This window comes from Leptothrix ochracea, assembly GCF_041083635.1.
GTDB classification, from domain to species: Bacteria; Pseudomonadota; Gammaproteobacteria; order Burkholderiales; family Burkholderiaceae_C; genus Sphaerotilus; species Sphaerotilus ochraceus.
On sequence record NZ_JBFPHB010000013.1, the window covers coordinates 56,088 to 112,348 of the forward strand.

Sequence of the window (56,261 nt, forward strand, 5' to 3'; positions counted from 1 at the left end):
GCAGCCTCTCACCCCGAGGTGCTTGCTTGCGCCGACCGATCAAGGCCAAGCGGGCCAGCACACGCAACAAGGGATAGTCCAGCGAGGACAGCGCCATCTGGTCCACGCCATGACGCAGCAACACCCAACCAATGCGGGCCAGTCGAAAGGCGCGCTTCATGAAGCACTGGGTGGCATGCCACGACGCAAGAAGGGCAGCGCCCGACTCAAGGCATCCACAAAGCCTCGGCCCAAACGCATCAGTTGATGCGCCGGCGCATCGCCGATCAAGCCTGCCAAATCTTCTTCGATCTCCCAGCGCAGGTTTTGCGCCAGCCAAGCCACCTCAGCGGCAAAGACCGCATCGCCTTGAATCGCCATGGGGGGCGGGCCGCTGCGGCCGCTCATCAACCACGCCAGCACCGCCTTGGCATCGAGCTGCACCACCAAACCCTCCGAGGCCTCGCCGGGCTCATCGAGTTCAAACAACCCAGCGGGCGTGACATGCCAAGCGCCTGCGGGTGGCGGCGGCAACCACGCTGGCCCTCCTGCGGGCCACTCCACACGCACACCGCGCCCAACATGGGCTTGCAGCCGCCGCGTGGCTTCAGGCTCAGCCAACACGATGTGGTTGAGCAACAGCGTGATGCGGGTCAGGGCTTCGCGGCCCAAGGTGGGCACCACGGATTCAAGGAGGTTTTGCAACATCCGCAAATTGTAGGTGGCTGTTCACACTTGCCCCGATATGTGCTGACACACCGACACATTCCCCCGGGCTGGCTTTGCCAGAATGGGCCAGACGCTTTCAACATCACCATGACCACCATCCTTCTCACCGGCGCGACCGGCTACATCGCTTCCCACACTTGGATCGCCCTGAAGCAAGCCGGCTTCAAGGTCGTCGGTGTGGACAACTTCGTCAACAGCTCACCCGCTGTGTTGAGCCGCTTGGCCGAATTGCTGGGCGAGGCTCCAGTCTTCGAGCAAGGCGATGTCTGCGACGCTCAAACCATGGCCACGATTTTTGCCAAACACCCGGTGGACGCGGTGGTGCATTTCGCCGCCCACAAAGCGGTGGGTGAGTCGGTGGCGCAGCCGCTGGAATACTTCCGCAACAACTTGGGCGGCTTGGTCAATGTGGCGCAAGCCATGCAAAAGCAGGCCGGGCAACACCAAGGTGTCTTCAAGCTGGTGTTCAGCTCCTCGGCCACGGTCTACGGCACGCCTGAGCGCTTGCCCATCACCGAAGACGCCGCGCTGTCTGCCACCAATCCCTACGGCATGACCAAGCTGCTGGGTGAACAGTTGCTGCGCGAACTCGAACGCTGCGACCCACGCTGGCGCATCGCTTACCTGCGCTACTTCAATCCGGTGGGCGCGCACCCCAGCGGCCAAATCGGGGAAGACCCACGCGGCGTGCCCAACAACCTCATGCCCTACGTCGCCCAAGTCGCGGTTGGCAAGCGCGAGCGGCTGCATGTCTTCGGCGGGGACTACGACACCCCGGACGGCACAGGCGTGCGCGATTTCATCCACGTGATGGATCTGGCCGAAGGCCATGTGGCGGCATTGCGCCATCTGCTGGCCGACAAGCCGTCGCTCACCGTCAACCTCGGCACGGGCCAAGGCTACAGCGTGCTCGACGTGGTGCGGGCTTTCGAGCGCGCCAGTGGCCGCGCCGTGCCGTACCACATCACCGCCCGCCGCCCCGGCGATGTCGGCGCTTGCTACGCCGACCCCAGCCGCGCCCGTGAACTGCTCGGTTGGCAAGCCACACGCGGCTTGGACGATATGTGCATCGACAGCTGGCGCTGGCAGAGCCAGAATCCGCACGGATTCCCCAGCAGCACAGCTTGAACATTGCGCATGAAAATCGATCTCGTCTCCGATATCTCCTGCCCTTGGTGCGCCATCGGGCTGCACGCGCTTGAACAAGCGCTCAGGCGCGTGGCCCCTCACATTCAAGCCACGCTGCATGTTCAGCCCTTCGAGCTCAACCCAGCAATGGCGGCCGAAGGCGAAGACATCGTCGAGCACTTGGCGCACAAATACGGCATCTCCGCCGAACAGATCGCCGCCAACACCGAGGGCATCCGCCAACGCGGTGCGGCGCTCGGTTTCACCTTCAGCCAAGGCAAGCGCAGCCGGATCTACAACACCTTTGAGGCTCACCGACTGCTGCACTGGGCCGGTTTGCAATCGCCTGCGGCGCAGCTCCAGCTTAAACACGCCCTGTTTGCGGCCTATTTCACCGAGGGCCTGAACCCCGGCGATCACGCGGTGCTGCGGCGCTTGGTCAGCGAGATCGGGCTGGATGTCGAGGCGGCTCAGGCCGTGTTGAGCAGCCACGCCTTCGCCGACGAAGTGCGCCAAGCGCAAGCCTTTTATCAACAACAAGGCATCCGCTCGGTACCAGCCGTCATCATCAATGACCGGCACTTGATTTCCGGGGGCCAGCCGGTGGAAGTCTTCGAGCAGGCCTTGCGTCAGATCGCCGCAATCCCACGCAGCATCTCGGCCCCGAGCGCTTCAGCCGCTTCAATGCCATCGACCCCAGCGGACATGATCCCGCCGGCATAGCCAGCGCCTTCGCCAGCAGGATAGAGACCGCGCACATTCAGGCTTTGATAGTCCCGACCCCGGGTGATACGCAGCGGCGAGGACGTGCGCGTTTCAATGCCGGTGAGCACCGCATCCGGCATCGAAAAGCCCCGAATCTGGCGCTCAAAGGCCGGCAATGCCTCGCGAATCGCCTCCAAGGAGGCCTGCGGCAAACTGCCCCGACCCGGTTCGGCCAAATTCGTCAGATGCACGCCCGGCTTGTAAGACGGCTCCACACTGCCCAACACTCGACTGGCTTGGCCTTTGAGGAAGTCGCCCACCAACTGCGCCGGCGCTTCATAGGTGCCGCCACCGAGTTCAAAGGCGCGCGACTCCCAGAAACGCTGAAACCGCATGCCGTCGAGCGGATCGACCACCCCACTGCCGCCCCGGTCTTGGCGATAGTCCTCGGGGGACAGTCCGACCACGATGCCAGCGTTGGCGTTGCGTTCGTTGCGCGAGTATTGACTCATGCCGTTGGTCACCACGCGGTGGAGCTCAGAGGTCGCGGCCACCACCGTACCGCCCGGGCACATGCAAAAGCTGTACACCGAACGGCCGTTCTTGGCGTGATGCACCAGCTTGTAGTCGGCGGCCCCCAAGATCGGATGGCCCGCATTGGGGCCAAAGCGCGCTTTGTCGATGATGCTTTGGGGATGCTCAATGCGAAAACCCATCGAAAACGGCTTGGCTTCCATGTAGACGCCACGCTCGGCCAGCATCTCGAAGGTGTCGCGCGCACTGTGGCCCAGCGCCAGCACCACATGATCGGCGCGCAAGGTTTCGCCGCTGGCCACGGTCAGACCGCGCACATGGCCGTCTTCGATCAGCACATCGGTCACGCGCTGCTGAAAGCGAATCTCGCCGCCCAGCGCTTCGATGTCGGCGCGGATCTTTTCCACCATGCTCACCAACCTGAAGGTGCCGATGTGCGGCTTGGCGACGTAGAGGATTTCCTCCGGTGCGCCCGCCTTGACGAATTCGGTCAGCACCTTGCGCGTCAGGTGACGCGGATCGCTGATCTGGCTGTAGAGCTTGCCGTCCGAGAAGGTACCGGCCCCCCCCTCACCGAACTGCACGTTCGACTCCGGGTTGAGCACCTTCTTGCGCCACAAACCCCATGTATCTTGGGTGCGTTCGCGCACCTGTTTGCCACGCTCCAGCACGATCGGGCGCAGCCCCATCTGCGCCAGAATCAGCGCCGCAAAGAGGCCACACGGCCCAAAACCGATCACCACCGGACGTGGCCGGTCCTCGGCTTGAAAGTCCGCTGGCGCGTGCCCGACAAAGCGATAGTCGGTGTCCGGGGTGAGGCGAATGTGCACATCGGTGGCCCACCGAGCCAACACGGCGGCCTCATCAGCCTCGGTGCTCAAGGTGCAGTCGATGGTGTAGATCAAGACGATGGCGCTTTTCTTGCGCGCGTCGTAGCTGCGCTTGAAGACCGTGAAGGTGCTCAATAGCGCGTCCGGAATCCCGAGACGGGCCACGATGGCGGGCCGCAGCTCGGTCTCAAGGTGATTCAGGGGCAGGCGTAGTTCGGTGATTCTCAGCATGGGCGCCATTATCTGGGGCCTGATTCCGGGCCACAATGCCGGCCATGAATGCCACGCCCGACATCCTTCAAGACATCCCCGCCTACATGGACCACCTTGGTCGTGCGGCGCGCACCGCCGCCACGGCCATGGCCAAGGCCTCGACAGCGGCCAAGAACCGCACGTTGCTGCGTTTGGCCGAACTGTTGCGCACCGACAGCGCCATCACGGCCCTGCAAATCGCCAATGCCCGCGACTTGGACGCCGCCCGCGCGGCCGGTCTGACGGAGCCGATGGTCGATCGGCTCAAGCTCACGCCCAAGGTGATCGCCACCGTCGCCGAAGGCTGCGAGCAACTGGCCGGCATGCCTGATCCGGTCGGTGAAATCCTCCACGTGCGCCAACGTCCCACCGGCATCAGCGTCGGCCAGATGCGCGTGCCGCTGGGCGTGTTCGGCATGATCTTTGAGAGCCGCCCGAACGTCACCATCGAAGCCGCCTCGCTGGCCATCAAGAGCGGCAACGCCTGCGTGCTGCGTGGCGGCTCGGAGGCCATTCACTCCAATCTCGCCTTGTGGCAACTGGTGCAACAGGCCTTGGTCGATGCCGGTCTACCCGCCACAGCGGTGCAGCTGGTCGAGACCACCGACCGCGCCGCCGTCGGCCGCCTGATCGCCATGCCCGAATTTGTCGATGTGATCATCCCGCGCGGTGGCAAGGGCTTGATTGAGCGCATCAGCGCTGAGGCCAAGGTGCCGGTGATCAAGCATCTGGACGGCAACTGCCACACCTACGTCGATGCCGAGGTCGATCTGGCTTTGGCGCTCAAGGTCACCGACAACGCCAAGACCCAAAAGTACAGCCCCTGCAACGCCACCGAATCCTTGCTGGTACACACCGCGCAGGCGGCACGTTTCCTGCCCGAGATCGGTGCCATCTTCGCCGCCAAGGGCGTGGAAATGCGCTGCTGTCCGGCGGCCAAGGCCATTCTGAGCGGCGTACCGGGGGCCAAGGTGCTTGACGCGGTGGAAAGCGACTGGTCGGAGGAGTACCTCGCTCCGATCATCAGCGTGAAGGTGGTGGCGCATCTTGACGAGGCGATCCATCACATCAACCGCTACGGCTCGCACCACACCGACGCCATCCTGACCACCAACCACCCCAACGCCATGCGCTTTTTGCGCGAGGTCGATTCAAGCAGCGTGATGGTCAACACCAGCACACGCTTTGCCGACGGCTTTGAGTACGGCTTGGGCGCAGAAATCGGCATCTCCACCGACAAGTTCCACGCCCGAGGCCCTGTGGGACTCGAAGGCCTGACCTCGCTCAAATACGTGGTGCTCGGTCAGGGCGAAGTGCGCAGCTAAGCGCAGCACGCGATCAAGCGGCGGATCATTGGCCGGGCAGGCCGAGGATCGTCGCTTCCTTGGGATAGCTGAGGACATAGTCAGCGCTGAAGCGCTGCACCGCCTTGGGCTCCATCGTCAGCTCCCAAGCCATCACGCCGGGTTGCTTGCGCCAGCTCTCCAGGGCCGGCTTGGGTTGAAGCTGGGCCTGCACCTTGATGTCCTCATGACGCGACACCGGCGCGGCTTCCAGCACTTGCACAGCAAAACGGCGCTGGTGCAGGTTCTCAATCCGATACACCCGACCGATCTTTCTCTCGGTGCGAGTACCGATGAAGCCCGCCGCCCCCGCATGGCGCTGCTCAGGCTCCACACTGACACGCACCAGCTCATCGTGACCAAAGAAGAGATCGAGCTGCTCTTGATCGGCGATGCGCAAGTCATTCTGACCGGCAAAGGCACCGTCCCGGAACAGCTGCACCGGCCCCGGAGGCCAAATCCCGTCCGGCCGAGCACTTTCCGCCACCAAGTAGGCCTTGTCTTCGACCGAGGGTTGTGTCCGGGCCATCACCTTGGATGACAGCATCACTTCGCCCAGCTTGAGCACAATTTGCTGCCCATCCGCCGCCACTGACGGCCGGCCTGGAACATCAAACTCGGCGGTAAATTCACCTTCAATCATCTGCACAGAGGCAACCCCCTCATCGTCCAACGAGGGCGCATCTCCCATGACATTCGGGCTCGACAGCTTCATCGATGTGGGCGGAGCCATCGCCCCGGTAGCTAGGGGATGGTAGGCATCCTCATCACGGTGGGATGGCGGGGTCAAGAGATCCACGTTCCAAGGGCGGGGTGGCGTCATGCGGAGGGCATCACTTGGCCGCGTGGTCGAAAGCCGCAGCCTCACATCGGTCCAATCTTCACCACTGGCTTGGGACAGCTGCGCATGTCGCTCCAGCCGCAGCTGGCCGGACGTCGTCTCCAGATAAGCGCGATACACCGGCACCCAGTTCGCGTGCGAGGTTCGATAACTGAGGCGTACCTCTGCATCCCGCGTGGCGGCCATCAACACCGTCAGTGAGCGCAGTTTGGGATTGGTTTTATGCAACTTGTTCCGCTCAGCTTCCAGCGGCACCAGCTGCGCCTTGAGTTCACTCTGGCGTTTGGTCAGGGCGAGGTACGGCGGAACACTGTCGATGGCACTTTTGCGCAAGGCCTCCATGGTGGCCGTGAGCGTCGCGACCGAGGATGGCGTCGTGGTTTGTGGATAGTTTTTCAGATAGCCCATCCCGAGCTCGCGTGCACCGATCTCAGCTCCGACCCTATCGAGCTGATCTTGAAGCTCAGTGATGCGTTTATCCAGGGGGGTGTTGGCGCACTCGGGCATGCTGACGCGATCCACCGTTCGGATCGATATCGCGCCCAAACTAAGACCCGGGGCAGGCTGAATTTGGAGGGAGTCTGGGTCGAAATACTGACTCAGACAATTCAGATGCAACTCCTTCTGCCCGGCTTTCACCGCGACCACACGCTCGACCGTCGCCCCACCGGGATACACCAAGACCTGATCCACACGGCTGGTCTCGGCACGGGTGTCAGCCTGCACCCAAACCGGCCAAAGCATGGGCATGACAGCCCACAAGATGCGCGATTTCTTCATAAGAAGCTCCCAATCGATGGTCGGCGGAACATACCATGGCACCCCATGAGCACGACCACTCCTCTTTCACAGCGCAAGGCACTGGTGCTGTTCTCCGGCGGCCAAGATTCGACCACCTGCCTCGCTTGGGCCCTTGACCGCTTTGACCATGTCGAAACCCTCGGCTTCGACTATGGTCAGCGCCATCACGTCGAACTGACATGCCGACTGAACGTGCTGCGCGAGTTGCGCGCGCAGTTCCCGGCTTGGCGTGATCGGCTCGGTGAGGATCACGTTCTGGACTTGCGACTGCTGAGCCAAATCTCGGACACCGCCATGACCGATGAGCGGGCCATTGAGATGCAGGCCAACGGTCTACCCAACACCTTTGTACCGGGTCGAAACTTGCTCTTCTTGAGCTTTGCGGCCACCTTGGCGTATCGACGCGAGGCCTCAGTCTTGGTGGGCGGGATGTGCGAAACCGATTACTCCGGCTACCCGGACTGTCGCGACAACACCCTGAAAGCGCTGCAAGTCGCACTCTCGCTCGGGCTGGATGGGCCGATGACGATCGAAACGCCGCTGATGTTTCTGACCAAAGCCGAGACGTGGGCACTGTCCGATGGGCTGGGAGGCCCCCTTTTGAACGCCCTGATCATCGACCACACCCACACGTGCTACTTGGGTGACCGGAGCCATCAGCATCCTTGGGGCTGGGGTTGTGGCACATGCCCAGCCTGCGTTTTACGAGCCACTGGGTACGAAGCGTGGCTGACCGCTTGAAAGACCCCACCCATTCGAGGTGGCGCAGCGAGCACCCTGAATTTTCCTAAGCCAATCGATATTTGGCTGCGTTAAAGTCGCGCCGTTCGAACATCAAAAAAGTAAGAATTAAGTTACAAGTTCACGTTCCGTCAAGCCGGGGGAGATCAAAACCCAGAGCCAACGGAGTGAAGTATGAGTACTGGACTGATTGTCGTGATCACCTTCGGCGTGATTTGGACCTTCTGGACTTTGGCGGCTTACATCCGCCTCGTTCGCCTGCGCAACGCCATTGCACAGGCTTTTGCAGGATTGATTGCACAACTCCAAGAGCGCCACACCTTGGTTGACACCATCGTGCGTGTCAACGCCGAGATGCCCGCACCCATCCAACAGGCCACCGAAACCGTTTTGGCAGCGCATCGTCATGCTTGGGCATCCTGCCAAGTCGCTGCACCGCGCTCGCTGGTCGCTGGCCCTGTCCGGCAAATGGACCTCGCCGAAGGTGCCTTGAGTCAAGCCTTGGTTCATTGGCAGGAACAACTTGGGGGTAGCTCGTGGGTCGAACAAGTCACACCCTTTATCGCGCTGCAAACCCGCATCCATGCGGCTCAACAGGCCTACAACGCAGCAGCTTCGGCGTACCACGACGCCCTGCAACCCTTACCCACAGCGGTGATCGCGAACCTGTTCCGCTTCGACCCCGTCAGTGTCTTGGTGTTGCGAACACCACGACACGCCCACTAAGCCCGTCGCGGAGGTGATGGCGGTTTCGTGACGTTTTTGAGGATGTTGGTCGTTTTGTAAAAAATTGGTAATTTCATACCGATCGTTGTGTAGACACTGGAGGCATGTTTCATCCGACCTCCGTCGTTCAAAGTATTCATCGGCAGTCCGCCCGTGCCCAACCTTGGCACCGGCCCGGAGAAGCGACCGCCCGTGCGACGTTGCTGCGACTTCAAGACCATCAGCAGATCCGCGCCGCCGTGTTGGCACTGATCCTGACGCCAGGAAGTCGTTTGGAACATGCATGCTGGTCGGAAGAAACCGCGCAAGTCGCAACCGCCACGACCTTGCATACCCAAGCCACACGCCTCAGCCCCATGAGCCGCGTTCCCGTGCTGGAAGCCTTGCTCCGACATCTGGCCCGTGAACCCTCGCACAGCCGTTCACAAATCCGGCTCAGCGCCCGCCGCATCATGTGCGCCGACGGTCGGGTGGGCCCCTTGGATCGCCTGCACTGGCTTTTGATACGGCATCTCACGTACGCCGATGATCCGCCACGAACGTGCCTCGATGTGCCTTCGCGCTTGCCCATCATTGAGGGGGTGAAACGCATGGACTCGCACCAAAAAAAGGCTTGGGCCGAGTGGACGGCTTATCTGGCTCGCTTGGTGCCGCACCCGGAAACATCGGCCACCGGGGATATCCACGCCGCAGGTTTAGCGTGGTACCACCAAGTGATCGCGCAGATTTGGCCGCAACCGTTGAGCCGCCCGACGGCGTTTCAAACGCCGGACGTCGATCAACTGGTGAATGCCCTGTTCGAGCTTCAAGCGCTGTCGAAGAACTTGCGCCCATTGATCGCCAAGACATGGCTCGACTGCCTGCCCACGAAACCGTCCGGCGACCCCGAGCTCAACCCCAATGCGGCCGAAGCCCTGCGCATCGCTTGTCGCCTGATCGATACCCCCCTGCCAACAGCGCTCGAAGCCGCCTTCATCTGAGTCACCCTGGGTCTCCCCTTAGACTCGGGCGGGTGATTGCCAAAACCTCTACCCCCCCTACCCCTGCCAACGGCCCAGCACTCTCCACGCTGCTGGATCAAGCTGCACGCCTTTTGCAGGCAGTTCGCTGCGGCCGCTCACTCACCGATGCGCTCCAAACCTGTCCAGCGGAGCTGCGCCCCGGGGCCCAGGCCCTGAGTTTTCACACCTTGCGTCACGCCGGTGGTGCCGAAGCCGTCCGCAACCGACTGGTGCCCAAAGCGCCGCCACCGGCCGTGGACAGCGTGCTGATCACCGCCTTGGCCTTGCTTTGGCCCAGCACCACACAGCCACAGCCCTACACCGATCACACGCTGGTCGATCAAGCCGTCGAGTGCGTGCGCCAGCGCCAACCGGGGAGCGCGGGCTTTATCAATGCTGTCTTGCGCCGCTTCTTGCGCGAACGTCATCTGCTGGTGGCACAGCTTCAGGCCGAAGATCCCGTCGCTCGCTATCAACATCCCCGCTGGTGGATCGACAAAGTCCGACGTGACTGGCCCACCCATGCGACAGCCCTCCTTGAGGCCGCCAACGTCCAGCCGCCCATGACCTTGCGCGTCAATGCCCGGCATGGTGATGCCACCAGCTATGCCGAACAACTGGCCCATATCGGAATCACAGCGAAGATCGCCGGTTCGCATGCCTTGGTGCTCGACCAAGCCGTGCCAGTGCATCGTTTGCCTGGATTTGATCAAGGCCACGTCTCTGTCCAAGATCTTTCAGCCCAACTGGCGGCACCGCTGCTCTTGGGAGAAGGCGCTGATGCCCTTCCCGCAGGTGCACGGGTCTTGGACGCCTGTGCCGCACCCGGCGGCAAGACAGCACACCTGCTGGAACTCCAAACGCTGGACCTTCTCGCGTTGGATGTGGACCGGGAACGTTTGGTCAAAGTAGCGCAGACGCTCGCTCGCCAGAACCTGCACGCCACGCTGCAAGCTGGCGACGCAGCCGAACCGACCCCTTGGTGGGATGGCCGACTTTTCGATGCTATCTTGCTCGACGCGCCATGCAGCGCCTCGGGCATCGTGCGCCGACACCCCGATATCCGTTGGCTGCGTCGTCCCGCCGACATCACCACGCTGGTTCGGACCCAAGCTCGGTTGCTGGACACCCTATGGTCCCTCCTCGCACCGGGTGGGCGTCTGGTTTACGCCACATGCTCGCTGTTCAAAGCCGAAGGCGCCGATCAAATTGACGCTTTTTTGCAACGGACCCCCCACGCAATCCGGCGGCCGGCCCCCGGACACCGACTGCCACTCGGTGAGAATGTCAGTGGGTCCGTGAAAAATTGTTCAGAAGCCGGTGACGGTTTCTATTACGCGCGGCTCGACAAACCCGGCGCCGCCGGCCCTTCGATCTGATGATGCCTTTCACGTGCCCGCGAGCCCCGAGCCTTCTTGGACCGAGCGCCGAGCCAGCCCTCATCGGCGCGGGCTCATGGTCGGTTTCGTCTTGTGCGTATGGATCGGACTGACCTTGGGACTTCTGGGTGCGCCAGCACCTGCGCAAGCCCGCTCAGAAGCCATCGAACTCCAGCACATCGAAGCGCACCGGCAAGACGGCAATCTTGATGTGAGCTTTGACACCCGCTTTGAATTAGCCCCCAGCGTGGAAGAGGCGCTGCAGAAAGGGGTGTCGCTGTACTTCGTGGCCGAAGCGGAGGTGCAACTCTCCCGCTGGTACTGGTTTGATCGCACCTTGCTCAAAGCGCGGCGGGTATGGCGTCTGAGTTATCAACCGCTCACCATGAACTACCGCGTTCATCTTGGCGGTTTATCGCAGACCTATGCGACTTTGGCGGAGGCCTTGAAAACACTGCAACGCAGTAAAAACTGGCGCCTCAATGAACCCCCTATGCTGGTGGACGAGGGTCCGCTGAATATCGAGTTTTCTTACCGCCTTGATGCCACCCAACTTCCGCGGCCCTTGCAACTCAGCATCGGCGCGCAACGCGAATGGCACCTCCACGTCCAACGCAGCTTGGATGTGGGGCCTTCACCCCACTGATCGGGTTTTCCAACCTTGTTCTTTCTGCCCATGATGCCCATCCGCTCGACACGCTGGATCGGGTTGATGGTGCTGGGTGCCACGCTGACTGCGGCACTGGCATTGATCTTCCTGCTGACCATCGCCACTCAGAATCTAGCCCGTTACGAACGCCACTTCGACTGGCTCCTCACGATCAATATCAGCGTGGCCGCCATCCTTGGTGTGGCGGTTGTCATCACGGGGGTACGTCTGATAAGGCGGGTACGCAAGGGGCAATTCGGCAGCCGCCTGCTGCTGAAGCTGGCCGCCACCTTCGCCTTGGTGGGTGCGGTTCCAGGCACCCTGATTTATCTAGTGTCCTATCAGTTCGTCTCCCGCAGCATCGAGAGCTGGTTTGACGTCGAGATTGAACAGGCCTTGGAGTCTGGACTCAGCCTTGGCCGCACCAGCTTGCAGGTTCTCAGCAGTGGCTTGGCCAACAAAACACGCCTAGCCACCGATCGCTTGGCCGAGATGCCGGCATCGCAGCAAGTGATTTCCTTGGAGCGCATACGAGAACAACTGGGGGCCGACGACGTGATGCTTTTGTCGGACAACGGTCAGGTTTTGGCCTCCGCCCATGGGTCGCTCGAACATCACGTCACCCCTCCACGCCCCACGCCCAGCCAGATGCGCCAAGCCCAGTCGCTACGCGTCCAAACCAGTGTGGAGGGGCTGGAGGAACACGACCCCGACAATGCAACAGGCCTCCAACCCGCGCCAGTGCGTGCACGCATTCAAGCCTTGGCATGGATTGCGTCGAGCACCTTTGCTCTGGACGACAGCCATGAACGCTATTTGCAAGTGACGCAGCAAATTCCGGTGGAACTGGCGACCAATGCCCTGGCGGTAGCCTCCGCCTACAAGGAATATCAGCAGCGCATGCTGGGGCGGATGGGGCTGCGCAAGATGTACATCGGCACCCTGACGCTCACCCTGATCTTGGCGCTGTTTTGTGCCTTGCTGATGGCCGCTGCCTTGGGCCAACAACTGGCGCGACCCTTGCTGCTCTTGGCCGAGGGCGTCAACCAAGTGGCCCAAGGTGACCTACGCCCCAAGGCCGTCTTTGCTTCACGTGATGAGCTTGGCGGTCTGACACGTTCGTTCGCGCTCATGACGGAACAACTCGATGATGCACGCACGCAGCTTCACACCAGCCTGACTGAACTGGAAAGCGCTCGCACGCATTTGCAAACCATTCTCGACAATCTCACAGCAGGTGTGATCGTCTTCGATCTGGAAGGACACATCGATACAGTCAACCCGGGTGCCTTGCGTATCCTGCGCGCTCCAACGGGATCAACGTGGCGCGGGCAACGGCTCGACCACATCCCCGGACTCGCCGGACTCGCCCATGCCATCGAACACCATTTCACCGCCCACGCCCACACTCATGACCCTGACAGCACCGACCCCGATCACTGGCAGGACTCGCTGGAGCTTCAATCTCAAGCCGAGCACGATGTGCTGACGCTGCTTGTTCGCGGCGCTTCCTTGCCCAGCAAAACTCGGCTGATCGTTTTCGATGACATCAGCGACGTCGTCTCGGCCCAACGCAGCGTGGCATGGGCCGAAGTGGCCCGCCGTCTGGCCCACGAAATCAAGAATCCCCTGACCCCCATTCAACTGTCGGCGGAGCGCATTCAGCACAAGCTGGAAAACCGCCTTGAAGGCACGGATCGACAGTTGCTGGTGAAGTCAGTTGCCACCATCGTGGCGCAAGTCCAGTCCATGAAACAACTGGTCAACGAGTTCCGCGACTACTCCCGCCTGCCCTCCGCCAATCTGACCCCCCTCGACTTGAATGCGTTGGTGGCAGAAGTCTTGGGGCTGTACGGCAACGCCCTCGAAACGGGCTTGCTGCGCGCAGAAACCACCCCGGATCTACCCACCATCCAAGGCGACACCACCCAACTTCGTCAAGTCATCCATAACTTGGTGCAAAACGCCTTGGACGCCGTGGCCCAACGGAACGAGGGCCGTGTCATGGTTCGCACGGAGATCGTCAACGATGAGCATGGCGCAGTTCGATCGGTGCGACTCAAGGTCATCGACAACGGCCCAGGCTTCACCGACAAGGTGCTCAAACGCGCTTTTGAGCCTTACGTCACCACAAAACCCAAGGGCACGGGACTCGGTCTGGCGGTGGTCAAGAAAATCGCCGAAGAACATGGGGCACGTGTAAGAATTCAAAATCTTGGTGACGAGATAGGTACTTTTGGTGGCGAATTCACGGGAAATGGCGCCCAAGTTTCGATAACATTTGTTCGTTCGGTCCTCGGTGCACCTGCTTCGAAAGAGACCTCGCCTCCTAACCCTGCAACCATGATTACCGGCCCACGGGCTTCCTGAAATCCATGGCCACTATTCTTGTCGTCGATGATGAACTGGGCATCCGTGCCCTGCTGTACGAAATCCTCACGGACGAGGGGCATGCCGTAGAGCTGGCTGAGAACGCCGCCCAAGCGCGCACGATCCGGGAGCTCAAACGGCCTGACTTGGTGCTGCTCGACATCTGGATGCCCGATGTCGATGGCATCACACTTCTCAAGGAATGGGGCGCGGGTCCCTCGCCGCTCAACATGCCCGTGATCATGATGTCAGGACACGGCACGATCGATACAGCGGTCGAAGCCACCAAATATGGTGCGATTGCTTTTCTTGAAAAGCCCATCACGCTGCAAAAACTCTTGCGGGCCGTCGAGCACAGCTTGGCCAAAGCCAGCCAGAAAGCCGCTGTACCGTCACCCGCTGCGTCGAGCGTGACAACCCCAACGGCGGCCGGATCCAGTGGTTCCGCAACGCCCAACTATTCGACCCCCTTCCACGCAGCCGAACGGGCCACAGGCCTCGGCGGGGCTGAAGGGACAAGCCACGCCGCAACCTCACCCCAGCCTATGCCCGCCCTCTCCGGCGCAGGGAACATCCATGCGGCGGCGCAACTGGAAAGCTTGAATGAAGCCATCCCCTTAGCCGTAAGCAGCACAGGCCCGGCCTACGAACAGCGCTTCGTGCTCAACAAGCCCCTGCGTGAGGCCCGTGATGCCTTTGAAAAGGCCTATTTCGAATTTCACTTGGCCACCGAAAACGGCAGCATGACCCGCGTTGCCGAGCGCACCGGCCTAGAGCGCACGCATCTTTATCGCAAGCTCAAGCAGCTCGGGGTGGACCTCTCCCGCAGTCGCCGGAGTGGTCACTGAGCATTTTTTTCATACCTGCTGAGAAATTTCGGTAAATCGTAAAAATTCGGGCTACAATTCCGCCTCTGTTTTGGCCAAGTAGCTCAGTCGGTAGAGCAGCGGATTGAAAATCCGCGTGTCGGTGGTTCGATTCCGCCCTTGGCCACCAAAATCAAGCAAAACGCCAATCCTCCGGGGTTGGCGTTTTGCTTTGTGCAAAGCCATGGAGTTCTTCGAACCGAGCCATGAGATCCTCGATTCACATCGTCGATGTTGATCGACTGGAAACTTGGACCCGCTATCGGCAGGGTCTGTGCGACAGCTGCGCGGCCAACTGCTGCACCATGCCGGTCGAGATCCGGCTCGCTGACCTCGTGCGCTTGGGGCTGGTCGATCCCTTTGAAGCTGAACACGAAGAACCTCGCCTCATCGCTAGGCGTCTGGTCAAGTCTCGACAGGTCGAGCGCTACAACCACAAAGATGGCCTCTTCACCATGGCCCGGCGCGCCAACGGCGATTGCCAGTTTCTTGACGCCCAAACCCGCCGTTGCACGGTCTACGAGCAGCGCCCCAACACGTGCCGCAAGCATCCTCAGGTGGGACCCAAGCCGGGGTACTGCCCTTACGGCGCCCGAGTCAAGTCGCTGACACCTTCCGCGTAAAGTTGAATCGAGAGGCTTCGATCGGCATCGAATTCAAAGTGCAGGCGAGATGGAAGCAGTCCGAGGTGATGTGCCTGCACGGCAAGCGCCAAGAGTTGCTCAATTTGAGGGCGGACCGTCTCATCGGGTCGCGGATCACAAACAAGGTCATCAGCCGCTGACGGCTGGATGCAATCGATGCGATAAGGCAGGCTTATCGCCAGATCTCGGTGGCTTTGGGCGAGTTGCTGACCCAAGGCTTGGACCCGTGCTACGCGCTGCTGCGCCTCCACATACGCCCGGTAAGCAAGCTCACCGGACATGCCCATGCCGGTGAGGTGCGACGGCGGCCGAAACACGGCGACCGGCACAACATCTTCTGCACGCAAGATCACAGGCGCTGAGGCCACCGGAGGGGGTACAGGAACAACGGGCCCCGCACGAGTCCGCCGCCCCCTCATCCGCGGACGTGGTGGCAGGGGAGCCGGCATCCGTACAGCACGCACGACCCTCGTTTTAAACACACCATGCCTCAAAGACACCGAGGGAGAAGAGGTGAAAAAGGGCTGATGCATCAGCATGGCAGCATGCAGCGCCACGCTGATCAGCCCGGCAAAGACGACGCAGCGTACTTGCAGCACGCGGTCCTCACGGACTCACTGAATCACACCATGGATGACGCCAAAGCCACCGCTGACACTGGGCTGAGAGCCGATGTAGAAGGGATCGGCGGCACTGCTTGGGTCATGCAGGCTGGCGGCTGAGGGCAACGTCTGCGGGTTCAACGCCAGCCCGGCACAAGCACTCGGCGTGGTCTTGCCCAGACGAACTTCCGCGTTCAGTGCCTTCACGATCAGCGGCGTGCTGGCAGCACCCGCCATGCCCGGCAAAGTCATCGTGGCGCCGTCCGTCAACGCAAAGACCGGCACAAAACGCACGTTGCCGCCATCACAGGGGGCCGGCTGGTTATCCACCGGATTCACACAACTCCCGGGAATGCCAAACAGGTTGCCAAAACCGTTGAACTGCAACTGAATGGTTTTGCCCACCCAAACCCCGGTGGGGTCATCCGTGGCACTGATTGGGTACTGGATGTTGCGTGGCGGGTCGAAACTCATCACTTGGGCATTGCTGGTGCGCGTCAGCCATGTGGATTGATTCCACGACTGCACACCCGTTTCCCACGTGTAGTACGTGGCGGGTGCTTGCGGTTCACAAACCGTTGCCGACATACCCATGTAGGGCGGTGTGCATGACGTCAGCGGTGCGGTGAACAACCGACCCGTCATCACGCCCCCCATGTATTGGGACGAGAAGTGACTGGGGTTGGTGTCCGTCACCGGAGCCCCCGACTCTTTCAGACCCGAGCCGTCAAAGGTGTAATGCACCGACTGCGCACCGTACATCCACTGCTGCCCGGTACCGCTGCCAAAAGGCCCATTCATGCCGGTGAACGCAGCCAGCGAGGCAGCCGTGGGGCAATTGCTCATGCAGTAAAAATCGGTGGGGGCACCGGCACTGCCAGGCAACACTACGTTTTGGGTGTAGTACGTCACCGCATCCGTCCCCACATGGGCCACGCCGGTCGAAGGCACGTTCACATTGCCACCCACCGCATCCGACCACCCCGAAAGCGGCATACCCGCCAAGGCAGCCGCGCCGATCTTGGCAGCTGGAGTGACCGAGGCCACCACACACCCCGTGGGGTTGCAACTCTGCTTGCCCGTCACATAAACCGCCGCAGTGGTTTTGTCCCAATGGGCCTGCCATGTGTTGAAGCCTGTGACCGACGGGTTATCCGTCAGGCTGGCTTGCGGGTTCGTGGGATCACTCAGGTTGCCCCAGAAAAACATCGGGATACCGTCCACCGCATCCAGCGTGGTGCTGCCTTGACTCCACTGTGTCAGCTTACCGCTGACCTTGGAGAGGCTGTAGACGTTGGTGTTGTTGGGGCGCTGATCGGTGATGGTGTAGCCGTTGACCAAGCCGTCGGGCAAAGCCCCCAGATCCACCCCTTGGAGGTTGAGTCCCCAGTAGCCGGCATAACCGTAGACCTTGCTGCCGTCAGCCGTCTTGGTCGCCACGATCGGAAAGCCTGGATGGACCGTATCGACCCGCGCACCCGTGACAGCGTCGTACGTGCCGTAGCTCCATACGGATTTGTTCGCCTGAGCGATGGAACGGTTGAAACACACATCGTTGGCGGTGTCGCTGCGCCGAAAGAGCGCACTGTCATAGGCGAAATCAAAACTTGTGCCATTGACCGCCATGGTCCCAGCACCCGACGTGGTGGACGCCGCCGCCATGGTCAAACCGTTAACCCGCAAAGGATTGCCCGGCTCGGTGTTGCGCTCGAAGTAACTGATGGCCCCGGCGGACGAGTCGATAAAGCCATTGAACATTTGCAGCCCACCCGACTGACCCGCGTAGTCGAGGCGAAACACCCCATACGGCGGCACATCGGTCGGCGACTGGCTGGCCGCAACACGCACATCCACCGTCACGGGCATGCCGTTGCCGTTGTTGAAGCTCAACCAAACCTTGGCGATCATCGGCGCGCTGTTGCTGGCCCGAGAAACGTTGACCACCGCATTCATATAGGACGGCGTGGCCTCGGCTGCCGAAGACGTTGCCGTGGAGTTGCTGGCGTTGGCACGCTTGGACGAGTCGCACTTGTTCTGATCCACCAAAGCGCTGTAGAGCACACTCACACTGCCATCGGCAGCAGCAGTGCCCTTTTGGTCCAGCATCTCGGCTGGGCGCATCGCGTTCATGATGCAAAGCACCATGTTGAGCTGATTGACCCCATCCGAGGTGGCGTCTTGGACATAGACGTTTTGGGGATCGGTGTAGTACGGCGAGGCGGTATCGGCAGGTGCCGCCATCAAGGGCGAGGCCAGCCCCAACAAAGCCACCGCAGACGCCACACGGGTAAGACGCAGCTTCATGATCATGCCCCTTCAGTGGGTGGTGGCTGTCACCACCGAGACACTGCCCGGCATGCCCACACCTTTGACGGTGCTGGTGTTCGTCGTCCCGCCTCCAGAGGAAGAACCACCCGAAGACCCGCCGCCACAAGCTGCAAGCCACGGCAACCCCATCGCCAAAACCCAAACGATCAGCAATTTGTTCATGGTGACTCCTTCAGAAAACGTCAAGGCCACACTCACGGTCCCTTGTAGCAGCCTTGGCCTTTTTCAACGGAGTATCCGAGCCGACTTAGACTTGCATCAACAAGGCCCCGACATGGGACTTTTCAAGCCACCACGGAAAGCGCACGCTTAACAGTTTTGGGGCCACTTTCACCCGCCTGTCCATGCACCACATCGAAAACGGGTCGATATCCTCCCTCATGAATCGCCTGGCCAGTCATGTCGACTTTCAACACGGACCCCACATGCTCAATCGGGCTTGCCTTCTAGGGTTTTCAAACGCCGATACAAGGTCCGCTCACTGACGCCTAAACGCTGGGCCAGTTCGGCACGGCTACCGCGATGCGCCAAGACTTCAGCGCGCAAAAGATCGCGGCTGAGATCGTGCAAGGAGCGTGGCGGGACGGCTGCTTCGGCGGGTGGCACGGTGCTGGGCGAAGCGGGTGGGGGGCTCACCGCTTCACGGGCAGCGCGACTGAACTCAGGTGTCAGGGCTTCTTCAACGTGGTGCGGCTCCAGCACCGGACCATCACAGAGCAAGCTGGCGCGCTCAAGCAAGTTGCGCAATTCGCGCACATTGCCGGGAAAATCATAGGCCGACAGCAGTTCGAGCGTGGCGGGAGCCAGCGTCACCGGCCCATCGCGCCGCAGGCGTGCCAGCAATGCGGGGACCAGCAGGGCCAGATCCTCACGACGTTCACGCAGCGGCGGCAAGTGGATCGGAAAGGTACTGAGCCGGAAATAGAGATCGGAGCGAAACAGATTCTGCGAAGCCATGTCGCGCAGATCACGATGCGTGGCGGAGATGACCCGAATATCGGCGTGACGCCACTCCGTCGAACCAACCCGGCGGTACGTGCCGGATTCAAGCAAGCGCAGCAACTTGACCTGCATCGGCAACGGAATCTCGCCGACTTCGTCGAGAAACAGCGTGCCCCCGCTCGCTGATTCCACCAGACCTTGCTTTTGATGGGTGGCCCCGGTGAAGGAGCCTCGCTCGTGACCGAAAAGCTCGCTCTCAAACAAATGTTCGGGCAAGCTGGTGCAGTCCAGCACCACCAGCGGCTTGTGTGCCCGGCGGCTGGCGGCATGCACCGCACGCGCCACCAATTCTTTGCCCGTGCCCGACTCCCCTTGGAGCAACACCGTGGCCTCGCTCGGGGCCACGCGGGCCACCTTTTGCAACATGCGCTGGAAAGCCGGGGCACGCCCCACCAGCTCCCATCCAGCTGCCGCTGCGGTCGCTGACGACACGGTGCGCACGGCTTCCATTTTTTCGACAAAGTACGCCATCTCGCCTTCGGCATTGCGCAAGGGCAACAACTCAATGTTGACGTAGGCCTCGCCCTTGGGCGTGTGGTGCAAATGCAAGACGCGCTCACGCTGTCCCGAACTACGGGCCTTGGCCAAAGGGCAACATTCACCCGCTTGATCGCAGGGCACGCTGAAGTGGTGCGAAACCTCGTAGCACGTCCGGCCCACCACACTGCCTTCGGGACTGAACTGCTTGCGATACGCCGCGTTGGCCGCAAGGATGCGGTACTGGCGATCAAACAAGATATGCGGCTCGGCGAGCCCTTCTAGGTATGACACCAACTCGGGCAACAACTTCACGCCAGGCATCTGACACCTCTTTTCATGGGTCGCCGATTGTGTCAGAGCACTGCCATAACTGTCAGTGAGCGTCAGTAAAGCCATCCCCTGGATGCAACAAATCGCCCCCCTCGGGGGGGCTCCTTGAGGCTTAAACGTGCATAAATGCCTCGACGAAGGGGCGACGCCCCACTTTTGGACCTCATACACGGCTGGCATGGTTCTTGGAATACATAGGGTATTCACGCAAAGCATCTGCCATGTCACCCAACCTCTCGCACGACCCGCACCACGCCCCAAAGCCAGTGCGCCAACGCCTCAGCCTATCCCTGAGCAGCGAACTAACCCTGATCATCCTCATCAAGCTCGTCGCACTCTGGATGCTTTGGGCCCTGACAAGGAGTGCATGACATGTCTGACCAACTTGTGGATGTGTCACGGCTGCAATTCGCCGTCACCGCGCTTTATCACTTCCTGTTTGTGCCCTTGACCATCGGCATGACATGGATGCTGGTCATCATGGAAAGCGTTTACGTCATGACCGGCCAAGTGGTTTGGAAGGACATGACGCGCTTTTGGGGCAAGTTGTTCGGCATCAACTTCGCCTTGGGCGTGACCACCGGCATCACGATGGAGTTTCAGTTCGGCACCAACTGGGCTTACTACTCGCACTATGTGGGTGATGTCTTCGGCGCACCGCTGGCCATCGAAGGGCTGATGGCCTTCTTCCTCGAATCGACTTTCATCGGTCTGTTTTTCTTCGGCTGGGACCGTCTCGCGCGCACCCAACATTTGTTGGTGACCATCCTGATGGCGCTGGGCACCAATCTGTCCGCGCTGTGGATTCTGATCGCCAATGGCTGGATGCAAAACCCGGTCGGGGCTGAGTTCAGCTGGCAGACCATGCGCATGGAAATGGTCGATTTCTGGGCCGTGCTCTTCAACCCGGATGCTCAAGCGAAGTTTGTGCACACCGTCTCGGCCGGCTACGTGACCGGTGCGATGTTCGTGCTCTCGATCTCGTCGTGGTACTTGCTCAAAGGCCAAGACGTGGCCTTTGCCCGACGCAGCTTCCGCGTGGCCTCCGCCTTCGGTCTGGCCTCGGTGTGCTCGGTGATCGTGCTGGGCGATGAGTCCGGCTACACCGTGGGCGAAGCCCAGCAAACCAAGATGGCCGCGATCGAAGCCATGTGGGACACCGAACCCGCGCCAGCAGCTTTCAACCTGATCGCTTGGCCCAACGAGGCCGAGATGAAAAACGACTGGGCGATCGAAATTCCGTGGGTGATGGGGCTGATCGGCACGCGCTCCATCCACAAGGAAATTCCTGGCATCAAAGAACTGATCGCCCGCAACCGCACCCGCATCGTCTCGGGCATCGAAGCCGTCAAGGCACTGGACACGCTGCGCCACGATCGCAGCCACCGAGAAGCGGAGTCCGTCCTCAAGCAGCATCAAGCCAATCTCGGCTTCGGTTTGCTGATGCGCAAATATGTCAAGTCGATGGCGGAGATCACCCCCGCGCTGATCGACCAAGCGGCCCGCGACACCATCCCCAAGGTCACACCGATGTTCTGGGGCTTCCGTGCCATGGTCGGTTTGGGCATGGGCATGCTGCTGCTTTTTGCGACCGCGTTCTGGTCCACGCTCAAGGTGCGCTGCGGTGAACAACGCTGGTTGCTGCGCTGGGCCCTGCTGATGCTGCCCGCCCCTTGGCTGGCGTGTGAGTTGGGCTGGTTTGTGGCGGAGTATGGCCGCCAACCGTGGACGATCTACGGCGTGCTGCCCACGCACCTTTCGGTGTCAAGCATCAGTGTCGAGAGCGTCTATCGCTCTTTGGCGGGCTTTGTCGCCTTCTACACGGTGCTGCTGATCATCGAAATGGGTTTGATGATTCGCTTTGCTCGCCTCGGTCCCGGCAGTCTCGGTACCGGCCGCTACGCCAACGAAACCCATTGAAGAAAGAGTCACCATGCTTTTCGATTACGAAACCCTCAAGGTGATCTGGTGGCTGCTGGTGGGCCTGCTGCTGGTCGGTTTTGCCATCATGGACGGCCACGATATGGGCGTGGGCGCGCTGCTGCCCTTTGTTGGCCAAGGCGACGAGGAACGTCGTGTGGTCATCAACACCGTCGGCCCGCACTGGGACGGCAACCAAGTCTGGTTCATCACCGCCGGTGGCGCGCTCTTTGCCGCTTGGCCGCTGGTCTACGCCACCGCTTTTTCTGGTTTTTACTGGGCCATGCTGTCGGTCCTGTGGGCGCTGTTTTTGCGCCCCGTCGGCTTCGACTACCGCAGCAAGATCCATCACCCGCTCTGGCGTCAAACCTGGGACTGGGGTCTGTTCATCGGCGGGATCGTGCCCCCGCTGGTGTTTGGCATCGCCTTCGGCAACTTGCTGCAAGGGGTGCCCTTTTATTTCGATGACTTGCTGGTGTCGCACTACACCGGCAGCTTTGCCGACATGCTCAACCCCTTTGCCCTGCTGAGCGGCGGGGTGGCCTCGGCCATGATCATCCAGCATGGCGGCGTGTATTTGGCCCACCGCACCGAAGGTGATGTGCAGCGCCGATCTATGCGTGCAGCAAGCGTGGCGGGTGTGCTCTGTCTGATTTTGTTCGCAGGGGCCGGTTTGTGGCTGGAACGGATCCCCGGCTATGTGATCACGTCGGTGGTGGATACCGCTGCCCTGCCCGATCCGCTGAATAAAACGGTGATCCAGGTCGATGGGGCTTGGTTGAGCAACTTCCTGCACTGGCCGTGGCTGTGGCTGCTGCCCACCTTGACGTTTGCCGGCACAGGCCTTGCCATCGTGCTCGGCCAAGGGGGCCGCACAGGGTGGGCTTTTGTGGCCTCGTCGCTGTCCATGGCCGGCATCATCGGCACGGCCGGGGCCGCAATGTTCCCCTTTGTCATGCCCTCATCCACGCATCCGAACGCCAGCTTGACGGCGTGGGACAGTGTTTCCAGCCCGCTCACCCTCAGCATCATGCTGGTGGCCGCGGCTATTTTTATCCCGCTCATCGTCGTCTACACCAGTTGGGCGTATCGGGTGATGCGGGGCAAGGTCACGGTGGACCATATCCGCCGCAACGCTCACAGCGCCTATTGATTTATGGGGATACGGAGGGACTCTTATGCAAAACACCCCTACGGTTTACGTTGATATCGACAAGCTTTGACGGTTCAAGAGGAGATTTTCATGTGGTATTTCACCTGGATACTGGGCGTCGGCTTTGCCGTCTTGCTGGCCATTCTCAACGCCATGTGGGGCGAACACGCACTGGCACGGAGCGAGAGTCATCGTCCCGATCCAGCATCCGCTGACACGGACGGATCACACCCTTGAATCTGCTGGTCCTTGGGGGTGCGTGTGCCATCGCGCTGGTGGTCACGATTTACCCCCCTATGCTTGTGCAAAGCGACGGCCACGTGGATCATGTGCGCCTCGCTTTACTGATGTTGGCCATGAGCACCGGTTTTATCCGGGGCGTCGGCTATATCCCGAGCCACCGCTTCTGGCGGTGGCTTTTTTCGACACCGACTGCTTTGGCATGGCTGTTGCTGGCAGTCTGGTGGTGATTCCTTGACGGGCCTTGCCCTGAACATCCACACCATGCCTGACGTCTACTTTCGCCAACTCTATGACGCTCATCACGGGGCCCTGACCTATGTCTTGGGCGAGACCGAACAAGGTGAGGCCATCGTGATTGATCCCTTGGCGCAGGACAGCGTGCTGCTCGGCGCCATGTTGCAGGAACAAGGTTTGCGTCTGCGCTGGGTCCTGCACACGCATTTGCACCACGGCTCAGAACGCCAAGGCCTCAAGGCAGGTCATGTCTACAGCCGACAAATCACCCGAGGCCTTCCGACAGCCCACATCCCCAAAGAAACCCGGCTGGTCGATCACAACGAGCTGATTGCTTTTGGTCAAGAGCGCCTGCGTGTCATTGCGACACCCGGTCACACACCCAGTTCCATCAGTTTTCTGTGGCGGGACCGCTTGTTTTGTGGGGACGCGCTGCACTTGGGCGGCTGCCCACCATGCAATGATCCCAGCAGCGATGCTGGGGCCATGTATGACAGCGTGACCACACACCTGCTCACGCTGCCCGGTGAAACGCTGGTGTTTCCAGGACACGATCTGGCGGGCCGTAGCGTCTCCACCATCGCCGAGGAGCGTCGCCGCAACAAAGCCTTTTCAGGCCAGTCGCGGGACGCCTTCATGAGCCTCAGTCCAGCATTTCCGGCTTAGCCATCCACTCACGGCCCTTGAGCATCGCCTCCCAATACAAGGGCGGCATGATCCGTTCCTTGAGCCACCAAGCCAGCCGTGAGGGGCGAGTGCCGTCGAGCAACCAACTCGGGAAGCTCGGGGCAACCTTGCCACCATAGGTGAACTCAGCCAACACGATCTTGCCGCGCTCAACGGTCAACGGGCAAGAGCCGTAGCCATCGTAGCTTGCCGAAACTTTGCGACCCTCACGGTCAGCAAGCAGGTTCTCAGCCACGACCGGAGCTTGCTTACGCGCCGCCGCCGCCGTCTTGGCGTTGGGCGTTGAGCTCACGTCGCCGAGCGCAAAGATGTTGTTGTAACGACGATGACGCAGCGTGGTTTGATCCACCTCCACCCAGCCCGCAGCATCGGCCAAGGGACTGACGCGGATGAAGTCTGGGGCCTGCTGTGGCGGGCAGACGTGAATCATGTCGAAGCTGCGCTCCACCGTGTCCTTGGTGCCATCCGCCTTGGTGCGGGTGAACACCGCTTTACGACCCGGGCCGTCAATGGCGGTCAGGTTGTGCGTGAAGTTGAGGTCCACGTTGTAGCGCTTGATGTATTCCATCAAGGCCGGTACGTAGTCGGCCACGCCGAACAACGCTGGCCCAGCGGTCATGAAGGAGATGTTGATGTCCTTCAAACGGCCCTGACGCAGCCAGTGGTCACCGGAGAGATACATCGCCTTTTGCGGTGCACCCGCGCACTTGATCGGCATGGTCGGCTGGGTGAACAGCGCCTTGCCCGATTTCAACTCCTGCACCAACTTCCACGTGTAGGGCGCCAAGTCATAGCGATAGTTGGAGGTCACACCATTGCGACCCAACGTATCGATCAGCCCCTCGATGCCGTTCCAGTTCAGCTTGATCCCTGGGCAGACCACGAGATGCTTGTATTTGACGATCCGGCAGCCATCCAAAATCAAGGCATCTTGCTCAGGCTCGAACGCCGCCACCGCAGCCTTGATCCAATGCACGCCCCGGGGCAAAACCGCGCCCATCTGACGAACAGTTTGTTCTGCGGTGAACACGCCGCCACCCACCAAGGTCCAACCCGGCTGGTAGTAATGAACATCGGCCGGATCAATCACGGCGATATCCAAATGACGATCGCGCGCCAGCAAGCTCGCCGCCACAGCCGCCCCCGCAGCACCGCCCCCCACGATCACAATGTCGTGACGGGCATCAGCCACATCCACCGGCGTCTTGCCACCGTTGGCGATCCGGCGCACCACGCCATGCATCTTGAAACCAGCTTGACTGGAGCGTTCCAAAATTTCTGGCAAAGGCGTCCTGCCGGCTTGCGACAAGGCCCACAGCGTGACAGTACGGGTACCCGTGCGGCAATAACCGAGCGTGGGCTTGGGCAAGGAGTCGAAGACCTTGCCAAATTCGACGGCATTCTCATCGCTGACCTTGCCGGACTCCACCGGCAGGTACACGGCCACCATGCCCAGAGCTTCGGCAGCGCGACTGATTTCCTTGAACAGCGGCTGATCCCCAGCTTCCCCGTCAGGACGATTGCAAACCACCGAGCGAAAGCCCAGCTTGTTCAGTTCAGCAAGGTCAGCCGGCTGGATTTGCGCGGTGACTGATAGCTCAGGCGTAAGGGCCCGGATTTCCATGACTGATTTCCCTAAAGAAGAGTGGAGACGCAAGAGAGTGACGGGGTTGAAGCTAGATGACAACCTTCTGATCTAGCTCAAGATTCGTGCCAACATCGACGACACCATTAGGCTGCGATTTTCATCACACATTCAGATTAGGTGCGTATCAATCGTTGCAAACCTTTGCGCGGTTCGCCCCAAACCCCTGCCAGCCATGTCATATCACTGCCAGTCCTTGGCATGAAATGGCACAAATTGGCAGTCTCGCTGCACCGCCTGCCTGCGCTTGTTGGTTTCGAACAAGACCCCATACCGGCACGAGGGTACCGCAGAGGGTATTCTTTCACCATGGCAAAAAACCCGACTCCTCTCAAATTTTTGGCCCCTGGCTGGTACGCCATCGTCATGGGCTTGGCTGGTTTATCGCTGGCATGGCAACGCGCCACCCCCTTCATGGGCGAACAAGCCAACATGGTCGCATGGGCCCTTGGTGGCTTGGCCGTGGTCGTTTTTGCGGTCTTGGCACTCCTCACCGTGATCCGTGGTCAACGCTATCCTGAGGCTTGGGCCGACGATCGCCGTCACCCGGTGCGCCACACGTTCATTGCCACCTTGCCCATCTCTATGTTGTTGCTGGCGACCGTGGCCGTGGCGTTGAACGGGGTGAGTGAACCCGCACGTTGGCTTTGGTGGATGGGCAGCCTCGGGCAGTTTGTCGTCTCGATTTGGGTGCTGGCTCGCTGGTGGCTCGGCCCGCAAGCGGGTGGCTTGGTCTGGGCCAGCGTCACCCCGGCTCTTTTGATTCCGATCGTCGGCAATGTGATCGCGCCCTTGGCGGGTGTCCCCTTGGGCCATACCGAGTGGGCGGCGGCGCAATTTGGCATTGGCTTGCTCTTTTGGCCGATCATCTTGGCCCTTCTCGTCATCCGCGTGGCGATCCAAGGTTTGTGGCCTGAACGATTCATGCCAACGCTGTTCATTTTGATCGCCCCGCCAGGCGTTGGTGGGTTGGCCCTGCTGCAACTTGGCGCACCGAGTTTGGTGGGATGGGCGCTTTGGGGAATCGCCTTTTTCAGTTTTGTGTGGATCGCGACCCAGATGCCACGCATCACTGGCCTGCCCTTTTCGCCCATGCACTGGGCGATGTCGTTCCCAATGACCGCCTTGGTTGCCTTGACGTTGAAGCTGGCCACGCCCGGCAGCGGTATGGGTTTGCTGGGCATCACCTTGCTGGCGGCGACCTCCTTGATCGTCTTGAGCTTGGTCACCGCCACCATCCGGGGTTTGCGTGAGGGCACCCTCCTCGCTCCCGAGCAGATTGCCGTGATTCAGCCCACTTCCTGATCAGCATGGGCAGCATGGGCTGGGCCATAATCGCCCGGCCTTATTTTCAAGCCCTCCTCCAAGGAAGTACCCATGTCCGACCAGCAGCCCGTGTTCCAGATTCAGCGCGTTTACCTCAAAGACCTGTCGCTGGAACAACCCAATTCACCACAGATCCTGACCGAGCAAGGTCAGCCGCAAGTGGATGTCAATCTTGGCATCGAAGTGCAGCCCCTGATTGACGGTGTTTTTGAAGTCACCGTGGTTGCGACCGTGACAGCCAAGCTCGACGACCAGCGGACCATGTTCTTGGTCGAAGCCAAAGAAGCGGGCATTTTCGAAGTCCGCAACATCCCCGAAGACCAGATCCAGCCGGTGTTGGCCATCGCCTGCCCGTCGATCATTTATCCCTACCTGCGCGCCGTGGTCGCCGACATCATCACCCGTGCAGGCTTCCCGCCGGTGCATTTGGCTGAAGTGAACTTCCAAGCCATGTATGAAGCGCAGCAGCAAGCCGCTGCCAGCGGCTACAACGCCTGATCGCCGTTTAGCACCACGACGAGAAGAGAGCTGCCCATGCACATCAGTGTGCTCGGAGCTGGCGCCTGGGGCACCGCCATCGCGGCCCAGGCCGCCTTGCATCACCCCACCTTTTTGTGGGCCCGTGATCCGATCCAAGCCGATGCCATGGATCGGCAGCGCGTGAACACGCGCTATTTACCCGATGTTCATTTGCCCCCGGGGCTTCAGGTCAACGAGGACTTCAGTGCCGCCCTCTGGCATGCAGCGACCGCGTCTTCGCCGGGAGAAGGCACCCGTCATCCCAGCAAAACGCACAGTAGCGACCATCCCTCCGGTTTGATCGTGCTGGCCACGCCCATGGCGGGCCTGCGCGACATGTTGGAGCGGCTCAGCCAAGCGCCGGTGGCGGAACACTGTGCCGTCCTTTGGCTGAGCAAGGGCTTTGAGGCCCGCACGGGCCGACTCGGGCATGAAATTGCCCAGCAAGTGGCCCCCACGCTACGGGTGGGCGTGCTGTCCGGCCCAAGCTTTGCTGTCGAAGTGGCTCGCGGCCAACCCACCGCCTTGGTCGCCGCCAGCAGCGATGCCTTGGTGCGCCAACTGGCCGTGCGGGCCTTTCACAGTCCACAGTTGCGCATCTACTCTTCCACCGACCCCATCGGCGTGGAAGTGGGCGGCGCGGTCAAAAACATCATGGCCATCGCCACCGGCGTGATCGACGGCATGGGGCTTGGCCTCAACGCCCGCGCCGCACTCATCACCCGGGGCTTGGCCGAGATCACCCGCCTTGGCGTCGCACTGGGCGCACAGGCCGACACCTTCATGGGCCTTTCGGGCCTGGGGGACTTGGTGCTGACGGCCACAGGCGACTTGTCGCGCAACCGCCAAGTCGGCCTCAAGTTGGCCCAAGGCCGAACGCTGGCGCAGATCTTGGACGAACTCGGCCATGTGGCTGAAGGCGTTTACAGCGCCCGCACCGTGTTGCAGCGCGCCCGCACCTTGGGGGTGGACATGCCCATCACCCGTGCCGTCGTCGCGCTGATTGAGTCCCAATGGACACCTGACCAAGCTGTCCATGCCCTGATGAGTCGAGAATCCCGCTCGGAACACTGAGCCCCACCGGAGATCAACATGCCCCACCCCTTGATCCGCCCCTTGTTGTCCCTGCTGCTGACCGGGACCCTGAGCTTGGGGGCCAGCATGGCCCATGCCGACACCTTCAGCACCCTCAAGGAAGGCCTGATGGCCTACATGAAGGGCGAGCACAGCACGGTCATCAAAACCTTGGCCCCCTTGGCCAAAACGGGCAACACCACCGCGCAATACCTGACCGCCAGCTCACAACTCAACGCCAAGCCGCCCTTGCGCGACTTGGCGGCCGGTGAGGCGACCTTGCTCAAGCTGGCCGCGCAAGGTCATGTGGGTGCGATGCGCGATTTGGGCAAGATCAACACCTTCGTCAAGTCACCGACCAACCTGCCCGAAGCGCAAAAGTGGCTCACCGAAGCGGCCGAGCGCGGCAACGATGACGCCCAAAACATGCTGGGCGTGATGCTGCTGTCCAGCGATGGCGGCATCAAGGTTGATGCGGTTCAAGCCTACAAATGGCTGCTCTTGGCGGCCGAGCGCGGCCATGTGGTGTCCGGCTTGATGCTCGAAAGCGACAAGTTCACGCCCGAGCACAAAGCCCAAGGCGCTGCTTTGGCCAAGGACTGGAAGCCGATACGCTGATTCCGGTTCAACCGGCTCACACCGCGTCGGCATAGCCCTGCTGACGCCAAGCGTCAAACACCGCCACCGCCACGGCGTTGCTGAGGTTGAGGCTGCGCTGCTCAGCTCGCATGGGCAAGCGCACGCGCTGCGCAAGGGCAAATTGATCGCGAATCGCCTCGGGCAAGCCCCGGGTTTCGCAACCAAAAACCAGCCAGTCGCCCGGCTGCCAGGTTTGCGCCGCCAAACCGTGGCTGCCCCGGGTGGTGAAGGCAAACATCCGCGCCGGATCTGGGGCTTGGCTGGCGATGAAAGCCGCCCAGTTGGCGTGACGCCGCACCGGGGCGTATTCGTGGTAATCGAGCCCAGCGCGGCGCAGCAAGCGGTCATCCATCGAAAAGCCCAGCGGCTCGATCAGATGCAGCTCGCAGCCCGTGTTGGCGGCCAAGCGGATCACGTTGCCGGTGTTGGGCGGGATTTCGGGTTCGACAAGAACAATACGGAACATGGCAAAACGTTGGTAAACCTTGCAGGTCAAGGACGCCAAGGCTACCCGAGTCCAGCGACGTCAAGTCATATCGAGCGGCGTGCGGGCCAAGACCCACACATGCACCGACTGCACCCCCGCACGCCGCAAGGTCAGCGCCAACTCGGTGACGGTGGCCCCCGTGGTCATCACGTCGTCCACCACCGCCACCCGCGCCCCTTTGAACCAGCCCTGCGCACCGGGGGCCAGCACAAACGCACCGCGCAGATTGTGCAAACGATCAGCGCGTGAAAGCTCGCGCTGCGAAGGGGTTTCACGGCAGCGCAGCACCGCGCTGGGCTGCGTCGGGATCTGCAACTGGGCAGCCAGACAGCGCGCCAGCTCCCACGCCGGGTTGTGGCCCCGAGCCAGCAGTCGGCCGCGTGCCAAGGGCACCGGCACGATCCGCTGCGGCCACGCCTGTTCGGCATAAGCGGCGCGCAAAGGCGCTTGCATCAAATCGCTCAACGGCCGCGACCAACCGGCGCCTTCCAGACGTTTGAAGCCGTGAATCACCCGCTGCCACGGCGGGCCATAACGCAAGGCGGCGATGGTGCGCTCGAACGGCGGCCGATCAGCCTGACAGCGCGCGCAGAGCGCACCGGGTTCAGCGGCCGGCATGGCGCAAACGGCACAAACAGCACCAGCGGCACCAAGCGCCTGTCCCGCCCCCGACGGTGGCGCAGCAAAGCGCGCCAGACACGCCGCACAGAAGACCTGCCGTTGCCAAGACCGACAGATCGCACAGGCACTGCCACCCCAAGCCATGTCACCTCCCCGTGCTCACTATACTGCCCACCCACCATGACCAAGCCCACCCGCGTTGACCCTCACGCCCTGCTGCGTTGGCAGACTTTGCAGCGCCTTGCACCCGCGCCTTGGCTGCATCAAGAGGTGGCCCGACGCATGGCCGAGCGCCTCAGCTGGATCAAGCGCGAGCCCCAGCACATCATCGACTGGTGGAGCCACCACGGCGGCGGCTTGGAAGCCCTCCAGCGTCAATACCCCCGCGCCCACATCGCCACCATGGAGCCCGGTCAACGTGAGCCCACTGCCGTATCGACGTCCGCGGCGGCACCAAGCTGGTGGTCGCGGATGCGCGGCAAAACCACCTCAGCCACCACCCCAGCCAACCCGCCAGCGCAGGCGGAATTGCTCTGGTCGAACATGGGCCTGCATGGCGTGGAGGACGGCCCGGCCTTGATGCAGCGCTGGCTCGATGCCTTGGCGGTGGATGGCTTTTTGATGTTTTCCTGCTTCGGCCCCGACACCTTGCGTGAGCTGCGCGCGCTCTACGCCACCCAAGGCTGGGGCGAGGCCCACAGCCCCTTCATCGACATGCACGATTTGGGCGACGCCTTGGTACACGCCGGTTTTGCCGACCCGGTGATGGACATGGAAGTGATCAGCCTCTCGTGGCCCAGCGCGCAAGCCTTGCTTACCGAGCTGCGCGGCTTGGGTCGCAACACCGCGCCGCTGCGCTTCAACGGCCTGCGCACCCCGCGCTGGCAAGCCCGGCTGGACGCTGAACTTGAACAGCAACTCGGCCCCAAGCCGAAGCTGAGTTTCGAGATCATTTACGGCCACGCCTTCAAGCCCGAGCCACGCGTCAAGGTGCAATCTGAAACCACCATCACGCTCGACACCTTCCGGGGCATGACCCGCAACACGACCCGCAAAAACTCGCCATGAGCCGTCCAGCCTGCCTTGATCGCCGTGCCTTGCTGACGCTGCTGATGGGGACGATGGGATCGATCAGCGCGACCATGCTCAGCGGCTGCGAAGAACGTCAGCATTTCAACGCGCTCAACATCACCGGGGCCACTTACGCCCAAGGGTTTGATCTGCTGGACCAGCACGGCCAGCGCCGGACCTTGGCCGACTTTCGCGGCAAAGCGGTGTTGGTGTTCTTCGGCTACACCCAATGCCCGGACATCTGCCCGACCACCTTGAACGAGATGGTCGAGATCAAACGGCTGCTCGGCCCTGACGGCGTGCGCCTGCAAACCGTCTTCATCAGCGTGGACCCCGAGCGCGATACCCAAGCTCTGCTGAAAAATTACATCGACGCCTTCGACCCCAGCTTTGTGGCCCTGCGCGGCACCGCCGAAGAAACCGCCGCCGTGGCCAAAGCCTTCAAAGTGGTCTACCGCAAAGCCCCCGGCAAAACCCCCAGCAGCTACACCGTCGATCACACCGCCGCCTTCTTCGTCTTCGACCCCCAAGGCCACATCCGCCTCTACGTCCGCCCCGGCCTACGCCCCGCCGACTTGGTCTCCGACCTCCAACAACTGCTGCCGGCAGCCCCACCGTCTTGAGGTTTGAACTCAAGTTGACTTATGGGGAAGTCCTTGTAGACCGGTTAGGCTGGTGATAGAAGAACAAGAATTTGAGCTACTCATGTCGTTTCGGTATTTAGTCTATTTGCTCAACGCATCGTTAACTGCTTCAACGTTTTCAACCTCAACGGACTGACACCGAAGTGAGCCACCGAACCCCCAAATTGACTCTATGTTGACCAAGAGGCCCGTAGATTCGTTTGCGCCACTGGCTGAAACAGTGATTGCATTGATGACGTTCTGATGGTTGAAGTCTGAGAGGTCGAAGTCGCAAGCGCCTTTGAATGCCAGCCGAACCAAGACGCTCTTGCGCAACACCTGTTCGTATTGAGTAGTGCCTTCTCCAACCGATTCGTATTGGCGAACGTGGACAGCTAAGTGGGCGATAGTTTCGTCGCGCTTAAACGGAAATGCACGTTCGGCGGAAAAAGCAATGACCTCGGCGTCATGGAACGACGGCCAGTAGCCAAGTTCGGCAATTACGCGCTCTACTCCGATGATGTGCTCGATGGTTTCCATGTGAAGGCCTAAGGAAAGTCTGCATAAATTCCCCCACGCCGTGCTTGGCATGAACGTGAAGCACTGAGACGATACGGAGCATGAAGCAACACAGCCTGGGCCTGGGACAGACGGCCAAGCGAACAAGACGGCGGGAATTCCTGGACGAGATGGATCAGGTCGTGCCGTGGGCGGATCTGGTGGCGTTGATATCGCCGTACCTGCCTGAGGGCAAACGGGGCCGCCCGCCGTATTCTGCCGAGACGATGCTTCGCATCCACTTCATGCAGCAGTGGTTCGCCCTGAGTGATCCGGCGATGGAAGAAGCGCTGCACGACATGCCGGTGTTCCGGGAGTTTGCAGGACTGGAAGGCTGGGATGAGCGGCTGCCCGACGAGAGCACGATCCTGCGGTTTCGGCATGTACTGGAGCAGCACAAGCTGGCCGCGCAGATCCTGCACACCGTCAACGACCTGCTCAGCGCCAAGGGCGTGATGCTCAGGAGCGGCACGGTGGTGGATGCCACCTTGATCGCTGCACCGAGTTCGACCAAGAACAGCCGTGGCACGCGCGACCCGGAGATGAAGCAAAGCCGCAAGGGTCAGCAGTGGTACTTCGGCATGAAGTGCCATATCGGGGTGGATGCCGAGTCGGGGCTGGTGCACACCGTGCGAGGCACCAGCGGAGCCGTCAGCGATGTCATGGAGGCCAACAACTTGGTGCGTGAGAGTGACCGGGAGGTCTACGCGGACGCCGGATACCGGGGCGCGGGGAAGCGACCAGAGGCCAAGCCGGATGTGAGCTGGCATATCGCGATGAGGCCGGGTCAGCGACGCGGACTCGACCCGACCAAGCCCATGGATGTCTTGACCGAGCGGCTTGAGAAGGTCAAGGCCGGTATCCGGGCGAGGGTGGAGCATCCGTTGCGGGTGATCAAACGCCAGTTCGGGCATGTGAAGGTGCGCTACCGGGGTCTGAGCAAGAACACGGCGCAGTTGCACACGCTGTTTGCGTTGGTCAATTTGTGGCTGGTGCGGAGAAGACTCATGGGAGCGGCGGCATGAGTGCGTCCGCCATTTGGTCAAGCGGCCTTGCTGGCGGCCCATCCAAGGCCGAAGGCTTGAAAACTGAGGCCCATCAGAAGCCGGCAGCATCACATTCCCATGGTTTTAGCTCGTCAGCACGCTGGTGCGTGAGTTATGCAGACCTTCCTTAGTCGCCCTCGACAAAGTACGCCATCTTCCACTGGCCACCTACGAGGCGAAACCCAGCCCGGAATCGAGTTCCAGCGTTCGCGGGGCACTGAATGTACTCGGAGCCCTCAGCACCACACTTCGCTCGGCTCGCCAAGGCAAGATCCCGAAGGTACTGCGGGTTCTTCTTCCACTACGCGATAGCCTGATCGGCATCGCTGTCACCTCCAAAGCTCCAGACAAAGTTCTGAACCATGGCAGAGCGCAAAGCGTTGAAATCCTTTCTCTGCGAAGCGTCGCCGATCTGGGAAATGACCTTCTGGAGTTCTGGCGAAATACTCGACTGTTTCGCGATTCCGTGATCGCCCGCGCAAGCGTTCATTGCCGCGAAGCCAAAAGCGATTGCTGCAAAGGTTGTACGCATTTCTGTGGCCCAACGCCCAAGGTAAGCGGCGCCGGAGCACCGAAAGTACGCAGGGCACCAACACAGGCCATGAAAATGCCGAAGGCATGGCCTGTTTTGGCGTCCGCTTGACCGACCGGTTAGGCTGGCGACTGGCGCTCGGTTCATTGCGCATGCCAATCATGATTGCAGTGCGGGCACCACTGAGCTTGCCAAGTTCGAAGCTCGCCCTCGCACTTCGGGCAGTGAGCAACCTTCTTCGGGCAGGATTGCTCTAGGTTATGGCGAAGCCAAGTGTTTGCTTGCTCAAGTGTTGAACTGTTGAGTCGAGCTAACGCGGCCGGTCTATCTTGGGGAGCCAGTTTCCCAAGTTGCATAAGAACGGGCAGAGTCACGAGCGGAGCCTCGTAGTTCTCGCCGCAACGCTTGCAAAATTGAGCTGACTGCTGCATGGGCCTAACGAATGAAAGGGACATCCCCGTTCCGGGGTGAGACGATGGGGTTACGAAATCTCATACGTGCTCGTTTCAAAAAGGAGATTCCCGTGGCTCATGACTCATCTGGTGTGACCTCGCGTACGGTCGCGTAGATGTCGAACCCAATTTCTATTCCTCTTGATGCCAGTTCACCTGCACACTCGGGTGACAGTGACAGACCTTCATTGGTCTCTTCCATGAACAGACCAACAAACAGATCTACCTGAAACTCGGCGTTGAGCCGCTTCCATACGGAAAGCTCTATCGTGAGCTTGGACAGTATTTCCAATATCTGATCATTTAGACCCTCCGGCGCTCTGTCGGTTGCCTCCAACTGCCAAGAACCGCTTCTCCGCACAAATTCCCTGCCATCTTGCAGCCGGCGCACATCGCCCTTTCGAAACTTTGAGGTGGGCTGACCTCCCAGTAAGGCACTGACCTCGTCGGGATCAAGTTCGTCCCCGAAGATGCGAAGGGTTGCAACCGACTTGGCGATGGCGGCCATTGGCGGGCTAACTACATTGAGACGTCACTTGTCTCGACCGACAGCATGGTGGACAGCTCCAAGACCCGACGAATGTCTCGCGCTGCCAATCCGCACCAAGCCGCCTGCATTTCTTCTGGCGAGCCCTTCATCTTAGGAAGTTGAGCAACGGGTACTCCTGCGACATCGGGGAACACGCGCCAGAATGTCTGTGCCGATTCGAGATGCTGCTGCAGATCAAGAACGACGGCGATCATTTCGGGCTCAAGACGATGACCAAAGCGATCCAGTAAGACCCCGCATTCAGCGGAAGCTCGTTGGAGATTTGCGGCGAAAGACCTCCATTGTTCTTGATCGAGTGCTGCGATCCTCGCTTCTGCGGTTGGCGAGAGCACATGGATTGCGACACGCAACACTTCCTTCCGCATGACTTCTGCACTGCCGGTGCCCATTGCCACACGATCAAATACCTCTGTTCCGTAGCCAAGCGACGTTCGAATTTCGGTGATCGTTACCGAAGCCAGCTTGCTCAGGCGGGCTTGAATTCTGGAATCGGCTTCCTTCCAGCGTTCTCTCTCGTGGCGACGAAGTATCCAGTCGATATAGCCGACGGTTACCAGGCTTCCAACGAAACCTGCTGCAAGGTTGAGAAAGAACCCGTCAGCTGGCCATCGCAGATGCACAAGGATTGCTAGAGCTGTTGCTGCAACGAGAGGCAGCACAAGTTGTGTGACGAGGCGGTTCATGTTTGGTTGATGACGCCTAACGAATGAAAGGGACATCCCCGTTCCGGGGTGAGACGATGGGGTCACGAAATCTCATACGTGCTCGTTTCAAAAAGGAGATGCCCGCAGCTATTGTGTTTGGTGGAATCGATCTTGCCAAGAACGTGTTTGCGCTGCACAGCGTGGATGAACCGACCGATTCCACTTCGAGCTTGCAGGGGACTTCGACTGGAGCACGGCACTGACCGTTGAAGATCTGCGCCAGGACGACAAGGAGAGGCGCTTTCAGGCTCTCGGCTTCATCGGTGAGCACCTGTGCATGCTGTATGCCGCGCATTCCCAACCCTGAGCAGATCGACGAAGACGCGCCGGAAGCCACGGCCGAGTGGTTTGACAAGGCCCGCCCGGCCAGCGAGGTGCTCGCGGACTTGCTAGGCAACGCTGCTGCGCGCGAGATGCTCAAGCCCAAACAAGGCAGGCCTGCCTTGGCGCACCCAGAAATTCAAAAGAGCTAACGCAGTCGAGCTGCGGCCATTTCCGGGGCGCGATTCAGGCTTGGATGATTACCGCGCCGAGAGCACTTCCCAGCGTTCGAGCAGGCTCATCAGTTCGGTGTCGAGGACTTCGTAGCGGGCTTGGGTTTGGGCGATGCGGGCGGCGCCTTCTTGGTAGAGCTCGGTGCCGGCGAGGGCATCGGCCAAGACTTTTTGCTCTTTTTCCAGGGCTTCGATGCGGGCGGGCAGCTCATCGAGCTCGCGTTGTTCTTTGTAGCTGAGCTTGCGCTTCGGTGCGACCGGGGCCGGAGCAGCGGCGGCGGGGGCCGGAGCGGCTTTCACGCTGGCGGGGGCGGCTGCCGGAACGGCGGGCGTGTTGGCGGCGGCTTTGGCCAGGGCGGCGGCGCGTTGGGATTGGATCAGCCAGTCTTCGACCCCACCTTCATATTCGCGCCAACGGCCTTCGCCTTCGGCCACGATGGTGCTGGTGACCACGGCGTCGAGGAAGCGGCGGTCGTGGCTGACGAGGAAGACGGTGCCGGGGTAGTCCTGCAACAACTGCTCCAGCAGCTCCAGGGTTTCGATGTCCAGATCGTTGGTCGGCTCGTCCAGCACCAAGACATTGGCCGGGCGGGCAAAGAGACGCGCCAGCAGCAAGCGGTTGCGCTCGCCCCCTGACAGACTGCTCACCGGCGAATTGGCGCGCTGCGGCGAGAAGAGGAAGTCGCCCAAGTAACTCATGATGTGCTTGCGCGCACCGTTGATCTCGACCCACTCGCTGCCCGGGCTGATGGTGTCGGCCAAGGTGGCCTTGAGATTCAAGCCCGCACGCAGCTGATCAAAGTAAGCCACTTGGATGTTGGTGCCCAGCCGCACCCGACCGGCATCGGGGGCCAGTTGGCCCAAGATGATCTTGAGCAGCGTCGTCTTGCCCACGCCGTTGGCCCCGATCAGGCCGATCTTGTCGCCGCGCAGCACGGTGGTGCTGAAGTTGCGCACCAGTTGACGCTCGCCATAGGCCTTGTCCACGCCTTCAAGCTCAGCCACGATCTTGCCGCCCGAAGCGCCAGCGTCGATATCGAGCCGCACCCGGCCGACCACATCCCGACGCGCCGCCCGGTCCGAGCGTAGTTTTACCAAACGCTCAATCCGACTGACGCTGCGCGTGCGACGCGCTTCCACGCCCTTGCGGATCCAGACTTCCTCCTGCGCCAACACCTTGTCAGCGCGGGCGTTGGCTTGGGCTTCAGCTTCCATCTCGCGGATCTTGGCGGCTTCAAAGGCCACAAAGTTGCCCGGATAACTGCGCAACTGGCCCCGGTCGAGTTCGACGATGCGGGTCGAGACGGCGTCCAAGAACGCCCGGTCGTGGGTGATCACCACGATGGCCCCGCGAAACGCGACCAACAGGGTCTGCAACCAGAGGATCGCTTCAAGGTCGAGGTGGTTGGTCGGCTCATCAAGGAGCAACACCTGCGGCGCAGCCACCAAGGCTTGGGCCAAAGCGACGCGTTTGCGCATGCCACCCGACAAGGCCTCGACGCGGGACTCGGCCACCAAGCCGAGCCGCTCCAGCGTTTCAGTGACACGCTGCTCCCACGTCCAGCCGTCCAAGGCTTCGATGCGGGTTTGCAGGGCATCCAGATCGTCGTCCGGCCCGTGAGCCTCGAAGCGCTCGCGCAGCGCCTTGGCTTCAGCCACGCCTTCGCTCACCGCATCAAACACCGTCACCCCCGGCGCAAACAGCGGCTCTTGGGGCACGTAATAGCGCCGCAAGCCTTGCTGAAGCTGCACCAAACCGTCGTCGGGTTTTTCCAGCCCGGCCAACAGTTTCAGCATCGAGGACTTGCCCGTGCCATTGCGACCGATCAGGCCGACGCGTTCGCCCGGCTCCAGCGCCAGCGAGGCTTTGTCGAGCAGGGGAACGTGTCCGTAGGCCAAAGAGGCCGCTTGGAGTGTGATGAGAGCGATGGCGAGACTCCGAGAAGACTGAACAAAAAGGTCGTTGAAATGCGGTAGCCCGGGATTCATGGCGGCAAACTGCACGCCACAAAACCCGGGCCACGGGGGCAGTGATCAGCCGATCACTGCTGTCACTGGCATCACTTGTACTTGATGTCGGCGCGACGGTTTTGCGACCAAGCGGCTTCGTCGTGACCTGGAGCCATCGGCTTGTCCTTGCCCAAGCTCACTGCTTCCAGATTGGCCTTGTTGGCGCCAGCAATGGCCAGCGCATCGACCACGGCTTGAGCGCGGCGTTGACCCAAGGCCAAGTTGTACTCACGACCACCACGTTCGTCGGCGTTGCCTTCAACAGCTGCCTTCAACGCTGGGTTCTTGGCCAAGTAGGCACCATGACCCACCACCACGGCTTGGTCTTGGGTGCGCACAGCAGCCTTGTCGAAGTCGAAGAACACGCTGGCGTGCTTCGAAATCTCGCTGTTCGGGTCGAGGTGCAGCGGGGTCAGCTTGACCACCGGAGCCGGGGCAGGTGCGGGCGCCGGGACAGGTGCCGGAGCGGGCGCTGGTGCCGGAGCAGGTGCGGGGGCCGGAGCAGGCGCCGGAGCGGGTGCAGGCACCGGGGCCGGAGCGGGTTCCGGAGCCGGGGGGGTCGAGCAGGCGGCCAAAGCCAAGGCCAGCAAGGAGGCAGAAGTGAGACGCATCATGGTGAAAGTCCTGTGTTTGAACAGACGGAACGGAGAAATGTACTTCAGCATTTTGCACCCCGCCGCTGACGCAGGCGGATGAAACCCAGGCCCAAGATCGCCAGCAGCCCCAAGGGGATCAAGCCCCAGCGCCCCGCCCAGCGTGCAAAAGGGGTCACGCCGGTTCGGCCCTGCACCCAGCCCTCAAGCACGGCGCGGGTTTGCCGAGGCACTTGTTGTTGCACAACACCCCGGTGATCGATGAAAGCGCTGGCGCCGGTGTTGGTGGCATGCAAGAACGGACGCTGCATTTCCAAGGCCCGCATGCGGGCTATATGCAGGTGCTGATCCAAGGCCACCGTCGGGCCGAACCAAGCGAGGTTGCTCAAACTGGCCAGCATCGTCGGCGCGGTGGAAGCCGCCATAAAACGGCTGGCCATCTCTTCGCCGTAGAGGTCTTCGACACAAATGCTCGGCCCGATGCGCTCTTGGCCGACCGTGAACGATGGCGCCGCCAGCACGCCACGATTGAAATCACCCAGCGGAATCTGCAACAGCTCAACAAACCAGCGAAAGCCGAAGGGCACGAACTCACCAAAAGGCAGCAGGTGGTATTTGTCGTAGCGATAGGTCCCGGCCGCCGCCCCGCCCCCCAATCCAACCACAGCGTTGCTGTAGCCCTGACGTCGGTTGCCCAAGGGCATGCCGATCAAGGCGTGGCGCGATCCAGCTGCACTCGGCTCGAAGCTCGCTGCCAAGCGCTCCCACCAACCCGTGGGCAGCAGCTGCGGCAAAAGCGGAATGGCGGTTTCGGGCGTGACGATCAAGTCCGCCTTGATGTTTTGGAGTTGTTCAGCGTGCCAATCGAGCACAGCGTCGATGTGATCGAGATCAAATTTCTCGTCTTGCATGACGTTGCTTTGCAACAGCGCAACCCGCAAAGTGCCCGAGGGCTGGGTGAAATCCACGCTCAGCGCTTGGGTGATCGGCGCCGTCCACGTCGGTGGCAACGCCACAACCAGCGTCAGACCGATCACCACCGCCCCCGCCGCGCTGCGCCAGCGCTTGCGCTGGGCGACCAAGAAAGCGGACCAAGCCACAGCAAGAAAGCCCAAGCCATGCACACCGATCCAGGGCGCCAAGATCGATAGCGGACCGTCCACATGAGCGTAGCCCGGCGCCGCCCATGGAAATCCGCCCAGCAAAGTGGCGCGGCCCAACTCCGACAGCAACGCCCAAAACGCAAAACCGCTGAAACCGCTGCGGACATACCCCAGCGCCGCGAGCATCGGAAACAGCGCCAGAAAGGCCGTCAACAGCCCCACGGCGGCCGCCGACGCCACGGCCGGCAAATGGCCGTAGCTGTTCAGACTGATAAAGATCCACCACAAGCTGCTGGAGAGCCATGCCCAGCCAAAGCTGAACCCCCGCAGCGCAGCTTGTTGGGGCGAAGCCCCTTGCAAGCTCCAAACCCACAGCGCCCAGGCCAAGATTTGCAGCCCCGGCTGTGGTGTCGGGGCCACGGAAAGCGCCTGCAAGAGCCCCGCAAGCGCCGCCAAACCCGCCCAGCCAAGGCCGCTGCGACGCCCGCCGCTCATGCTTCAGCGGAGGGTGCGGGCGCAGGCGTGACTTTGAACCAGCGCACCGCCCCACCCCGGGCGAGCATCACCTCAAAATCCAGCCCAGCCAGCCGCAGGCGTTCACCCCGACGCGGCACCCGGCCCAAGGTTTGGGCCACCAGACCGCCAATGGTGTCCAACGCATCGACCGGCAGGCTTTCGCTGAAACAAGCGTTCACATCGGTGATCAGCGCGCTACCCGCCACCCGGTGACTGCCATCGGCCAGCGCATGAACGCCGTTCTCGCTCACCCGGTCATCGAATTCATCCTCGATCTCACCGACGATTTCTTCGAGCACGTCCTCAATGGTGAGCAGCCCAGCCAAGCGGCCGAACTCGTCGATCACCAAGGCAAGGTGGTTGCGACTGGCGCGGAAGTCGCCCAACAGCTCGTTGAGACTTTTGGACTCGGGCACAAACAAGGCCGGCCGCAGCAAGGTGCGCAGATCCAACTCGGGCCGCCGCTGGCGCTTGAGCAAATCCTTGGCCATGAGGATGCCGATGACATTTTCCGGCTCGCCTTCATAGACCGGAAAGCGCGAGTGACCGGTATCGATCACTTTGGCCAGCAACGTGTCGTAGGGCGCGGCGATATCGAGCACATCCATGCGCGGGGTGGCGACCATCACATCGCCCGCGCTCAAGTCGGCCATGCGCAACACGCCTTCAAGCATCAGACGGGATTGCGGCTCGATCAGGTCGCGCTGCTCGGCCTGGGCCCACGTGGCCATCAGCTCCGCTTTGGAGTCAGGGCCGGGGGAAAGAAACTCGACCACCCGCTCAAACAAGCTACGGTGGTCCGGACTGGACTGAGGTTCAGACACGGCTTGTGCCAAGAATGAAGAAGGGCGCAGGATACCCGATGCGTGTGTCGATTACAGTGTTCAGCCTCTCCACCCGGATAACACCGCTCACACTGCCATGACTCAAGGTCTGATCCCCGTCACCATCCTCACCGGCTTCCTCGGCTCGGGCAAGACCACCCTGCTCAAGCGGCTGTTGTCCGAAACGCACGGCCAACGCATCGCTGTGATCGAGAACGAGTTCGGCGCCGAGAACATCGACAACGACATCTTGGTCACCGACAGCGAAGAGCAGATCGTGCAGATGAACAATGGCTGCATCTGCTGCTCGATCCGCGAGGACTTGCGCCAGACCTTGAGCGACTTGGCCACCAAGCGCCGCAAGGGCGAGATCAAGTTTGACCGGGTGGTGATCGAAACCACCGGCTTGGCCGATCCGGGCCCGGTGGCGCAGACCTTCTTCATGGACGATGAAGTCGCCGAGAACTACTTGCTCGATGCCATCTTGACTCTGGTCGATGCCAAGCACGGCCCGCAGCAACTCGACGAGCGCCAAGAAGTCCGGCGGCAAATCGGCTTTGCCGATCAGATCTTTCTCAGCAAGACCGATTTGGTCGAAGCCTCAACGGTGGATGAACTGGCCGAGCGCATTCGCCACATGAACCCGCGCGCGCCGCAGCACCGCGTCCACTTTGGGGAAGTGCCCCTGACCAAGGTGCTGGATCTGCGCGGCTTTAACCTGAACGCCAAACTCGACATCGACCCTGATTTTCTGGACGACGACGCGCCGCACAGCCATCACCACAACGACGATGTGAAGTCGTTCGTCTTCCGCTCAGAGCGTGCTTTTGTGCCCGCCAAGCTCGAAGATTTCTTGGGCGGCATCGTGCAGGTCTACGGGCCGCGCATGCTGCGCTACAAGGGCGTGCTGAACATGAAGGGCACCGCACGCAAGGTGATCTTCCAAGGCGTGCACCAATTGATGGGCAGCGATCTCGGCCCGGCTTGGCCCGCAGGCGAGCCCAAGGTCAGCAAGATGGTGTTCATCGGTATCAACCTGCCGCGTGACCTCTTCGAACAAGGTCTTACACAGTGTCTTGCCTAAACCCGAGCGTCCCCAAGCAAGCCTGAAAGCGAGATCGCTACAATCCGCGCGCCTTGGAGGATGACCCATCCCCCAAGCCGCCCGTACATTGCGTACAGCCCATCCAACATCCACCCAGCAACGCGCCGTGAACAAGCCTGACACCAAGACTGCAACCCCATCCAAGAACAAGGCCGGCAGAGACATGAGCGAAGCCGAGCTGCTTGCCATGCCGGATGATGCGTACATGAACGAACAGCAGATGGACTTCTTTCGTGGGCGCCTCGAAACGCTCAAGAACGATCTGCTGTCGAACGCCGGTGAGACCACCGAGCATTTGCGCGAAGACACTTCGATCGTTCCCGATCCGGCCGACCGCGCCACGATCGAGGAAGAGCACGCCTTGGAGTTGCGTACACGCGACCGCGAGCGCAAACTCTTGAAGAAGATCTCACAATCCATTACGCGAATTGATACAGGAGATTACGGGTTTTGTGACGAAACGGGCGAACCGATTGGCTTGCGCCGTTTGTTGGCACGTCCCACCGCTACACTGTCACTTGAGGCTCAACAGCGCCGCGAGCTGAAGCAAAAGCTTTTCGGTGACTGAGCCAGGCAGGTATTCAAACCTCCGAACGGCCCCGTACCCATCTCATGGCTGACTCGAAAGACCCCACAAAAAGCGGCGACGGTTTCTTTCGCAAGGTGGCCCGTTTCGTGGTCAACCCGACCACGGATTGGACCGACCTCAACAATTCGACCAGCCAATCTGCTGAAAACGATCCGGCCCGGACCGAGTTAAAGGCCATGATCGAACGCAAGCGACGCAACGATTTCGTGCGTCGGCGTGAGTTCGACATGCTGCGCAAAATCCGTCGTGAAGGTCTGACGGGCGAAGGCATCGCCGGGCTCGAAGGACTGTCGCGAATTGATGACTCCGACCTGCGTACGCACGACAGCAGCGTGCGTCCGGATGCGGGTGTCAAAGCGAAAATCGACGCCATTGAACAGCAAATGGTGGGCGGTAACTCGCGCATGGGACCCCAAAGCGGTCTCGGCCCCGCCAGCAGCATCCATGGGAACGCCCCTGGCGTTTCAGGGTTCTCCGGCCCCAACAGTCAGATGAACGGCCCGCGCAAGGGCAGCGTTTCGGTGCGAACGTCGGTCCCAGCCATGTCCGAGTCCTTCTTCGACTCGGTAGGCTCGCAACCCTCAGCGCAACAAACACCGATGTCGGGTTCGGATGCCTTCAAGCCCACCGCACCGATGAGCTTGGCCGACATCGATGCTCAAGCCTCTCGTTCTCCGGCTGGCAGCGCCCCTTCCCCCAAGACCGGGGTCAAGCAGGGCCGAGGCAGCAGCAACACGCAAGACAGCTCGAACCTCATCGACTTTCAACCGATTCATCTCGGTTTAGGCGCTCAAAGCAACCCGAACTTTGGGGTGGAAATCACCGAATTGGCCCACGACCCCGAGTTGGATGAGGCCGTGATCTCGTTTGCCAACGCCGACTTCGATCAGTGCGAACGCTGCTTGCATACGCTGATCAGCCCAAGTGGCGTGCGTGCCCGCAATGCGGAAACGTGGGATGTTCTGTTCGATCTTTACCGCGCAACCGGCCAGCAAAAAAAGTTCGATGGCTTTGCGATGGAGTACGTCCAAAACTTTGGCTACTCGGCACCACAGTGGTACTCCTTGCTTCATCTGGCCGAAGAAGCCGGCATGGGGCAGTACAAGCAGCAGCTTCAAGCCATACCGCGCAACGACAGCGCCGTGAGTTGGACCTCGCCGGACGTGGTGAGCATCAATTCGGTCGATCAGTTGCGCAATCGCATGCTGCAAGTGCCCCTGCCGTGGGTGATCGATTGGCGCCCGCTGCGACGCATGGAAACCGAGGCCTGCTCGCACCTGACGTACTTGCTGCGCGAATGGGCCGATCAATCGCTCGAAATGCGCTGGATCGGCGGCGAGCATCTGTTGGCCCTGCTGCTTGAGCAGGCTCCGACGGGTGCGCGCGAAGCCAGCACCGCGTTCTGGCTGCTACGCATGGAAATCATGCGCATGGCCAACCGCACGGTCGAATTCGACCAAACGGCCATGGACTACTGCATGACCTACGAGGTGTCACCCCCTTCGTGGACAGCCGCACGTTGCAGCATTCGCTTATCCAGCGACGATGGCATGACCATTTCGCCCTCGCTGACCGCACCGTCAGAAGGCATCTCGACCGGTTTCCTGGATTCCGATCTGATCGACGAGACCCAGAGTGAAACGGCCAGCGTCGAGATCTCGGGCCACATGGTGGGTGACATCAGCGAACGGCTCAAGGACATGGACACCCAGATCGGTGGCGCTATTTACATCACGGTGTCTTGCCTGCGTCTCATCCGCCTCGATTTTGTGGCGGCCGGTGACTTGCTGAACTGGGTCGTGAGTCGTCACAACCAAGGGCAATCGGTCACTTTTGAGAATGCTCATCGGCTGGTTGCCCTGTTTTGTGATGCGATGGGATTCAAGGAACACGCCCGCATCAAGATTCGACACATCTGAGTCGGCCCACCGTGCCGACTCATGCACCATGGGCACGATAACGTCAGATATTCGTGCCCTTTTTTTGCCTTTCAGTCTTTAAAAGAACACATCATGGAGTCTTATCACGGCACGACGATCATCAGCGTGCGCCGGGGCCAGCAAGTGGCCATTGGCGGTGATGGTCAGGTCACGCTCGGCAACATCGTCGTCAAAGCCAGCGCGCGCAAGGTCCGCAAGCTCTATCACGACCAAGTGCTGGCCGGTTTTGCCGGTGCCACGGCCGATGCTTTCACGCTGTTTGAGCGCTTTGAAGCCAAGCTCGAAAAACATCAGGGTAACTTGGTCCGTGCCGCTGTTGAGCTGACCCGTGACTGGCGCACCGACCGGGTGCTGCGCCGTCTCGAAGCCATGCTGGCGGTGGCCGATCGCAGCGCCTCGCTCATCATCACCGGCAACGGCGATGTGCTGGAGCCTGAACAAGGCATCGTGGCCATCGGCTCCGGCGGTGCCTATGCACAGGCTGCGGCCCGCGCGCTGCTCGAACACACGGACATGCCCCCGGAAGCCATTGTCAAGCGCTCGCTTGAGATCGCCGGGGACCTGTGCATCTACACCAATCAGCAGCACACCCTTGAAGTGCTGAGCTGAGCCAGACGACATGAACCCATGACCCTGAGCGCCATGAACATGACCCCGCAGGAGATCGTCTCCGAACTCGACAGCCACATCGTTGGGCAACGCGAAGCCAAACGGGCGGTGGCGATTGCGCTGCGCAACCGCTGGCGTCGTCAGCAAGTGCCCGAGGCCTTGCGCGGCGAAATCACGCCCAAGAACATCTTGATGATCGGCCCCACCGGCGTGGGCAAAACCGAGATCGCCCGTCGGCTGGCCCGCTTGGCCCAAGCCCCCTTCATCAAGGTCGAAGCCACCAAGTTCACCGAAGTGGGCTATGTCGGCAAGGACGTGGACACCATCATTCGGGACTTGATCGACAGCGCCATCAAGCAAGAGCGCGAACAAGCGATCAAGTTGATGCGCTCCAAGGCCGAAGATGCCGCTGAAGACCGCATCTTGGATGTCTTGATTCCGCCGCCGCGCACCGAGCGCGAACACAGCGATTTCGGCTTCGGCGCCTTCGGCAGCCCTACGCCCGCAGCCGCTGCGGCGGCCCCCGCCCCTGAAAGCACCGCCCGCCAAACGCTGCGCAAGCGTCTGCGCGAAGGCCAGCTCGACGACAAAGAGATTGACTTGGAGTTGGCCGAGGCTCGCCCCACCGTGGAAATCATGGGCCCCGCTGGCATGGAAGACATGGCCGAGCAACTCAAGGGCATGTTTGCCCAAATGGGGGGTGAGCGCCGCAAAAGCCGCAAGCTCAGCATCCGTGAAGCACGCCGCTTGCTGATCGACGAAGAAGCCTCACGCATGCTCAACGAGGACGAGATCAAGACCCGGGCGCTGCACAACACCGAGCAAAACGGCATCGTCTTTATCGACGAGATCGACAAAGTCGCCACCCGCCAAGACAGCCAAGGCTCGGACGTTTCACGTCAAGGCGTGCAGCGCGACTTGCTGCCCTTGGTCGAAGGCACCTCGGTCTCGACCAAGTACGGCATGATCCGCACCGATCACATTCTGTTCATCGCATCCGGCGCCTTTCATCTCTCGCGTCCCAGCGATCTGATCCCCGAGCTTCAAGGTCGTTTCCCGATCCGGGTCGAGCTGAAGTCGCTCTCGGTCGATGACTTTGAAGCCATCCTCACCAGCACCCAAGCCAGTTTGATCCGGCAATACCAAGCGCTGCTGGCCACCGAAGAGGTCACGCTGGTTTTCCAGCCCGACGCCATCCGCCGCTTGGCTGAGTTGGCTTTCGAAGTGAACGAGCGCACGGAGAACATCGGTGCGCGGCGCCTTTCGACCGTGATGGAGCGTCTGCTGGACGAAATCTCGTTCGATGCGCCGCAACGCCAAGGCCAGACCTTCACGGTCGATGCGGCCGAAGTGAACCGCCGGCTGGCGGATCTGGTCCGAGACCAAGATCTGTCCCGCTACATCCTCTGAACCCCGATGCACCCACGCCGCAGCTTGTCATGACTGCTCCAACCTCAACCCCCATCGAAGCTCCGGCGGCGCCAACCCCCACACCCACCACGGCGTTGGACTGGGAACAGCTTGGCGTGCCCATGATCATGCTGGCCAACGACGCCCGCATGCTGCGCGCCAACAAAGCCTTCCGGCTGCTGGCCCTGAGTGCCGATTGCGAAGACATCGGCACCGGTACCGACTGGCTGTCGATGCTCGACACCGACGCCCGCACCCAGCTCTACGCCGCGCTGGCCGAGCGCCGCACCCACGTCGGCCCCTTGGGCTGGGTGGGCAACAGCGGCTTGCCGGTGCGCTGGCTCTCGGCCAGTTTGCGCTGGCAAGTGCAAGGCACCAGTTGCCTGTGCGTCTTGCATGACGTCACCCCCGTCAAGCAGTCCGAACAGTTGATGCAAGTGCACATGGAGGCCGCGCTGGAGCGCATCGACGGCATCCCGCTGCCCATGGCCTATTTGGACGTGCCGGGCCACACCTGTCTCTACACCAACGCTTTGTTCGCCCAGACCTTTGAGGTACCGGCCCACAAGCGGCACGGCAGTGCTTGGGCCGAGGTGGTGGGCCGCGATCTGGCACGGGTGTGTCGGCCAGCCATCGATCACGTGCAGCGCATGCGCACGGCCATCCGGCTCGAACAGCCTTATCTGCTGCCCGCCCCGCCCGACACCGCCCCCGAAGATCAACGCTGGCTGCAAATCACCTTGGCACCACACCTCGACCGGGTCAGCGTCCTGATCGGGCTCTACGTGTTGGTCGAAGATACCACCCAGAGCTACGCCCAATCGCAATCGATGCAGGCCTCGCGCCAACGCCTCGGGCGGATGGTGCAAGCCGGGCGTGAAGGCATTGCCATGGAACAAGCCGGGCTGGTGGTGGACGCCAATCCGGCCCTGTGCCGTCTGCTTGACCGGCCCCTGGATCAAATCATCGGTCGGCCGCTGCAAGACTTTGTGCTGCCCACCCCTGCTAACGCGCTGCGCCGCGCCGACGGCTCCGCCTTGGCCGTCGAATGGATCGAGCGCCGTCAACCCATCAGCGACAGCCCCGTGGTGGTCAGCGTGATCCGAGATGCCAGCGAAGCCATTCGCTCAAGCACCCACATCCATCACCTGCTGCATCACGATCCCCTGACGGGTTTGGCCAACCGCGCAGCGCTGCTCGCGCTGATACGCCACGATCTGGCCCAGCCGCAACACAACGCTGGTTTGCTGCACATCGGTCTCGACCGTTTCGACGCCCTCGAAGCGACCGTGGGGCTCGAACAAGCCGATCTCCTCTTGCGTGAAGTCGCCAAACGACTGCGCATACCGCTGCGCAGCAGCGACAGCGTGGCCTGCGCCGACCGTCAGGCCTTCTGGGTTTGGGTGCCAGAGCTACGCCAAGAAAGCGATCTGGAGGCCATCGCTCGACGACTCAAGGCCGACCTTGAAACGCCGATGACCCTCGCGGGGATGCAGGTGGTGGTCGAGGCGTCGATCGGTACGGCTTACAGCACGACCGAGGCCCCGCTGGCGGTGCAAACCTTGGTGCAAAACGCCCAGATCGCCTTACAGCAGTCGCGAGGCGCCACCGCTGGGCCGAGCAGCGTGGGCTTGAAAGTACTGCGTCTTGAAAGCCAGATTCGCAACGCCTTGGCCAACCAAGCCTTGGCACTGCACTTTCAACCGCAGCTGCGTTGCAGTGACGGCGCCCCCATCGGTGCCGATGCCCGACTGCGCTGGCATCACCCCGACGATCATTGGCTTGACCTCCCCGCCCCCGCAGCGGGCTCCCCAGCCTACCCCGGCGGCCTCTCGCCCAGCCTGCTCCAGACCTTGGGCCTGTGGATGATCCGCGCCGCCGCTCGGGCAGCCCGTCCGTGGCAACACGTCGGCATGCCGGCTTGGTTCAGCGTCGCGCTGCCGATCTCGGCCGCTCAATGGCAGCAACGCGATTTCATCGCTCAAGTGCAGCGGATCCTCGTTGAAGAACAGATCCCCGGCACATGGCTCGAATTCAAGCTCGCCGGCGCCATCTTGCAGCAACCCAGCGCCCCGGTGGACGAGCGCCTTGGCGCGCTGCGTCAACTCGGTGTGCGGCTGTCGGTGGAGCCGCTGGGCCTTGAGGCCATTGCGTTGGAGCGCCTGCGCACGCTGGCCATCGACAAACTGAAAATTGGTCGCCTCTGCGTGGCCGGGCTTCCTGGTGACGCCACCTGCGCCGTGGCTGCCCGCGCCGTGCTCGACTTGGCCCGCTCACGCGGCCTGAGCGTGATCGCCGAGGGCGTCGATACCGAAGCCCAGCACCGCTTCATGGTCGAAAACGGCTGCGACTTCGTCCAAGGCAACGCCATCGGCCCCGGCATGCAGGCCACCGAACTTCAAGACTGGCTTGCCCAAGCGGGCGGCATCCCCACCAGCTGCTGACCGCGTCCTGTTCCGGCTCTTCTCAACCCTCTCCGACCACATCGAAAGATTCTTTGCCTTTTTTAGACTTGGGCATGAAAGCGGTGACGCACGCCGTGATCCAGAGCCACGGATCAAGGATGGCATCCCAGAGATTGGTTGAAACGGTCAGGCCCACGCCGAAGGCGATGCAGGCGATGGGCATGGCCCAAGAGATCACGCTCCGTACTTGGCGCGCCATCAGGCTGAGTGCCGCGACAGCGAGCAGCAACCAGACGGAGCCAGCACGGGTGTAGCCCCACGCGTAAAGATCCACGTCCACCGGCCCCAGCGCGCTGCCGTACAGCACCGCACCCGTCATGGCGATGATGGCAGCCAAGCGGCGGCGCCAGACCACCATGCGGCCATAGTCCCCGCTGTAAGCGTCGATGCGGTGATGGGAGGGTCGCAGCTTGTCCCACACGGCCCACCCGGCAAGGAAAGCGGTCGAAATGGCCGGATCACCGAAAGAGCTGCGCAGAAAAACCAGCCCCGGCAAAGCGGCCAAAGCCAGCACCCCCCCCACAAGACCGGGCACCAGCCAAGCCTGCCAGCCGGTCCGGGCGGATGCCGGATGGGGGGCAAGAAGCGACACCAGCTGAACGCCCACCCAAAGCAGGATCAGCGCCCAACCGACATAACCAACCGCAAGAACAAAACCAGGGGCAGGACTGCTCATAAACACTTCACAAAGACATCAAGGTTGAGCGACAACGGGTGACGCAGGGGAACGGGGCGGATTGTGTTTGACCATGTAGCGCGCGGTCTCATACCAAGCCTGCGCAAGTTGCTGCATCTCTTGTTCGCGCGCTGCCACGGGCACTTCCAACAAGGGCTCTTGCAGGGCCCACGCCCGACCACCGTGGCCGGCAGCGCCGGTCGTGACATAGCGGTCGGCGGATAACAGCCCCACTTCCGGCATGAAGGTAAAGACCGAACGATCGGCGTCAAAACGCGGATCGAGCAGATCCCGCCCAAGACTGGTGTTGAGATAGGGCTGATCAAACAGCCCGGCCAAGGTCGGCATCACATCGACTTGGTTGGCCGGCATATCCAGGCGCTTGGGTTTGAGCCAACGCGGCGAATACAACAAGAGCATGTTGTGGCCGTTGGTCAGCCCGAGCGGTCCGAAGTAGCTGGGCATGTTGGCGCCCGGCTGACCCATGATGCCGTGGTCACCGTAGAGCATGAACACCGTGTCGTTGAACCACGGCTGCTGGCGTGCCATCGCAAAAAAGCGCCCCACGCTCCAGTCGAGGTAGCGGTAGGCGTTGAACTCCAGCACCGAGCTAAAACCCGCTGCCGCCAGCTTGTCCGCCGGCACATCGCGCAGCAGAAAAGGTCCGGGCTTATCGGGGGGGCCCAAATCGGCCTGCGGGATGGTGTAGGGCCGATGATTGCCAGCGGTTTGCACCACCGCAAAGAACGGCCGCTTGTCGCCACCGGCTTGGGCGTCTTGCAGATGGCGAATCGTCTCTTTGAACAAATCGTGATCCGAAATCCCCCAAACATCGCTCACCGGGGCCTTGAACTGCCCTTCTTCAACGATGTGCAAATCCGGTGAGCTGCGCTTGAGAAAGCCACGCACATTGCCCCACGTGGTGCTGCCACCGATGAAGTACCACTTCGCGTGATCGTCGAAGGTGTTCATGATCAGGTGCTGATCGACCGCTTGCTGATCGCGGCTGGACGTGTCCCCCAGCTGCACATCAGGGATGCCGGTCAAGCTGGCAAACACGCCGCGCGCCGTGCCGCCGTGCGCACTGAACAAGCGGGTGAACAAGACCCCGTCTTTGGCCAGCTTGGCGATCTCGGGTGAAGGATCGAGCGGGTTGTTGAAGACGCTCGATTTGTAGCCCGAATAGGACTCCAGAATCACCACCACCACGTTGAGCCGATGCGGCAAAGCCCCTGGGCGCGGCACACCCTGACGAGAGAAGTCCAGGGTTTGGGCATCCGGATGATCGACTTTGAGGTAAGCCGCCATGCGCGGGTAGTGCTTGCGCACTGCGGCCACATCGGGGCTGTCCTTGCGAAATGCCGCCGTGTCGTAGAGCGACAGCACCGGATTCAAAGCGAGGCTGGCGCTGTAGGCCCCACCGGGCAGCTCGAAGGCGTCGCTCCAGCGCAGCGGGTATTGCGAAAAGCGGCCGTGAATGCCCAAGAGCACCCCCAGCGTCACACCGATCGTCCAAAGCGTGCGCGACAGCACCCGGCGTCTCAAGGTGGTGGGTTGACCGGGCCAAGCCGGCGCCAGTCCTTGACGGAAGATCGCCTTGCTGACCCATGTGAGAGCCGCCGCCAACATCACCAACAACAGCACAAGTCGCAGCACCGGATAGGTGGACCACACCATGCCCGCCGACGTGCGCGCATCCTTGGCGAAATTGACCACCGAAGCGTTGATGCGCTGGCTCAAATAGGCGTAATGCCCCGCATCCACGATGTAAATCAGCACCACGGCCAAAGACAGCAGCAGCACCGCGATCTGCCAAACGATGCGCACGCTGCGTATGCGCGACCACGGCGCCAGCAGCGGCATCCAGCCCACCAAGAGCACCGGCAAGACCAGCCACAGCGCCAAACGCAGATCAAAGCGCAAACCCAGCTTGAGCGCAGCCCCCAGGGAAGCCCAGTCCCCCCCCGCCGGAGCGAAACCGACATGAAAAGCCAGCCGGGCCAGACTCAAGACCAGCAACCACATCAAAAGCCAAGTGGCAGCGATGCGCACGGGCAGGGGCAACCAGCGGGTCAGGGATGAGGGCTCACGGTGACGCCGAAAGACGCCGGAGGGTAACGGACCCATGTCAGGGCGCTCCAGAAGCAACAGACTTTGAGGCCGCAGCGCCAGGAGCCACCGGAACCGGGCACACCTGCAAACGCCGATGGGCGATGGCCTGACGATTTTGGGTATAGAGCACTTCGACGTAGCCATCCTGCACCACCAAGCTGGGGTAGGACGCTTCGGTCGGCTCGTTGATTTCAACCGGGCTGGGGTGCCATTCACCCTCCGGGTCATCCCACGCGCGCCAAGCCACAGCCAAACGCTTGCGGGTGGTGGTTTCGGGGTTGTAGACCATCAGCCAAAGGCGCTGCTGCGGCCAAGAAGCCAGCGCGACATACGCATCCGGATTGGGCAAGCTCAACGGATGCGGGTTGGTCCACGTCAGACCGCCATCGCTTGACTCCTGTTGATGAATCCAAGGATCGCGGGCGCTGGCACTGCGCAGCACAGCCAGCACATGGTTCGGATCAACCCCCGTGGCCAAAGCGGGCTGTAGAAGCTGCAATTCAAAGGCCATCCGACGCTTGGACAGCAAGCGCCCATCGGCCGAGATGTGCAGCAATTCAGGGCGCTTGATGGCCAGCTCGTGATAGGCCGGCAGCAAGAAACTGCCATCCGACAACGGTAACGGTGGGCTACGCACCAACGTTGAGATGTTCAACCACGGGCTGGTGATCCAGTCTTGGGCACGATCAAAGGTCAACCCCAAATCGGCCGAACTTAGATGGGCGATGCGCGACATGGCCCAGCCCCCCAACGTCACGTTGACCACCGCCATGTGCAGCTGCCCTTGGGCGTCCAGCCAAACACTCGGGTTGCCGAGCTTGCGCACCGTGCGCCCCAGTTTTTGCGACAGCAGCTTGGGCGTCAGCACCGCTTGGGCCGCAGACCACCCCCGCCCGTCGAATTGGGAGCGCAATAAAGCCACGTCCGTGGCCCCTTCACGCGAGCCGGCAAACCAAAACGCCAGCATGCCGCCGTTCGGTAACGCCAAGGTGCTGACAGCGTGATGCTGCGCCACCTCAGCAGTGGGCAAAGTCAGCCCCCCCTCGGCCCATGTCACGCAAGGCGGAGCCGAAGCCGCCGCACTCGGCGGAGCCGCTAAACGGGCCAGGGGCGCAACAGGTTGATCCGAGGTCCGCCACCAAGCCAACACGCAAGCCAGAGTCAGGGTCAGAGCCCAGCGCAGGTACAGCATCGTTGGATCAATTCATGGAAGGTTTAAAAACATACTGCCGCTCAGAAGCCAGCTTCAGGAGGCCTTCAAAGATGAGAGTGTCAACCATCTCAAAAGGCAGTCCGGTCATGGGTGCCAGTTTGACCGCCGCACCCCCACTCATAAAGAGCGCCGGCGCTTGGCCGCAACGCGTCTGGACATGGGCGTACATGCGATCAATGGCGCCAGCGATGGCCCATGCACCGCCGCTCATGAGCGCATCGCTGGTGTTGGTCGGAAAGTGACACAACTCCCCCGTCGGTACCTTCAGGCCAGCGGTGCCCATCTCCAGCGCTTTGAGCATCAGCCCAAAGCCCGGCAGGATCAGCCCCCCTAAGAAGTGCCCGTCTGCATCAAGGGCATCCACCGTCACGGCGGTGCCCACCATCACCACCAAAGCCGGACAGCGCTCACCGCGCATCAGCAAGCGATGCCGCGCCCCCACCATCGCCACCCAACGGTCTGAGCCCAAACGCACCGGATGGTCATAGCCGTTGCTCACCCCACCGGCCGAGGCTTCTGAGGCCACCCAATGCGGCTCCAGATCCCAGATTTCGAGCTGATCCTCCACGCGACGGCGCACATTGTCACCCGCCACGGCACAGCCCAAAACGCCGGTGGGTGCGGACAGATCCTGCCATTCGCGCTCACTCAAGTCATCGATGGTTTCTAGGAACACGGCGCCGTGTCGCAGCAGCGTCGCTTGCGGATCAGGCGCGCTGTAAGTGGCCCATTTGAGGCGGGTATTACCGATGTCAATGACAAGAAAACTCATGGGCGAACCTGAAAGAAGCCAGCGAACTGGCCCGGTTCAGGCCAGCAAGGTCAAGGCCCGTCGCAACAACAACGTGGCCTCGCTGCGCTCGTGCGCGCCGGCAATCTTGCCATGGACCTCGGTGAGCAAAGCCCGCAAGGCACTGGCATGACGCGCACGCCGCACCCGCAGCATCGTCACGGCCCCCATGATCGGCGCTTGCAGACGCAGCGCTTGGAGCATGCAAGCACGCGCCTGAGAGATCACGGTATCGCTGACATCAAGCGCCGCCATTTCGCTGTTGGTCAGCGCCAGCCCCATACCGATGGTGTCGTCATCGCCTGGCAACGGATACGCCTCCCCTTGCCAAATGGATGGTTTGGGCTCGGGGACTGCGTCGGTTTTGGCGGGCAACTTGCTGCGTCCGTGATGACTCACAGCCACCGTCACCAAACCCAATTCGCGCAGCTCATCCAAATAGGCTTTGGGCACCCCCACTTGGGCGGCCAAGTCGAGCACTTGGCTGTAAGTGCGCTTGCCATCGACCAAGATCAACATGGTGCGATGGCGCTGAGACAGGCCGCGCTGTCTGAGCATCATTTCGGTCTGACCGGCCTCGGTCTTGATCAAGACTTTCAAGGCATTCCTTCGCTTGGCTGGTATGGGCTCCCTGAGTACCCGTCTTGCTTATGGCGCTTGTCTTGCTTTTGGCTAGCAAGGACACGCAAGATATGCAAGACCTACAAGCCATTAAACGAGGATTTCATCACACTTTTCTCCAAAAAATACCCACCCACCCATGGATGAGCGATGAATCAGGGCCGCCGATAAGGGAACTGAAAGGTAGGGATCCCCGCATAACGTTTACGTAAACGTCACCTAAAATCACGCAGCTTTTTCTTTTCCACAGGATGGCCCATGACTGCTTCGCCTAGCGCTGTTTCGCCTCAGTCTCCGACCCACAAAGTTCGTTTCGTCACCGCTGCCAGCTTGTTCGACGGCCACGACGCCGCCATCAACATCATGCGGCGCATCCTGCAAGGCATGGGTGCGGAGGTGATCCACTTGGGCCACAACCGCTCGGTCGATGACGTGGTTACCGCTGCGCTGCAAGAAGACGTCCAAGGCATCGCAGTCAGCTCGTACCAAGGCGGACACGTCGAGTATTTCAAGTACATGGTCGAGTTGCTGCAAGCGCGCGGTGGCGGCCATATCCAAGTCTTTGGCGGCGGCGGTGGCGTGATCGTGCCGGCGGAAATCCGCGAGTTGGCGGGCGTGGGCGTGCGCATCTACAGCCCCGAAGACGGTCAGCGCATGGGCTTGGCCGGCATGATCGGTGAGATGGTGCAACGCTGCGACCTTGATCTCTCGCCCTATGCGCCCCAAGAGATTGAAGCGCTGCAAGGCCACGGCCCGACGGCTTGGCGCGCCTTGGCCCAGCTGATCACCGCCCTTGAAAACGGCCAAGCCGATCCGGCCGTGCGCGCCTCGGTCCAAGCGGTGGCCC

General features: G+C 61.4%; 54 protein-coding genes, 1 tRNA gene and 1 pseudogene (2 of these 56 cut by a window edge). 32 read left to right on the forward strand and 24 right to left on the reverse strand.

All coding sequences use genetic code 11. The features are described 5' to 3' along the window. Positions 1-160: the 5' end (the start) of a ubiquinone biosynthesis regulatory protein kinase UbiB gene (gene ubiB / locus AB3X39_RS05770; RefSeq protein ID WP_369416401.1), read on the reverse strand. It extends 1,424 nt beyond the left edge of the window; the window shows 160 of its 1,584 coding nt (coding positions 1-160); the start codon lies at positions 158-160; its stop codon lies off the left edge, out of view. Further along, complete coding sequence (locus AB3X39_RS05775; protein ID WP_369416402.1) at positions 157-687, reverse strand: hypothetical protein; 531 nt, start codon at positions 685-687, stop codon at positions 157-159. Before AB3X39_RS05775 ends, ubiB begins: the two co-directional genes overlap by 4 nt. Before the next feature lie 108 nt (positions 688-795). Here AB3X39_RS05775 and galE point away from each other — a divergent pair, with 108 nt between their 5' ends. Then, positions 796-1,836, forward strand: coding sequence for a UDP-glucose 4-epimerase GalE (gene galE, locus AB3X39_RS05780; protein ID WP_369416403.1), 1,041 nt, complete (start codon positions 796-798; stop codon positions 1,834-1,836). A 9-nt stretch (positions 1,837-1,845) separates the two neighbouring features. Beyond that, on the forward strand, positions 1,846-2,559 hold the full coding sequence (locus AB3X39_RS05785) for a DsbA family oxidoreductase (RefSeq protein ID WP_369416404.1): 714 nt from the start codon (positions 1,846-1,848) through the stop codon (positions 2,557-2,559). Here the strand turns inward: AB3X39_RS05785 and AB3X39_RS05790 are convergent. Further along, complete coding sequence (locus AB3X39_RS05790) at positions 2,466-4,136, reverse strand: NAD(P)/FAD-dependent oxidoreductase (protein ID WP_369416405.1); 1,671 nt, start codon at positions 4,134-4,136, stop codon at positions 2,466-2,468. The genes AB3X39_RS05785 and AB3X39_RS05790 overlap by 94 nt on opposite strands. A gap of 86 nt (positions 4,137-4,222) precedes the next feature. Between AB3X39_RS05790 and AB3X39_RS05795 the strand changes: the two genes are divergently transcribed. After that, positions 4,223-5,482, forward strand: a complete 1,260-nt coding sequence (locus tag AB3X39_RS05795; RefSeq protein ID WP_369416473.1) for a glutamate-5-semialdehyde dehydrogenase — start codon at positions 4,223-4,225, stop codon at positions 5,480-5,482. Positions 5,483-5,507: 25 nt separating this feature from the next. Here the strand turns inward: AB3X39_RS05795 and AB3X39_RS05800 are convergent, their stop codons facing one another. Then, positions 5,508-7,121 carry a DUF4139 domain-containing protein gene (locus tag AB3X39_RS05800; protein WP_369416406.1) on the reverse strand — a complete coding sequence of 538 codons (1,614 nt, stop codon included), beginning with the start codon at positions 7,119-7,121 and terminating at the stop codon, positions 5,508-5,510. A gap of 45 nt (positions 7,122-7,166) precedes the next feature. On the opposite strand from AB3X39_RS05800, the gene queC reads away from it, so the two are divergent. From queC to AB3X39_RS05845, 9 genes are all read left to right on the forward strand, one after another. Beyond that, positions 7,167-7,883, forward strand: coding sequence for a 7-cyano-7-deazaguanine synthase QueC (gene queC, locus AB3X39_RS05805; protein ID WP_369416407.1), 717 nt, complete (start codon positions 7,167-7,169; stop codon positions 7,881-7,883). A gap of 174 nt (positions 7,884-8,057) precedes the next feature. Beyond that, complete coding sequence (locus tag AB3X39_RS05810) at positions 8,058-8,609, forward strand: hypothetical protein (protein WP_369416408.1); 552 nt, start codon at positions 8,058-8,060, stop codon at positions 8,607-8,609. A 104-nt stretch (positions 8,610-8,713) separates the two neighbouring features. Then, the gene (locus AB3X39_RS05815; RefSeq protein ID WP_369416409.1) at positions 8,714-9,589 is read left to right on the forward strand and encodes a hypothetical protein; all 876 of its coding nucleotides are present in this window, start codon (positions 8,714-8,716) and stop codon (positions 9,587-9,589) included. A 32-nt stretch (positions 9,590-9,621) separates the two neighbouring features. Continuing rightward, the gene (gene rsmB, locus AB3X39_RS05820; protein ID WP_369416410.1) at positions 9,622-10,989 is read left to right on the forward strand and encodes a 16S rRNA (cytosine(967)-C(5))-methyltransferase RsmB; all 1,368 of its coding nucleotides are present in this window, start codon (positions 9,622-9,624) and stop codon (positions 10,987-10,989) included. Between the two features lie 76 nt (positions 10,990-11,065). Then, positions 11,066-11,635 (forward strand): DUF4390 domain-containing protein, encoded by a 570-nt coding sequence (locus tag AB3X39_RS05825; RefSeq protein WP_369416411.1) that lies wholly within the window; start codon positions 11,066-11,068, stop codon positions 11,633-11,635. A gap of 33 nt (positions 11,636-11,668) precedes the next feature. Beyond that, entirely contained in the window at positions 11,669-14,008 is a 2,340-nt protein-coding gene (locus AB3X39_RS05830; RefSeq protein WP_369416412.1) for a sensor histidine kinase, read from the forward strand. 5 nt (positions 14,009-14,013) lie between these two features. After that, positions 14,014-14,856: a sigma-54-dependent Fis family transcriptional regulator gene (locus tag AB3X39_RS05835; protein ID WP_369416413.1), complete on the forward strand. Its 843-nt coding sequence runs from the start codon at positions 14,014-14,016 to the stop codon at positions 14,854-14,856. Between the two features lie 72 nt (positions 14,857-14,928). Next, positions 14,929-15,004: transfer RNA gene (locus AB3X39_RS05840), tRNA-Phe, on the forward strand. 76 nt (positions 15,005-15,080) lie between these two features. Further along, a complete protein-coding gene (locus tag AB3X39_RS05845) occupies positions 15,081-15,497 on the forward strand; it encodes a YkgJ family cysteine cluster protein (protein WP_369416414.1) in 417 nt (138 codons plus the stop codon). Here AB3X39_RS05845 and AB3X39_RS05850 read toward each other — a convergent pair. The 4 genes from AB3X39_RS05850 to AB3X39_RS05865 all read right to left on the reverse strand — a co-directional run bounded on the left by AB3X39_RS05850 (position 15,458) and on the right by AB3X39_RS05865 (position 20,251). Continuing rightward, a complete protein-coding gene (locus AB3X39_RS05850) occupies positions 15,458-15,886 on the reverse strand; it encodes a hypothetical protein (protein ID WP_369416415.1) in 429 nt (142 codons plus the stop codon). The two genes, AB3X39_RS05845 and AB3X39_RS05850, sit on opposite strands and share 40 nt — an antisense overlap. Positions 15,887-16,132: 246 nt before the next feature. Further along, complete coding sequence (locus AB3X39_RS05855; protein WP_369416416.1) at positions 16,133-18,424, reverse strand: hypothetical protein; 2,292 nt, start codon at positions 18,422-18,424, stop codon at positions 16,133-16,135. A gap of 12 nt (positions 18,425-18,436) precedes the next feature. Further along, positions 18,437-18,610, reverse strand: a complete 174-nt coding sequence (locus tag AB3X39_RS05860) for a hypothetical protein (protein ID WP_369416417.1) — start codon at positions 18,608-18,610, stop codon at positions 18,437-18,439. A 267-nt stretch (positions 18,611-18,877) separates the two neighbouring features. After that, positions 18,878-20,251, reverse strand: coding sequence for a sigma-54 interaction domain-containing protein (locus AB3X39_RS05865; RefSeq protein ID WP_369416418.1), 1,374 nt, complete (start codon positions 20,249-20,251; stop codon positions 18,878-18,880). A gap of 381 nt (positions 20,252-20,632) precedes the next feature. Here AB3X39_RS05865 and AB3X39_RS05870 point away from each other — a divergent pair, with 381 nt between their 5' ends. The 5 genes from AB3X39_RS05870 to AB3X39_RS05890 all read left to right on the forward strand — a co-directional run bounded on the left by AB3X39_RS05870 (position 20,633) and on the right by AB3X39_RS05890 (position 24,476). Next, entirely contained in the window at positions 20,633-22,180 is a 1,548-nt protein-coding gene (locus AB3X39_RS05870; protein WP_369416419.1) for a cytochrome ubiquinol oxidase subunit I, read from the forward strand. A gap of 13 nt (positions 22,181-22,193) precedes the next feature. Further along, complete coding sequence (cydB, locus tag AB3X39_RS05875; protein ID WP_369416420.1) at positions 22,194-23,333, forward strand: cytochrome d ubiquinol oxidase subunit II; 1,140 nt, start codon at positions 22,194-22,196, stop codon at positions 23,331-23,333. A 90-nt stretch (positions 23,334-23,423) separates the two neighbouring features. Next, on the forward strand, positions 23,424-23,570 hold the full coding sequence (cydX, locus tag AB3X39_RS05880; protein ID WP_369416421.1) for a cytochrome bd-I oxidase subunit CydX: 147 nt from the start codon (positions 23,424-23,426) through the stop codon (positions 23,568-23,570). Beyond that, on the forward strand, positions 23,567-23,803 hold the full coding sequence (locus tag AB3X39_RS05885; protein WP_369416422.1) for a cyd operon YbgE family protein: 237 nt from the start codon (positions 23,567-23,569) through the stop codon (positions 23,801-23,803). The genes cydX and AB3X39_RS05885 overlap by 4 nt, the downstream gene beginning before the upstream one ends. 34 nt (positions 23,804-23,837) lie before the next feature. Then, a complete protein-coding gene (locus AB3X39_RS05890; RefSeq protein WP_369416423.1) occupies positions 23,838-24,476 on the forward strand; it encodes an MBL fold metallo-hydrolase in 639 nt (212 codons plus the stop codon). Here the strand turns inward: AB3X39_RS05890 and AB3X39_RS05895 are convergent. Further along, positions 24,454-26,121, reverse strand: coding sequence for a bifunctional protein tyrosine phosphatase family protein/NAD(P)/FAD-dependent oxidoreductase (locus AB3X39_RS05895; protein ID WP_369416424.1), 1,668 nt, complete (start codon positions 26,119-26,121; stop codon positions 24,454-24,456). The genes AB3X39_RS05890 and AB3X39_RS05895 overlap by 23 nt on opposite strands. Before the next feature lie 330 nt (positions 26,122-26,451). Here AB3X39_RS05895 and AB3X39_RS05900 point away from each other — a divergent pair, with 330 nt between their 5' ends. The 4 genes from AB3X39_RS05900 (at position 26,452) to AB3X39_RS05915 (ending at position 29,679) form a co-directional block, all read left to right on the forward strand. Next, positions 26,452-27,447 (forward strand): SLAC1 anion channel family protein, encoded by a 996-nt coding sequence (locus tag AB3X39_RS05900; RefSeq protein WP_369416425.1) that lies wholly within the window; start codon positions 26,452-26,454, stop codon positions 27,445-27,447. A gap of 72 nt (positions 27,448-27,519) precedes the next feature. Continuing rightward, positions 27,520-27,966 (forward strand): protein-export chaperone SecB, encoded by a 447-nt coding sequence (secB, locus tag AB3X39_RS05905; RefSeq protein WP_369416426.1) that lies wholly within the window; start codon positions 27,520-27,522, stop codon positions 27,964-27,966. A gap of 36 nt (positions 27,967-28,002) precedes the next feature. Continuing rightward, complete coding sequence (locus AB3X39_RS05910) at positions 28,003-29,061, forward strand: NAD(P)H-dependent glycerol-3-phosphate dehydrogenase (RefSeq protein ID WP_369416427.1); 1,059 nt, start codon at positions 28,003-28,005, stop codon at positions 29,059-29,061. An 18-nt stretch (positions 29,062-29,079) separates the two neighbouring features. Then, positions 29,080-29,679, forward strand: coding sequence for a tetratricopeptide repeat protein (locus AB3X39_RS05915; protein WP_369416428.1), 600 nt, complete (start codon positions 29,080-29,082; stop codon positions 29,677-29,679). Between the two features lie 16 nt (positions 29,680-29,695). Here AB3X39_RS05915 and trmL read toward each other — a convergent pair whose 3' ends face one another. Then, positions 29,696-30,166: a tRNA (uridine(34)/cytosine(34)/5-carboxymethylaminomethyluridine(34)-2'-O)-methyltransferase TrmL gene (trmL, locus tag AB3X39_RS05920; RefSeq protein ID WP_369416429.1), complete on the reverse strand. Its 471-nt coding sequence runs from the start codon at positions 30,164-30,166 to the stop codon at positions 29,696-29,698. A 60-nt stretch (positions 30,167-30,226) separates the two neighbouring features. Then, complete coding sequence (locus tag AB3X39_RS05925) at positions 30,227-30,805, reverse strand: ComF family protein (RefSeq protein ID WP_369416430.1); 579 nt, start codon at positions 30,803-30,805, stop codon at positions 30,227-30,229. 183 nt (positions 30,806-30,988) lie between these two features. Here AB3X39_RS05925 and AB3X39_RS05930 point away from each other — a divergent pair, with 183 nt between their 5' ends. Both AB3X39_RS05930 and AB3X39_RS05935 read left to right on the forward strand, forming a co-directional pair. After that, positions 30,989-31,876, forward strand: a complete 888-nt coding sequence (locus AB3X39_RS05930) for a class I SAM-dependent methyltransferase (protein WP_369416431.1) — start codon at positions 30,989-30,991, stop codon at positions 31,874-31,876. After that, positions 31,873-32,502, forward strand: a complete 630-nt coding sequence (locus tag AB3X39_RS05935; RefSeq protein WP_369416432.1) for an SCO family protein — start codon at positions 31,873-31,875, stop codon at positions 32,500-32,502. The genes AB3X39_RS05930 and AB3X39_RS05935 overlap by 4 nt, the downstream gene beginning before the upstream one ends. Before the next feature lie 102 nt (positions 32,503-32,604). Here the strand turns inward: AB3X39_RS05935 and AB3X39_RS05940 are convergent, their stop codons facing one another. Beyond that, positions 32,605-33,042, reverse strand: a complete 438-nt coding sequence (locus AB3X39_RS05940; RefSeq protein WP_369416433.1) for an Imm50 family immunity protein — start codon at positions 33,040-33,042, stop codon at positions 32,605-32,607. An 80-nt stretch (positions 33,043-33,122) separates the two neighbouring features. On the opposite strand from AB3X39_RS05940, the gene AB3X39_RS05945 reads away from it, so the two are divergent. Further along, the gene (locus AB3X39_RS05945; RefSeq protein ID WP_369416434.1) at positions 33,123-34,085 is read left to right on the forward strand and encodes an IS5 family transposase; all 963 of its coding nucleotides are present in this window, start codon (positions 33,123-33,125) and stop codon (positions 34,083-34,085) included. Between the two features lie 322 nt (positions 34,086-34,407). Here the strand turns inward: AB3X39_RS05945 and AB3X39_RS05950 are convergent, their stop codons facing one another. The 3 genes from AB3X39_RS05950 to AB3X39_RS05960 form a co-directional block, all read right to left on the reverse strand. Beyond that, positions 34,408-34,638 carry a hypothetical protein gene (locus AB3X39_RS05950; protein ID WP_369416435.1) on the reverse strand — a complete coding sequence of 77 codons (231 nt, stop codon included), beginning with the start codon at positions 34,636-34,638 and terminating at the stop codon, positions 34,408-34,410. Positions 34,639-35,166: 528 nt separating this feature from the next. Continuing rightward, positions 35,167-35,598: a DUF4279 domain-containing protein gene (locus AB3X39_RS05955; protein ID WP_369416436.1), complete on the reverse strand. Its 432-nt coding sequence runs from the start codon at positions 35,596-35,598 to the stop codon at positions 35,167-35,169. Positions 35,599-35,609: 11 nt separating this feature from the next. Further along, positions 35,610-36,323: a hypothetical protein gene (locus AB3X39_RS05960; RefSeq protein ID WP_369416437.1), complete on the reverse strand. Its 714-nt coding sequence runs from the start codon at positions 36,321-36,323 to the stop codon at positions 35,610-35,612. 305 nt (positions 36,324-36,628) lie between these two features. Between AB3X39_RS05960 and AB3X39_RS05965 the strand changes: the two genes are divergently transcribed. Further along, entirely contained in the window at positions 36,629-36,817 is a 189-nt protein-coding gene (locus AB3X39_RS05965; RefSeq protein WP_369416438.1) for a hypothetical protein, read from the forward strand. 48 nt (positions 36,818-36,865) lie between these two features. Here AB3X39_RS05965 and AB3X39_RS05970 read toward each other — a convergent pair whose 3' ends face one another. From AB3X39_RS05970 to AB3X39_RS05985, 4 genes are all read right to left on the reverse strand, one after another. Beyond that, entirely contained in the window at positions 36,866-38,767 is a 1,902-nt protein-coding gene (locus AB3X39_RS05970; protein ID WP_369416474.1) for an ATP-binding cassette domain-containing protein, read from the reverse strand. A gap of 131 nt (positions 38,768-38,898) precedes the next feature. Next, complete coding sequence (gene pal / locus AB3X39_RS05975; protein ID WP_369416439.1) at positions 38,899-39,462, reverse strand: peptidoglycan-associated lipoprotein Pal; 564 nt, start codon at positions 39,460-39,462, stop codon at positions 38,899-38,901. A gap of 44 nt (positions 39,463-39,506) precedes the next feature. Further along, positions 39,507-41,039: an apolipoprotein N-acyltransferase gene (gene lnt / locus AB3X39_RS05980; protein WP_369416440.1), complete on the reverse strand. Its 1,533-nt coding sequence runs from the start codon at positions 41,037-41,039 to the stop codon at positions 39,507-39,509. Beyond that, positions 41,036-41,884 (reverse strand): HlyC/CorC family transporter, encoded by an 849-nt coding sequence (locus AB3X39_RS05985; RefSeq protein ID WP_369416441.1) that lies wholly within the window; start codon positions 41,882-41,884, stop codon positions 41,036-41,038. The genes lnt and AB3X39_RS05985 overlap by 4 nt, the downstream gene beginning before the upstream one ends. A 97-nt stretch (positions 41,885-41,981) precedes the next feature. Here AB3X39_RS05985 and AB3X39_RS05990 point away from each other — a divergent pair, with 97 nt between their 5' ends. The 6 genes and pseudogenes from AB3X39_RS05990 to AB3X39_RS06015 all read left to right on the forward strand — a co-directional run bounded on the left by AB3X39_RS05990 (position 41,982) and on the right by AB3X39_RS06015 (position 49,981). Next, a complete protein-coding gene (locus tag AB3X39_RS05990) occupies positions 41,982-42,968 on the forward strand; it encodes a CobW family GTP-binding protein (RefSeq protein ID WP_369416442.1) in 987 nt (328 codons plus the stop codon). Between the two features lie 190 nt (positions 42,969-43,158). After that, positions 43,159-43,557, forward strand: a pseudogene (gene dksA, locus AB3X39_RS05995) (RNA polymerase-binding protein DksA); the annotation flags it as partial. Between the two features lie 44 nt (positions 43,558-43,601). Beyond that, positions 43,602-45,497, forward strand: a complete 1,896-nt coding sequence (locus tag AB3X39_RS06000; protein WP_369416443.1) for a hypothetical protein — start codon at positions 43,602-43,604, stop codon at positions 45,495-45,497. Between the two features lie 93 nt (positions 45,498-45,590). Further along, complete coding sequence (hslV, locus tag AB3X39_RS06005) at positions 45,591-46,127, forward strand: ATP-dependent protease subunit HslV (RefSeq protein ID WP_369416444.1); 537 nt, start codon at positions 45,591-45,593, stop codon at positions 46,125-46,127. 33 nt (positions 46,128-46,160) lie between these two features. Beyond that, entirely contained in the window at positions 46,161-47,537 is a 1,377-nt protein-coding gene (hslU, locus tag AB3X39_RS06010; protein WP_369416475.1) for an ATP-dependent protease ATPase subunit HslU, read from the forward strand. 29 nt (positions 47,538-47,566) lie between these two features. After that, the gene (locus AB3X39_RS06015; RefSeq protein ID WP_369416445.1) at positions 47,567-49,981 is read left to right on the forward strand and encodes an EAL domain-containing protein; all 2,415 of its coding nucleotides are present in this window, start codon (positions 47,567-47,569) and stop codon (positions 49,979-49,981) included. A gap of 22 nt (positions 49,982-50,003) precedes the next feature. Here AB3X39_RS06015 and AB3X39_RS06020 read toward each other — a convergent pair whose 3' ends face one another. The 5 genes from AB3X39_RS06020 to AB3X39_RS06040 are packed head-to-tail and all read right to left on the reverse strand — an operon-like array spanning position 50,004 to position 55,393. Continuing rightward, positions 50,004-50,678: a hypothetical protein gene (locus tag AB3X39_RS06020; RefSeq protein ID WP_369416446.1), complete on the reverse strand. Its 675-nt coding sequence runs from the start codon at positions 50,676-50,678 to the stop codon at positions 50,004-50,006. A gap of 18 nt (positions 50,679-50,696) precedes the next feature. Further along, complete coding sequence (locus AB3X39_RS06025; RefSeq protein WP_369416447.1) at positions 50,697-52,805, reverse strand: LTA synthase family protein; 2,109 nt, start codon at positions 52,803-52,805, stop codon at positions 50,697-50,699. 1 nt (position 52,806) lies between these two features. After that, the gene (locus AB3X39_RS06030; RefSeq protein ID WP_369416448.1) at positions 52,807-53,982 is read right to left on the reverse strand and encodes an exo-alpha-sialidase; all 1,176 of its coding nucleotides are present in this window, start codon (positions 53,980-53,982) and stop codon (positions 52,807-52,809) included. A 7-nt stretch (positions 53,983-53,989) separates the two neighbouring features. Beyond that, positions 53,990-54,775, reverse strand: a complete 786-nt coding sequence (locus AB3X39_RS06035; protein ID WP_369416449.1) for a type III pantothenate kinase — start codon at positions 54,773-54,775, stop codon at positions 53,990-53,992. 36 nt (positions 54,776-54,811) lie between these two features. Next, a complete protein-coding gene (locus tag AB3X39_RS06040) occupies positions 54,812-55,393 on the reverse strand; it encodes a hypothetical protein (protein WP_369416450.1) in 582 nt (193 codons plus the stop codon). Between the two features lie 279 nt (positions 55,394-55,672). Here AB3X39_RS06040 and icmF point away from each other — a divergent pair, with 279 nt between their 5' ends. Next, on the forward strand, positions 55,673-56,261 hold the 5' end (the start) of the coding sequence (icmF, locus tag AB3X39_RS06045) for a fused isobutyryl-CoA mutase/GTPase IcmF (protein WP_369416451.1). 2,693 nt of this gene lie beyond the right edge of the window; the window shows 589 of its 3,282 coding nt (coding positions 1-589); its start codon is at positions 55,673-55,675; its stop codon lies off the right edge, out of view.

Excerpts from the sequence above, each read along its gene's own strand:
- cydX (WP_369416421.1), top strand. The coding sequence starts at position 23,424 with ATGTGGTATTTCACCTGGATACTGGGCGTCGGCTTTGCCGTCTTGCTG.
- AB3X39_RS05915 (WP_369416428.1), top strand. The coding sequence starts at position 29,080 with ATGCCCCACCCCTTGATCCGCCCCTTGTTGTCCCTGCTGCTGACCGGG.
- AB3X39_RS05775 (WP_369416402.1), bottom strand. The coding sequence starts at position 687 with ATGTTGCAAAACCTCCTTGAATCCGTGGTGCCCACCTTGGGCCGCGAA.
- AB3X39_RS06020 (WP_369416446.1), bottom strand. The coding sequence starts at position 50,678 with ATGAGCAGTCCTGCCCCTGGTTTTGTTCTTGCGGTTGGTTATGTCGGT.
- AB3X39_RS05930 (WP_369416431.1), top strand. The coding sequence starts at position 30,989 with ATGACCAAGCCCACCCGCGTTGACCCTCACGCCCTGCTGCGTTGGCAG.
- AB3X39_RS05945 (WP_369416434.1), top strand. The coding sequence starts at position 33,123 with ATGAAGCAACACAGCCTGGGCCTGGGACAGACGGCCAAGCGAACAAGA.
- trmL (WP_369416429.1), bottom strand. The coding sequence starts at position 30,166 with ATGTTCCGTATTGTTCTTGTCGAACCCGAAATCCCGCCCAACACCGGC.
- AB3X39_RS06015 (WP_369416445.1), top strand. The coding sequence starts at position 47,567 with ATGACTGCTCCAACCTCAACCCCCATCGAAGCTCCGGCGGCGCCAACC.
- hslU (WP_369416475.1), top strand. The coding sequence starts at position 46,161 with ATGAACATGACCCCGCAGGAGATCGTCTCCGAACTCGACAGCCACATC.
- AB3X39_RS05860 (WP_369416417.1), bottom strand. The coding sequence starts at position 18,610 with ATGAACAAATTGCTGATCGTTTGGGTTTTGGCGATGGGGTTGCCGTGG.
- AB3X39_RS05800 (WP_369416406.1), bottom strand. The coding sequence starts at position 7,121 with ATGAAGAAATCGCGCATCTTGTGGGCTGTCATGCCCATGCTTTGGCCG.
- galE (WP_369416403.1), top strand. The coding sequence starts at position 796 with ATGACCACCATCCTTCTCACCGGCGCGACCGGCTACATCGCTTCCCAC.
- AB3X39_RS05960 (WP_369416437.1), bottom strand. The coding sequence starts at position 36,323 with ATGAACCGCCTCGTCACACAACTTGTGCTGCCTCTCGTTGCAGCAACA.
- AB3X39_RS06000 (WP_369416443.1), top strand. The coding sequence starts at position 43,602 with ATGGCTGACTCGAAAGACCCCACAAAAAGCGGCGACGGTTTCTTTCGC.
- AB3X39_RS05950 (WP_369416435.1), bottom strand. The coding sequence starts at position 34,638 with ATGCGTACAACCTTTGCAGCAATCGCTTTTGGCTTCGCGGCAATGAAC.
- AB3X39_RS05835 (WP_369416413.1), top strand. The coding sequence starts at position 14,014 with ATGGCCACTATTCTTGTCGTCGATGATGAACTGGGCATCCGTGCCCTG.
- AB3X39_RS05940 (WP_369416433.1), bottom strand. The coding sequence starts at position 33,042 with ATGGAAACCATCGAGCACATCATCGGAGTAGAGCGCGTAATTGCCGAA.
- AB3X39_RS05870 (WP_369416419.1), top strand. The coding sequence starts at position 20,633 with ATGTCTGACCAACTTGTGGATGTGTCACGGCTGCAATTCGCCGTCACC.
- AB3X39_RS05925 (WP_369416430.1), bottom strand. The coding sequence starts at position 30,805 with ATGCCGGCCGCTGAACCCGGTGCGCTCTGCGCGCGCTGTCAGGCTGAT.
- AB3X39_RS05900 (WP_369416425.1), top strand. The coding sequence starts at position 26,452 with ATGGCAAAAAACCCGACTCCTCTCAAATTTTTGGCCCCTGGCTGGTAC.
- AB3X39_RS06035 (WP_369416449.1), bottom strand. The coding sequence starts at position 54,775 with ATGAGTTTTCTTGTCATTGACATCGGTAATACCCGCCTCAAATGGGCC.
- AB3X39_RS05825 (WP_369416411.1), top strand. The coding sequence starts at position 11,066 with ATGGTCGGTTTCGTCTTGTGCGTATGGATCGGACTGACCTTGGGACTT.
- AB3X39_RS05910 (WP_369416427.1), top strand. The coding sequence starts at position 28,003 with ATGCACATCAGTGTGCTCGGAGCTGGCGCCTGGGGCACCGCCATCGCG.
- AB3X39_RS05935 (WP_369416432.1), top strand. The coding sequence starts at position 31,873 with ATGAGCCGTCCAGCCTGCCTTGATCGCCGTGCCTTGCTGACGCTGCTG.
- AB3X39_RS05830 (WP_369416412.1), top strand. The coding sequence starts at position 11,669 with ATGCCCATCCGCTCGACACGCTGGATCGGGTTGATGGTGCTGGGTGCC.
- secB (WP_369416426.1), top strand. The coding sequence starts at position 27,520 with ATGTCCGACCAGCAGCCCGTGTTCCAGATTCAGCGCGTTTACCTCAAA.
- AB3X39_RS05855 (WP_369416416.1), bottom strand. The coding sequence starts at position 18,424 with ATGAAGCTGCGTCTTACCCGTGTGGCGTCTGCGGTGGCTTTGTTGGGG.
- AB3X39_RS05795 (WP_369416473.1), top strand. The coding sequence starts at position 4,223 with ATGGACCACCTTGGTCGTGCGGCGCGCACCGCCGCCACGGCCATGGCC.
- hslV (WP_369416444.1), top strand. The coding sequence starts at position 45,591 with ATGGAGTCTTATCACGGCACGACGATCATCAGCGTGCGCCGGGGCCAG.
- AB3X39_RS05790 (WP_369416405.1), bottom strand. The coding sequence starts at position 4,136 with ATGCTGAGAATCACCGAACTACGCCTGCCCCTGAATCACCTTGAGACC.
- pal (WP_369416439.1), bottom strand. The coding sequence starts at position 39,462 with ATGATGCGTCTCACTTCTGCCTCCTTGCTGGCCTTGGCTTTGGCCGCC.
- AB3X39_RS05990 (WP_369416442.1), top strand. The coding sequence starts at position 41,982 with ATGACTCAAGGTCTGATCCCCGTCACCATCCTCACCGGCTTCCTCGGC.
- AB3X39_RS05955 (WP_369416436.1), bottom strand. The coding sequence starts at position 35,598 with ATGGCCGCCATCGCCAAGTCGGTTGCAACCCTTCGCATCTTCGGGGAC.
- AB3X39_RS06030 (WP_369416448.1), bottom strand. The coding sequence starts at position 53,982 with ATGCTGTACCTGCGCTGGGCTCTGACCCTGACTCTGGCTTGCGTGTTG.
- AB3X39_RS05865 (WP_369416418.1), bottom strand. The coding sequence starts at position 20,251 with ATGCCTGGCGTGAAGTTGTTGCCCGAGTTGGTGTCATACCTAGAAGGG.
- lnt (WP_369416440.1), bottom strand. The coding sequence starts at position 41,039 with ATGAGCGGCGGGCGTCGCAGCGGCCTTGGCTGGGCGGGTTTGGCGGCG.
- AB3X39_RS05965 (WP_369416438.1), top strand. The coding sequence starts at position 36,629 with ATGCCGCGCATTCCCAACCCTGAGCAGATCGACGAAGACGCGCCGGAA.
- AB3X39_RS05845 (WP_369416414.1), top strand. The coding sequence starts at position 15,081 with ATGAGATCCTCGATTCACATCGTCGATGTTGATCGACTGGAAACTTGG.
- AB3X39_RS05890 (WP_369416423.1), top strand. The coding sequence starts at position 23,838 with ATGCCTGACGTCTACTTTCGCCAACTCTATGACGCTCATCACGGGGCC.
- AB3X39_RS05895 (WP_369416424.1), bottom strand. The coding sequence starts at position 26,121 with ATGGAAATCCGGGCCCTTACGCCTGAGCTATCAGTCACCGCGCAAATC.
- AB3X39_RS05785 (WP_369416404.1), top strand. The coding sequence starts at position 1,846 with ATGAAAATCGATCTCGTCTCCGATATCTCCTGCCCTTGGTGCGCCATC.
- AB3X39_RS05815 (WP_369416409.1), top strand. The coding sequence starts at position 8,714 with ATGTTTCATCCGACCTCCGTCGTTCAAAGTATTCATCGGCAGTCCGCC.
- queC (WP_369416407.1), top strand. The coding sequence starts at position 7,167 with ATGAGCACGACCACTCCTCTTTCACAGCGCAAGGCACTGGTGCTGTTC.
- AB3X39_RS05810 (WP_369416408.1), top strand. The coding sequence starts at position 8,058 with ATGAGTACTGGACTGATTGTCGTGATCACCTTCGGCGTGATTTGGACC.
- AB3X39_RS06025 (WP_369416447.1), bottom strand. The coding sequence starts at position 52,805 with ATGGGTCCGTTACCCTCCGGCGTCTTTCGGCGTCACCGTGAGCCCTCA.
- cydB (WP_369416420.1), top strand. The coding sequence starts at position 22,194 with ATGCTTTTCGATTACGAAACCCTCAAGGTGATCTGGTGGCTGCTGGTG.